The sequence below is a fragment of the Serratia sp. 4542 genome, from assembly GCF_016805595.1.
In the GTDB taxonomy this organism is placed as follows: domain Bacteria; phylum Pseudomonadota; class Gammaproteobacteria; order Enterobacterales; family Enterobacteriaceae; genus Serratia; species Serratia nevei.
Genome location: NZ_RXKV01000002.1, coordinates 1 through 56934 on the forward strand (window position 1 = coordinate 1; position 56934 = coordinate 56934).

Annotated in this window: 54 protein-coding genes and 3 pseudogenes; 26 read left to right on the forward strand and 31 right to left on the reverse strand. The window is 58.6% G+C overall.

Features of this window, described 5'->3' with window-relative positions; genetic code table 11:
• Window positions 1-58 precede the first annotated feature (58 nt).
• Complete coding sequence (gene nudK, locus EKL15_RS01095) at window positions 59-634, reverse strand: GDP-mannose pyrophosphatase NudK (protein ID WP_049272608.1); 576 nt, start codon at window positions 632-634, stop codon at window positions 59-61.
• 234 nt (window positions 635-868) lie between these two features.
• Here nudK and EKL15_RS01100 point away from each other — a divergent pair, with 234 nt between their 5' ends.
• From EKL15_RS01100 to EKL15_RS01110, 3 genes are all read left to right on the forward strand, one after another.
• Window positions 869-2515 (forward strand): M60 family metallopeptidase, encoded by a 1647-nt coding sequence (locus tag EKL15_RS01100; protein WP_157800491.1) that lies wholly within the window; start codon window positions 869-871, stop codon window positions 2513-2515.
• A 253-nt stretch (window positions 2516-2768) separates the two neighbouring features.
• Complete coding sequence (narQ, locus tag EKL15_RS01105; RefSeq protein ID WP_100396721.1) at window positions 2769-4445, forward strand: nitrate/nitrite two-component system sensor histidine kinase NarQ; 1677 nt, start codon at window positions 2769-2771, stop codon at window positions 4443-4445.
• 161 nt (window positions 4446-4606) lie between these two features.
• Entirely contained in the window at window positions 4607-5239 is a 633-nt protein-coding gene (locus EKL15_RS01110; protein WP_049197963.1) for a response regulator, read from the forward strand.
• Between the two features lie 32 nt (window positions 5240-5271).
• On the opposite strand, the gene EKL15_RS01115 is transcribed toward EKL15_RS01110, so the two are convergent.
• The gene (locus EKL15_RS01115) at window positions 5272-5550 is read right to left on the reverse strand and encodes a helix-turn-helix domain-containing protein (RefSeq protein WP_004941750.1); all 279 of its coding nucleotides are present in this window, start codon (window positions 5548-5550) and stop codon (window positions 5272-5274) included.
• Between the two features lie 293 nt (window positions 5551-5843).
• Here EKL15_RS01115 and acrD point away from each other — a divergent pair, with 293 nt between their 5' ends.
• Window positions 5844-8981 (forward strand): multidrug efflux RND transporter permease AcrD, encoded by a 3138-nt coding sequence (acrD, locus tag EKL15_RS01120; RefSeq protein ID WP_060441179.1) that lies wholly within the window; start codon window positions 5844-5846, stop codon window positions 8979-8981.
• Window positions 8982-9108: 127 nt separating this feature from the next.
• Here acrD and ypfM read toward each other — a convergent pair whose 3' ends face one another.
• On the reverse strand, window positions 9109-9168 hold the full coding sequence (ypfM, locus tag EKL15_RS24735) for a protein YpfM (RefSeq protein WP_100396732.1): 60 nt from the start codon (window positions 9166-9168) through the stop codon (window positions 9109-9111).
• Window positions 9169-9384: 216 nt separating this feature from the next.
• Here ypfM and EKL15_RS01130 point away from each other — a divergent pair, with 216 nt between their 5' ends.
• Both EKL15_RS01130 and EKL15_RS01135 read left to right on the forward strand, forming a co-directional pair.
• Window positions 9385-9864: a tetratricopeptide repeat protein gene (locus EKL15_RS01130; RefSeq protein ID WP_084827296.1), complete on the forward strand. Its 480-nt coding sequence runs from the start codon at window positions 9385-9387 to the stop codon at window positions 9862-9864.
• A 9-nt stretch (window positions 9865-9873) separates the two neighbouring features.
• On the forward strand, window positions 9874-10305 hold the full coding sequence (locus EKL15_RS01135) for a GNAT family N-acetyltransferase (RefSeq protein WP_060441177.1): 432 nt from the start codon (window positions 9874-9876) through the stop codon (window positions 10303-10305).
• Window positions 10306-10312: 7 nt separating this feature from the next.
• Here the strand turns inward: EKL15_RS01135 and EKL15_RS01140 are convergent, their stop codons facing one another.
• A complete protein-coding gene (locus EKL15_RS01140) occupies window positions 10313-10738 on the reverse strand; it encodes a GNAT family N-acetyltransferase (RefSeq protein ID WP_060424809.1) in 426 nt (141 codons plus the stop codon).
• Window positions 10739-11267: 529 nt separating this feature from the next.
• Between EKL15_RS01140 and EKL15_RS01145 the strand changes: the two genes are divergently transcribed.
• The 5 genes from EKL15_RS01145 to EKL15_RS01165 all read left to right on the forward strand — a co-directional run bounded on the left by EKL15_RS01145 (window position 11268) and on the right by EKL15_RS01165 (window position 14444).
• The gene (locus EKL15_RS01145) at window positions 11268-11819 is read left to right on the forward strand and encodes a LuxR C-terminal-related transcriptional regulator (protein ID WP_060424811.1); all 552 of its coding nucleotides are present in this window, start codon (window positions 11268-11270) and stop codon (window positions 11817-11819) included.
• Window positions 11820-12074: 255 nt separating this feature from the next.
• Window positions 12075-12461 (forward strand): ArsC family reductase, encoded by a 387-nt coding sequence (locus EKL15_RS01150; RefSeq protein WP_060424813.1) that lies wholly within the window; start codon window positions 12075-12077, stop codon window positions 12459-12461.
• Window positions 12458-13585: a succinyl-diaminopimelate desuccinylase gene (gene dapE / locus EKL15_RS01155; protein WP_084827295.1), complete on the forward strand. Its 1128-nt coding sequence runs from the start codon at window positions 12458-12460 to the stop codon at window positions 13583-13585. Before EKL15_RS01150 ends, dapE begins: the two co-directional genes overlap by 4 nt.
• Window positions 13582-14256 (forward strand): M15 family metallopeptidase, encoded by a 675-nt coding sequence (locus EKL15_RS01160; RefSeq protein ID WP_048234517.1) that lies wholly within the window; start codon window positions 13582-13584, stop codon window positions 14254-14256. The genes dapE and EKL15_RS01160 overlap by 4 nt, the downstream gene beginning before the upstream one ends.
• A 2-nt stretch (window positions 14257-14258) precedes the next feature.
• A complete protein-coding gene (locus EKL15_RS01165; protein ID WP_004941720.1) occupies window positions 14259-14444 on the forward strand; it encodes a YpfN family protein in 186 nt (61 codons plus the stop codon).
• Between the two features lie 30 nt (window positions 14445-14474).
• On the opposite strand, the gene ypfH is transcribed toward EKL15_RS01165, so the two are convergent.
• From ypfH to dapA, 6 genes are all read right to left on the reverse strand, one after another.
• Entirely contained in the window at window positions 14475-15164 is a 690-nt protein-coding gene (ypfH, locus tag EKL15_RS01170) for an esterase (RefSeq protein WP_070914511.1), read from the reverse strand.
• 120 nt (window positions 15165-15284) lie between these two features.
• Window positions 15285-17297 carry a tRNA(Met) cytidine acetyltransferase TmcA gene (locus EKL15_RS01175; protein ID WP_100396719.1) on the reverse strand — a complete coding sequence of 671 codons (2013 nt, stop codon included), beginning with the start codon at window positions 17295-17297 and terminating at the stop codon, window positions 15285-15287.
• A 56-nt stretch (window positions 17298-17353) separates the two neighbouring features.
• Window positions 17354-18223, reverse strand: a complete 870-nt coding sequence (locus EKL15_RS01180) for a neutral zinc metallopeptidase (RefSeq protein ID WP_100396718.1) — start codon at window positions 18221-18223, stop codon at window positions 17354-17356.
• A gap of 209 nt (window positions 18224-18432) precedes the next feature.
• Window positions 18433-19146, reverse strand: a complete 714-nt coding sequence (gene purC / locus EKL15_RS01185; RefSeq protein WP_004941708.1) for a phosphoribosylaminoimidazolesuccinocarboxamide synthase — start codon at window positions 19144-19146, stop codon at window positions 18433-18435.
• Window positions 19147-19316: 170 nt separating this feature from the next.
• The gene (gene bamC / locus EKL15_RS01190) at window positions 19317-20369 is read right to left on the reverse strand and encodes an outer membrane protein assembly factor BamC (RefSeq protein ID WP_100396717.1); all 1053 of its coding nucleotides are present in this window, start codon (window positions 20367-20369) and stop codon (window positions 19317-19319) included.
• Between the two features lie 16 nt (window positions 20370-20385).
• Window positions 20386-21267 carry a 4-hydroxy-tetrahydrodipicolinate synthase gene (gene dapA, locus EKL15_RS01195; RefSeq protein WP_004941701.1) on the reverse strand — a complete coding sequence of 294 codons (882 nt, stop codon included), beginning with the start codon at window positions 21265-21267 and terminating at the stop codon, window positions 20386-20388.
• A gap of 110 nt (window positions 21268-21377) precedes the next feature.
• Between dapA and EKL15_RS01200 the strand changes: the two genes are divergently transcribed.
• Both EKL15_RS01200 and bcp read left to right on the forward strand, forming a co-directional pair.
• On the forward strand, window positions 21378-21983 hold the full coding sequence (locus tag EKL15_RS01200) for a glycine cleavage system transcriptional repressor (RefSeq protein WP_369783268.1): 606 nt from the start codon (window positions 21378-21380) through the stop codon (window positions 21981-21983).
• Between the two features lie 2 nt (window positions 21984-21985).
• Entirely contained in the window at window positions 21986-22450 is a 465-nt protein-coding gene (gene bcp, locus EKL15_RS01205) for a thioredoxin-dependent thiol peroxidase (RefSeq protein ID WP_038873672.1), read from the forward strand.
• 44 nt (window positions 22451-22494) lie between these two features.
• On the opposite strand, the gene EKL15_RS01210 is transcribed toward bcp, so the two are convergent.
• Window positions 22495-23571 carry an AI-2E family transporter gene (locus tag EKL15_RS01210; RefSeq protein ID WP_004941690.1) on the reverse strand — a complete coding sequence of 359 codons (1077 nt, stop codon included), beginning with the start codon at window positions 23569-23571 and terminating at the stop codon, window positions 22495-22497.
• An 853-nt stretch (window positions 23572-24424) separates the two neighbouring features.
• Here EKL15_RS01210 and EKL15_RS01215 point away from each other — a divergent pair.
• On the forward strand, window positions 24425-24640 hold the full coding sequence (locus EKL15_RS01215; RefSeq protein WP_049200497.1) for a hypothetical protein: 216 nt from the start codon (window positions 24425-24427) through the stop codon (window positions 24638-24640).
• Window positions 24641-24646: 6 nt separating this feature from the next.
• On the opposite strand, the gene EKL15_RS01220 is transcribed toward EKL15_RS01215, so the two are convergent.
• Window positions 24647-25339 (reverse strand): B3/4 domain-containing protein, encoded by a 693-nt coding sequence (locus EKL15_RS01220; RefSeq protein ID WP_046687610.1) that lies wholly within the window; start codon window positions 25337-25339, stop codon window positions 24647-24649.
• A gap of 43 nt (window positions 25340-25382) precedes the next feature.
• Here EKL15_RS01220 and EKL15_RS01225 point away from each other — a divergent pair, with 43 nt between their 5' ends.
• From EKL15_RS01225 to EKL15_RS01235, 3 genes are all read left to right on the forward strand, one after another.
• On the forward strand, window positions 25383-25985 hold the full coding sequence (locus EKL15_RS01225) for an XRE family transcriptional regulator (RefSeq protein ID WP_100396715.1): 603 nt from the start codon (window positions 25383-25385) through the stop codon (window positions 25983-25985).
• Between the two features lie 43 nt (window positions 25986-26028).
• Window positions 26029-26481 carry a GNAT family N-acetyltransferase gene (locus EKL15_RS01230; protein WP_060441169.1) on the forward strand — a complete coding sequence of 151 codons (453 nt, stop codon included), beginning with the start codon at window positions 26029-26031 and terminating at the stop codon, window positions 26479-26481.
• A gap of 114 nt (window positions 26482-26595) precedes the next feature.
• Window positions 26596-27024, forward strand: coding sequence for a molybdopterin-binding protein (locus EKL15_RS01235; RefSeq protein ID WP_038873689.1), 429 nt, complete (start codon window positions 26596-26598; stop codon window positions 27022-27024).
• Between the two features lie 36 nt (window positions 27025-27060).
• Here EKL15_RS01235 and EKL15_RS01240 read toward each other — a convergent pair whose 3' ends face one another.
• Window positions 27061-27678, reverse strand: coding sequence for a LysE family translocator (locus EKL15_RS01240; protein WP_004941674.1), 618 nt, complete (start codon window positions 27676-27678; stop codon window positions 27061-27063).
• Between the two features lie 194 nt (window positions 27679-27872).
• On the opposite strand from EKL15_RS01240, the gene EKL15_RS01245 reads away from it, so the two are divergent.
• Entirely contained in the window at window positions 27873-28334 is a 462-nt protein-coding gene (locus EKL15_RS01245; RefSeq protein ID WP_033635506.1) for an Lrp/AsnC family transcriptional regulator, read from the forward strand.
• Between the two features lie 34 nt (window positions 28335-28368).
• On the opposite strand, the gene EKL15_RS01250 is transcribed toward EKL15_RS01245, so the two are convergent.
• Complete coding sequence (locus EKL15_RS01250) at window positions 28369-29577, reverse strand: NAD(P)/FAD-dependent oxidoreductase (RefSeq protein ID WP_100396714.1); 1209 nt, start codon at window positions 29575-29577, stop codon at window positions 28369-28371.
• A 160-nt stretch (window positions 29578-29737) separates the two neighbouring features.
• Window positions 29738-30277 carry an Rrf2 family transcriptional regulator gene (locus EKL15_RS01255; protein WP_060424941.1) on the reverse strand — a complete coding sequence of 180 codons (540 nt, stop codon included), beginning with the start codon at window positions 30275-30277 and terminating at the stop codon, window positions 29738-29740.
• A 340-nt stretch (window positions 30278-30617) separates the two neighbouring features.
• Between EKL15_RS01255 and EKL15_RS01260 the strand changes: the two genes are divergently transcribed.
• Window positions 30618-32087, forward strand: coding sequence for a M48 family metallopeptidase (locus EKL15_RS01260; RefSeq protein ID WP_038873698.1), 1470 nt, complete (start codon window positions 30618-30620; stop codon window positions 32085-32087).
• 20 nt (window positions 32088-32107) lie between these two features.
• Complete coding sequence (gene arsC, locus EKL15_RS01265) at window positions 32108-32461, forward strand: arsenate reductase (glutaredoxin) (RefSeq protein WP_033648817.1); 354 nt, start codon at window positions 32108-32110, stop codon at window positions 32459-32461.
• A 48-nt stretch (window positions 32462-32509) separates the two neighbouring features.
• Here arsC and hda read toward each other — a convergent pair whose 3' ends face one another.
• On the reverse strand, window positions 32510-33211 hold the full coding sequence (gene hda / locus EKL15_RS01270) for a DnaA inactivator Hda (RefSeq protein ID WP_048325292.1): 702 nt from the start codon (window positions 33209-33211) through the stop codon (window positions 32510-32512).
• Between the two features lie 272 nt (window positions 33212-33483).
• Here hda and EKL15_RS01275 point away from each other — a divergent pair, with 272 nt between their 5' ends.
• Together EKL15_RS01275 and EKL15_RS01280 are read left to right on the forward strand one after the other, a co-directional pair.
• Entirely contained in the window at window positions 33484-33999 is a 516-nt protein-coding gene (locus EKL15_RS01275) for a hypothetical protein (RefSeq protein WP_019452428.1), read from the forward strand.
• Window positions 34000-34031: 32 nt separating this feature from the next.
• Window positions 34032-34280, forward strand: a complete 249-nt coding sequence (locus EKL15_RS01280) for a GlsB/YeaQ/YmgE family stress response membrane protein (RefSeq protein ID WP_016926728.1) — start codon at window positions 34032-34034, stop codon at window positions 34278-34280.
• 31 nt (window positions 34281-34311) lie between these two features.
• On the opposite strand, the gene EKL15_RS01285 is transcribed toward EKL15_RS01280, so the two are convergent.
• The 3 genes from EKL15_RS01285 to upp all read right to left on the reverse strand — a co-directional run bounded on the left by EKL15_RS01285 (window position 34312) and on the right by upp (window position 37067).
• Window positions 34312-34965, reverse strand: a complete 654-nt coding sequence (locus EKL15_RS01285; RefSeq protein WP_060424830.1) for a DUF421 domain-containing protein — start codon at window positions 34963-34965, stop codon at window positions 34312-34314.
• 109 nt (window positions 34966-35074) lie between these two features.
• Entirely contained in the window at window positions 35075-36364 is a 1290-nt protein-coding gene (gene uraA, locus EKL15_RS01290; RefSeq protein ID WP_021504398.1) for a uracil permease, read from the reverse strand.
• A gap of 76 nt (window positions 36365-36440) precedes the next feature.
• Window positions 36441-37067, reverse strand: coding sequence for a uracil phosphoribosyltransferase (gene upp / locus EKL15_RS01295; RefSeq protein ID WP_004941642.1), 627 nt, complete (start codon window positions 37065-37067; stop codon window positions 36441-36443).
• A gap of 255 nt (window positions 37068-37322) precedes the next feature.
• On the opposite strand from upp, the gene purM reads away from it, so the two are divergent.
• The 4 genes from purM to EKL15_RS01315 all read left to right on the forward strand — a co-directional run bounded on the left by purM (window position 37323) and on the right by EKL15_RS01315 (window position 40080).
• The gene (gene purM / locus EKL15_RS01300) at window positions 37323-38360 is read left to right on the forward strand and encodes a phosphoribosylformylglycinamidine cyclo-ligase (protein WP_100396713.1); all 1038 of its coding nucleotides are present in this window, start codon (window positions 37323-37325) and stop codon (window positions 38358-38360) included.
• The gene (gene purN / locus EKL15_RS01305) at window positions 38360-38998 is read left to right on the forward strand and encodes a phosphoribosylglycinamide formyltransferase (protein ID WP_070913892.1); all 639 of its coding nucleotides are present in this window, start codon (window positions 38360-38362) and stop codon (window positions 38996-38998) included. Before purM ends, purN begins: the two co-directional genes overlap by 1 nt.
• 113 nt (window positions 38999-39111) lie before the next feature.
• Window positions 39112-39663, forward strand: a complete 552-nt coding sequence (speG, locus tag EKL15_RS01310) for a spermidine N1-acetyltransferase (RefSeq protein WP_004941631.1) — start codon at window positions 39112-39114, stop codon at window positions 39661-39663.
• Window positions 39664-39864: 201 nt separating this feature from the next.
• Window positions 39865-40080 carry a hypothetical protein gene (locus EKL15_RS01315; protein ID WP_060441164.1) on the forward strand — a complete coding sequence of 72 codons (216 nt, stop codon included), beginning with the start codon at window positions 39865-39867 and terminating at the stop codon, window positions 40078-40080.
• Between the two features lie 209 nt (window positions 40081-40289).
• On the opposite strand, the gene EKL15_RS24805 is transcribed toward EKL15_RS01315, so the two are convergent.
• The 12 genes and pseudogenes from EKL15_RS24805 to EKL15_RS01375 all read right to left on the reverse strand — a co-directional run bounded on the left by EKL15_RS24805 (window position 40290) and on the right by EKL15_RS01375 (window position 56765).
• On the reverse strand, window positions 40290-40664 hold the full coding sequence (locus tag EKL15_RS24805; protein ID WP_238423594.1) for a DUF596 domain-containing protein: 375 nt from the start codon (window positions 40662-40664) through the stop codon (window positions 40290-40292).
• A gap of 21 nt (window positions 40665-40685) precedes the next feature.
• Window positions 40686-40823, reverse strand: a pseudogene (locus tag EKL15_RS24745) (DUF637 domain-containing protein); the annotation flags it as partial.
• Between the two features lie 143 nt (window positions 40824-40966).
• A complete protein-coding gene (imm2, locus tag EKL15_RS01330) occupies window positions 40967-41341 on the reverse strand; it encodes an Imm2 family immunity protein (RefSeq protein WP_087762659.1) in 375 nt (124 codons plus the stop codon).
• A 53-nt stretch (window positions 41342-41394) separates the two neighbouring features.
• Window positions 41395-41766 (reverse strand): annotated as a pseudogene (locus tag EKL15_RS01335) (DUF637 domain-containing protein); the annotation flags it as partial.
• Window positions 41767-41931: 165 nt separating this feature from the next.
• On the reverse strand, window positions 41932-42315 hold the full coding sequence (locus tag EKL15_RS01340; RefSeq protein ID WP_043140454.1) for a hypothetical protein: 384 nt from the start codon (window positions 42313-42315) through the stop codon (window positions 41932-41934).
• Window positions 42312-43787: pseudogene (locus EKL15_RS24790) on the reverse strand (DUF637 domain-containing protein); the annotation flags it as partial. The pseudogene EKL15_RS24790 and the gene EKL15_RS01340, both read right to left, overlap by 4 nt.
• Window positions 43788-43931: 144 nt before the next feature.
• On the reverse strand, window positions 43932-44306 hold the full coding sequence (gene imm2, locus EKL15_RS01350) for an Imm2 family immunity protein (protein WP_087763051.1): 375 nt from the start codon (window positions 44304-44306) through the stop codon (window positions 43932-43934).
• Window positions 44307-44308: 2 nt separating this feature from the next.
• Window positions 44309-50188 carry a DUF637 domain-containing protein gene (locus EKL15_RS01355; protein WP_100396711.1) on the reverse strand — a complete coding sequence of 1960 codons (5880 nt, stop codon included), beginning with the start codon at window positions 50186-50188 and terminating at the stop codon, window positions 44309-44311.
• Between the two features lie 60 nt (window positions 50189-50248).
• Entirely contained in the window at window positions 50249-51916 is a 1668-nt protein-coding gene (locus tag EKL15_RS01360) for a ShlB/FhaC/HecB family hemolysin secretion/activation protein (RefSeq protein WP_203088679.1), read from the reverse strand.
• 190 nt (window positions 51917-52106) lie between these two features.
• Window positions 52107-52919, reverse strand: a complete 813-nt coding sequence (gene pstB / locus EKL15_RS01365; RefSeq protein WP_004941613.1) for a phosphate ABC transporter ATP-binding protein PstB — start codon at window positions 52917-52919, stop codon at window positions 52107-52109.
• Window positions 52920-52947: 28 nt separating this feature from the next.
• Window positions 52948-54597: a phosphate ABC transporter permease PstA gene (gene pstA, locus EKL15_RS01370; RefSeq protein WP_060424845.1), complete on the reverse strand. Its 1650-nt coding sequence runs from the start codon at window positions 54595-54597 to the stop codon at window positions 52948-52950.
• Window positions 54594-56765, reverse strand: a complete 2172-nt coding sequence (locus tag EKL15_RS01375; protein ID WP_149571686.1) for an ABC transporter permease subunit — start codon at window positions 56763-56765, stop codon at window positions 54594-54596. Before EKL15_RS01375 ends, pstA begins: the two co-directional genes overlap by 4 nt.
• Between the last annotated feature and the right edge of the window lie 169 nt (window positions 56766-56934).

Here is a 56934-nt window from a genome sequence, read left to right on the forward strand (position 1 = left end):
TGAAGTAAGCGGCCTGGCGCCAGCCGATAAAAAAGCCGGTCATCGTGACCGGCTTTTTTTATGCCATCACCCGATGAATCTGCAAATATTGCAGCAGCATGATGGTCTTGCCGTCTTTAATGCGGCCGTCGGCGATCATCGCCACCGCTTCGCTGAACGGCAGTTCGATCACTTCGATATCTTCATCTTCAATGCCGCCGCCGGCCGCGCGCCGCTCATCGTCATGGTATTCGGCGATAAAGAAGTGCACGATCTCGGTCACGCCGCCCGGCGACATGTAGGCTTCGAAGATTTTCTTGACCTCGCCCACCTGAAAACCGGTCTCTTCCACCGCTTCGCGGCGCGCGCACTGCTCCGGCGAATCGGCGTCCAGCAGGCCGGCGCAGGCCTCGAGCAACATGCCGCTTTCGTTGCCGTTGACATAGGTCGGCATGCGGAACTGGTTGGTCAGCACCACCGTGCCCTTGGCGCGGTTGTACAGCAAAATGGTGGCGCCGTTGCCGCGATCGTAGACCTCACGCACCTGTTGCACCGAACCGCCGTTTTTGCGTTTCAGATCGAACGTGTACTTGTGCAGCACATACCAGTTGTCCGACAGCAGCTCTTTCTTCACATTCTCAATTTTCGACGACATGCCCTTTTCCCTTGAGTAGCAACCTGAAGATCATACCGCGATTGCGCCGCGCCGCGGCAGACGATTTGCAACAAAACATCATCGCTCCCAACGGTACCCCAACCTGAAATCATCTTAAAGTAAGTACATCTAAGTAGCGGAAAACCTGAAAAAAAACCATAAGGAAGAGCGCCAATATCATCCTAATAACACGCGCCTACTTTATTTTTCAACGCCTCTTTAGGGAAAACCAACGTGAAACTGACTCATCGCTGCTTGTTACCGTTAAGCCTTTTATTGATGGCCAGCGCCGGCGCCCACGCGGCGGACTGCGCCAACGTGCCGGAATGGACGGCTAAAACCTACGCCATCAAAGGCACACAGGTCATCAAGGACAATGCGCTGTTCGCCAATAAATGGTGGGCAGAAAAGCACCATATCCCCGGCGTAACCGGTTGGGTCGGCGAACCCTGGCAAAACCTCGGCCAGTGTACCGCCCAGGAAGCCCCCTGGTGGCAAGCCTACGCCGAGCAGGAGGGATTCAACGATGCGCTGCGTTACATCGGCACCAGCCTGGATGCGCTGAATCAAGACGCCGAACAGGCGCTGGCGGACTCGCAAGATGCCCGCACGCCGCTGTATTGGCTCAAGCGCACCATGCAGATGTACCCGTCAGACACGCCAAATGTCTACCGGCTGCCGATCGTTCACGCCGCCAGTTGGTACAACTCCTTGTATGGCAGCATGGCGCGCGGAATTTTCTTCTACACCCGCACGCTGGGGAATCAGGGCGACAGCGTCACGATCAAGACCGGGGCCATTCCGGCAGGCAGCTCATGTTTTGCGGCGACCAGCGCCCGTTTCGATAATGTCGACAGCATCTACTCGGAAAAACGAAAGCTTGATGCCAACAAGGAGACCACTTATACCTTCGCGCAAACCGGCGTACTGGCCTTAGGCTGCAGCCATCCGCAAAAACAGCAAAACGGCGAATTGGTCCGGTTTGAGGTGAGCGGCGGTGGCGACAGCAACCTGCACATTCTCGGTCAAAATACGCAAGGCGACTGGGAGCAACAGAAGGCCGGCGCCAGCATCCTGGGCGGCGTCGTGTTGTATGACGGTAAATCCAATCACTTCGTACCGAAGAAAATCACCGACAAAACGCAGGAGATCATCAATAAATCGCTGGGGGAAAGCCTCAGCATTGCCGCGCTGTATGAAGCGGTGAACGGCATGGATGGTACCCACGAGATGTTCACGGCGTCACAGGGCTCCCTGTTCCTCAACTACAGCAAATGCTGCAGCGCGGAATACCGCGAGGGCGCGGTCAACGTCGGTTTCTTCGCCGACAAGACCACCCGCGCCAATGCCGCTCACTGGGGGCTCTGGCACGAACTGGGGCACGAGAACGAGCCGCAGTGGGAATACAACGTGTTCCCCGAAGTGCAGGTCAACCGCTATTCGGTACTGGCCTGCCGCATGCTGTCGGAACGTAACGATTTTGACTATGGCCCGACCTGCAAACTGGGGGCAGACAAAGAGTGGGATCGGGATGCGGTGCGTAAGTTCCTCGCTTCGGAAGTGCGCTACGACGAGTTCCCGAAGCAGCAGCACGATCTCGCACTGGGATTCTTTACCCATCTGCTGCACGCTTATGATGAATCCTTCTTCCCGCGCATCAATCAGGAACGGTTGAAGCAGGCCTTCGCGGCACCGGGTAACACCATGCAGGATAAATATAAATACGTCTTCGGCACGCCGCAGAAGGTCATCGACTTCAGCGTGGTCGTCTACAGCCGGGAGGCGGGGCAGGATCTGCGCGAGTACTTTACCCGCTGGGGGTTGCGCTTCAGCGATGCTGCGGCGAAACAGGTTGCCGCGATGCATCTGCCGACGCCTTGACCGGCAGTGACAAAAACCGCCGACGAGGAGCCTTGCGCAAGATTTGATCCACGCTAAAGACAAATCGCCGGAGGAAACCAGCCCGCCGCTGAACATCGGCGGGCATTTCGCTATTCATTTGATTATACGACGACAATTGTTCCCGTTTTGTTGACAACTTGATACAAATCGCGGTGCATTTTAGTTGCAAAAGTTATAGTTTTGCTTTCGAATGAAACTGGCGAAGCGCCTCACCTGAGAGAAGGATCCGTGATTGCTTGTTAAACGTTCCGTGACCGGCAGCCTGGCCAGAGCGCTGTTCGGCATCGTGATACTGTCGGTGCTCGCCACCGGGTTGGCGTTGACCACCGTCGCCGGCAGCCAGAGCGACGCCGAAGCGATCAATATCGCCGGTTCGCTGCGCATGCAAAGCTACCGGCTGGCCTTCGATCTCGACCAGCAGAGCCCGGAGCTGGAGCTGCACCTGCAGCAGTACCGGCAATCTTTACAGGCGCCGGCGCTGCAAAAGCTGGCGCGGTTTTACGTACCGGCCGAGGTGCGGAATCACTATCTGGCGCTGCAACGGGCATGGCAAACGATGGAGCGCCAGATCCGCGGCGGGCAGGCGGCCGCCTACCGGGCGGAGGTCGCCGGCTACGTCAACCGCGTCGATCATTTCGTTTCTGCCCTGCAGCGCTATTCGGAGCTGAAACTCACCCTGGTGGCCGCCGTCAGCGTGATCGGTTACGCCGCCATCATTGGCCTGGTGCTGTTCTGCATTCGCTTTATGCGCCGCCAGGTGGTCACGCCGCTGCAGCATCTGGTCGACGCCAGCCAGCGCGTGCAGCAGCGCGACTTCAGCCACCCGCAGCTGGACGTGGCGCTGCCGAACGAGCTCGGCGTGCTGTCGCAAACCTTCAGCGCCATGTCGGACGAGCTGGCCCGGCTCTATCAGTCGCTGGAGCTGAAAGTGCAGGAAAAGACCCGGCGCCTGCAGCAGGCCAACGAAACGCTGGAGGTGCTGTATCGCTGTTCGCAGGCGCTGAGCGTGCGCCAGATCGATCAGCAGGCGTTCGAGAATGTGCTGCGCATCGTGCGCCAAAGCGAACGGCTGCGCTGCATCCGGCTGAACGTGGCGGACGACCACGGCCAGTGGCAACTGAATGAAGGGGAACCGGCGCCGACGCAAGCCTGGAACACGCTGCCGATCACCCAGAGCGACAAACCGCTTGGCGAGCTGCGTTGGCAGCCCGAGGCGCACCCGCCGCATCCTCATCTGATGCAGAGCTTGGCCAACATGCTGGGCCGCGGCGTCTACTTCAACCGGGCGCAAAAGCAGCACCAATATTTGCTGTTGATGGAAGAGCGCGCGACCATCGCCCGCGAGCTGCACGATTCGCTGGCGCAGACGCTGTCGTTCCTGCGCATTCAGCTTACGCTGCTCAGGCGCGCCACCGATGCGCCGGCGGCGCAGGTGATTATCGACGATTTCGATCGCACGCTGGCCGATGCCTATCGCCAACTGAGAGAATTACTGGCCACCTTCCGTCTCAATATTCAGGAGGCGGACCTGAACGCCGCGCTGGAGCAGCTGTTGCAGCCATTAAAGGCTCTAACCCCCGCGCGGATTCAGTTACACTGTCGGCTACCTTCGCAGGCGCTCAATGCCCAGCAGCAGGTGCACGCGCTGCAGATCGTGCGCGAGGCGGTGCTCAATGCCGTCAAGCACGCCGGGGCGAATGAAATCACCCTGTGTTGCGAAGTCAACGCCGCAGGCGACAACGTATTCAGCATTATCGACGACGGTTGCGGCATCGCCAGTCTGGAGGAACCGGAAGGGCACTACGGCTTGACCATCATGAGCGAACGCGCGGCGCGATTGGGAGGAACGCTGCACATTCGGCGCAGAAACGGCGGCGGCACGGCGGTCTGCCTGACATTCCCGCCCTGACCTCGCCGCTGTTCACTTTGCGTTACGGCTGCCGCCGGGCAGAAGGCCGCCCGGGGAGGTTTGCGGCGAAGATTGCCGCTATTTTTGAAGAGACAGTCCCACTGTGAAGCACGCCCCAGGGCGCGTTTGAGTGGCTTTACTTGCTACAGGGAGCATATTTCATGGTGATGAAGCAATACCGAGTCATGATCGTTGACGATCATCCGTTGATGCGGCGCGGCATCAAACAACTGCTGGGACTGGATGCGCGATTTGGCGTGGTGGCAGAGGCCGGCAACGGCAGTGAGGCGGTTGCGCTGGCACTGCAGCACACGCCGGACGTGATCTTGTTGGATCTGAACATGAAAGGCATGTCCGGGCTGGACACGCTGCGGGCCCTGCGCGACGAAGGCGTGGATGCGCGCATCATCGTGCTGACGGTTTCCGACGCGCGCAGCGATCTGTATGCGCTGATCGACGCCGGCGCCGACGGCTACCTGCTGAAGGACAGCGAGCCGGAACAGCTGCTGGAACACATCAGCGCCGCCGCCGAAGGGCAGAACGTGATCAGCGACGCCATGGCCGACTATTTGCTGGCGCGCGGCGAGCAACGCGATCCCTTCGCCGCCTTGACCGAACGCGAGCTGGACGTCTTGCAAGAGGTGGCGCGCGGCCTGTCCAACAAGCAGGTGGCGGCGCAGTTGCATATCTCTGAAGAAACCGTGAAGGTGCACATCCGCAACATACTGCGCAAGCTGGACGTGCGTTCTCGCGTGGCGGCGACGGTGATGTACCTGGAGCACAAAAGTCAATGATCGCCCCGCCCCGGCCAATGCGCCGGGGCAGCTTACTCGATGGCGCTGAGCAGCGCCTGATGATGCTGGTGCACCCAGCTCTTGTTGAACGGCCCCCAGCTTTCCAACTGATAAAAACCGTCGTTGTTGCGCACGCCCTGCTGCACGAACTGCAGCTCGACGCCCATGCCGGGCAGCGCCTTCAGCACATCCTGCAACGTGCGGCGCGGCCAGCCGGTCAGCGCCATCAACCGCGGCACATTGGGCCGCTCACTGTGGCTGATCAGCCAGCACAAATAAAGCCGACGGGCAAATACCGGGTTAATTCCCATGCCAAGCTCCTGCTGTAAGGTAAGTCCAGTTTTTACTTTCCGGTTCCCTGCGGCGAAGAGATGCGCAAGGCCTTTGATAGTAATAAAAATGTCTTAATAGCGTACAATTACCGACGCCAGTACACCCACGCCGTTTTCCGCTACCGTTATTTACACTATCTCCTTTTTTTCTCCACGCTTTCCTCGGCTATCCCGAGTAAAGTGCAATAGCGCCGGAATCCTTCCCTGCCGCTGAAATGCATAATTCTGATGCGTTTTAAAGATAGAACAAGTCATAACGAGGTTCGCGCTGCATGGCCAATTTTTTTATTGATCGCCCGATTTTTGCCTGGGTGCTGGCAATTATTCTTTGCCTGACCGGGGCGTTGGCGATTTCTTCCCTACCGGTAGAACAATACCCGAATTTGGCGCCGCCGAACGTGCGCATCAGCGCAACTTACCCAGGTGCTTCGGCGCAAACGCTGGAAAACACCGTTACTCAAATCATTGAACAGAATATGACCGGCCTCGACAACATGATGTATATGTCGTCGCAGAGCACCAATACCGGCCAGGCCACCGTCACGCTGACGTTCGAAGCCGGCACCGATCCCAACGAGGCGATGCAGCAGGTGCAAAACCAGCTGCAGGCGGCGATCAAACGTCTGCCGCAGGCGGTGCAGAATCAGGGAGTCACGGTGTCGAAATCCGGCGACACCACGCTGATGATGGTGGCGTTCGTCTCCACCGACAACAGCATGGACAAGCAGGACATCGCCGATTACATCGTCTCCAACCTGCAGGATCCGCTCAGCCGCATCAACGGCGTCGGCAGCATGGACGTGTACGGCTCGCAATACGCCATGCGCATCTGGCTCGATCCCAACAAGCTCAACAGCTACCAGCTCACGACCCAGGACGTGGTCAAGGCCATTCAGTCGCAGAACGCCCAGGTGGCGGTCGGCCAGCTGGGCGGCACGCCGTCGGTCGACAAGCAGGCGCTGAACGCCACCATCAACGCCCAGTCGCAGCTCCAGACGCCGGAACAGTTCCGCCAGATCACGCTGCGGGTCAATCAGGACGGCTCGCTGGTGACGCTGGGCAACGTCGCCACCGTCGAACTGGGCGGCGAGAATTACAACTACCTCAGCCGCTACAACGGCATGCAGGCCGCAGGCATGAACATCAAGCTGGCCTCCGGCGCCAACGAACTGCAGACCGACCAGCTGGTGAAGGACAAGATCGCCGAGCTGTCGCAGTACTTCCCACACGGGCTGGAGGCCAAGGTGGCCTATGAAACCACCCCGTTCGTCAAAGCCTCGATCAAGGACGTGGTGAAAACGCTGCTGGAAGCCATCCTGCTGGTGTTCCTGGTGATGTACCTGTTCCTGCAGAACTTCCGCGCCACGCTGATCCCCACCATCGCCGTGCCGGTCGTGCTGATGGGCACCTTCGCCATCCTTTCCGCCTGCGGCTTCAGTATCAATACCCTCACCATGTTCGCCATGGTGCTGGCGATCGGCCTGCTGGTGGACGACGCCATCGTGGTGGTGGAAAACGTCGAACGCGTGATGAGCGAGGAAGGCCTGCCACCGCGTGAGGCCACGCGCAAATCCATGGGGCAAATCCAGAGCGCGCTGGTCGGCATCGCGCTGGTGCTGTCGGCGGTATTTGTGCCGATGGCGTTCTTCGGTGGCACCACCGGCGCCATCTATCGCCAGTTCTCCATTACCATCGTCTCCGCCATGGTGTTGTCAGTGCTGGTGGCGATGATCCTGACCCCGGCCCTGTGCGCCACGCTGCTCAAACCGATCGCCAAGGGGCACCATCACGGCAAGCGCGGCTTCTTCGGCTGGTTCAACCGCATGTTCAACCGCAACGCCGAACGCTATGAGCGCGGCGTGGGGCGGATCCTGCACGCCAGCGGCCGCTACATGGTGATTTATCTGCTGTTGCTCGGCGGCATGGCGCTGCTGTTCATCAAGCTGCCGACCTCGTTCCTGCCGCAGGAAGACCGCGGTATCTTCACCGTACAGGTGCAGCTGCCGGCGGGCTCCACCCTGCAGCAAACCTCTAAGGTGGTGGAAAAGGTCGAGCAGTACTTCCTGACCGAAGAGAAACAGGATGTGGTGTCGGTGTTCGCCATCATCGGCTCCGGCCCGGGCGGCAACGGCCAGAACGTGGCGCGCCTGTTCGTGCGATTGAAAGACTGGGATCTGCGCACCTCGGGCGCCAACAGTTCGTTCGACATCATCGATCGCGCCACGCTGGCATTCAACAAGATTAACGAAGCGCGGGTGATCGCCAGCAGCCCGCCGGCGATCACCGGCCTCGGCAACTCCTCCGGCTTCGATATGGAGTTGGAAGACCACGCCGGGCTCGGCCACGCCAAGCTGATGGCGGCGCGCGATCAGCTGCTGCAGCTGGCCGGGCAAAACCCGCTGCTGTCGCGCGTGCGCCACAACGGCCTGGACGACAGCCCGCAGCTGCAAATCGATATCGATCAGCGCAAGGCCCAGGCGCTGGGCGTGTCTATCGACGACATCAACAACACCCTCTCCACCGCCTGGGGCTCGACCTACGTCAACGACTTCGTCGACCGCGGCCGGGTGAAAAAAGTCTACGTGCAGGCCGCGGCGCCGTTCCGCATGCTGCCGGATGACATCAACAAATGGTATGTACGCAACAGCGCAGGCGGCATGGTGCCGTTCTCGGCCTTCGCCACCTCACACTGGGAGTACGGCTCGCCGCGGCTGGAGCGCTATAACGGCAGCTCGGCGCTGGAGATCGTCGGCGAGGCGGCCAACGGTGTCAGCACCGGCACTGCCATGGCGGAAATGGAGAAACTGGTCAGCCAACTGCCGACCGGCTTTGGCCTGGAATGGACCGCAATGTCCTATCAGGAACGGCTGTCCGGCTCACAGGCGCCGGCGCTGTACGCCATCTCGCTGCTGGTGGTGTTCCTGTGCCTGGCGGCGCTGTATGAGAGCTGGTCGATCCCGTTCTCGGTGATGCTGGTGGTGCCGCTGGGGGTGATCGGCGCGGTCGCCGCCACCTGGCTGCGCGGCCTGGAGAACGACGTTTATTTCCAGGTTGGCCTGCTGACCATCATTGGGCTGTCGGCGAAAAACGCCATTCTGATCGTCGAGTTCGCCAATGAGCTGAACCATAAAGGGCAGGATCTGATGTCCGCCACGCTCGATGCGTCACGCATGCGTCTGCGGCCGATCCTGATGACCTCGCTGGCGTTTATCTTCGGCGTGCTGCCGATGGCCACCAGCAGCGGCGCCGGTTCCGGCAGCCAGCATGCGGTCGGCACCGGGGTCATGGGCGGCATGATCTCCGCCACCCTGCTGGCCATTTTCTTCGTGCCGCTGTTCTTCGTACTGGTGCGCCGCCGTTTCCCGGGTAAAGCGCATCCGGCAGGCAATACGACGGCCGCCGGGGACTGACCCGCGGGATATAAAAAAAGCAGCGTCGGGTGAACCGATGCTGCTTTATTTCGAACGATAATCTCGTTCCCAAGGTGTTTCAGTGACGCTCCAATGACTCAACCTTGCCATCTGCTTCAACGCTGTGTCAGTTGCCCAACATCTCATCAATGAAGTCTTTCCAGTTTCCTAATTCACGATCAACCATAATACTTTACAACCTCAATTATTTGACGAAGCGGATTCTACGCCTGTTTTTTGACCATGTGAAGGGAAACGGGAACGATGCCGGGCCCGGAAACCGGGGTTAGCGCACATTTTCGTATTTATCTGATCAATACTCAGTGCAGCTATTCCCTTGTGATATCAATTTCTCCACGATAGCGTGTAAAAGGTATAAAAATACGCCAATGGAGCGCCGATCATGTCCACCTCTTTGTCTCTTTCACAGCTGAAAACGCAGGGCCGCTATCAGGAAGCCACTGCACTGGCGCTACGGCAGCTGGCAGCAGAACCGGAAGCGGCGATGCTGCACTTTCAGCTGGCCTGCCTGTATGACGTACAGGGTCTGGAGCAACAGGCCATTCCCTGCTACCTCGCGGCGCTGGCCCGCGATTTGCCGCCCGCCCAGCGCCGCGAGGCCTGGCTGGGCCTCGGCAGCACCTACCGCGCCCTGGGAGAATACCCGGCTTCGCTACGGGCTTTCGACGACGGCCTGACCGAGTTCCCGCAGGCCAACGAGCTGATGCTGTTTCGCGCTATGGCGCTGTACAACCTGGGCGAAAATAAACGGGCCGTGGCCGATCTGTTGTTGCTGTTGGCGGACACCTCGTCAGACCCCGACATCCGCGGCTATCAGCGCGCCATTCGGCACTATGCCGCCGATCTCAATGTTATTGGTTAGAGGAAAACGATGGAAATTGTCACCGATCTGAACCGCCGCGCCATCGACTGGCAGCGGCTGTGCGAATTGCTGGAGGCAGCCGGACTGGGCAAGCGCGATCCACACACCCTGCGGCGCGTTTACCAACACAGCCAGTTTTGCTATTGGGGGTTTATCGGCGACGAGCTGATCGCCACCGCGCACGCCATCAGCGATCTGACCTCGGTCGCTTACCTGGCCGACGTGGCGATCGATCCGCGCTTTCAGGGACAGGGATTGGGGCGCCGGTTGATGGATCGGGTGATGCAAGACCTGGCGCCGCTCGGCAAGATTTTCATCTATTCCGTCCCGGAAAAGCTGGCCTTTTATAAAAAGTACGGCTTTCACGATTTGACCACCGGCATGGTGTATGCGGACGGCGCCTCCCTGCAGCGCCTGCAACAGGGAGGCTACGTGCGTTAAACGCGCTTCACAGGGTTTTGCTCATAAAGATACGGCTAGTCCCCGGCGGCAAGCAAGGCACTTCGCCCATACGTTGCCAGCCATGCCGTTGATAAAAGTCCGGCGCCTGAAAGCTGATGGTGTACAACACGGCGGAAAGGCAACCGCGCCGGCGGCCTTCCTGTTCGAAGCGGCGTAACAGTTCGCTGCCCAGCCCCGCGCCGCGCAGCGCTTCCGGCAGATAAAAGAGATCGAGAAACAGCAGCCCTAACGATGAACGCCCGGTAATTCCCCCCAGAACTTCCCCACTGTCGGGATCTTTTACCACCACCGCCAGCGGCAGACGATCGCCGTAGCCGATCTGTTGATCATTAAAACGGTCCAACCCCTCCGCAATACAAGACGTTATTTCCGGCGTTACCCGATCGGAAATTTCGATATGACATTCTTTCACGCCAGCTCTCCGTATCAACCGTCCACATTACGCGCTGTTCGTCGCTCAAAACATCGCATTTTCTTTGTTTAGATTTATCTTTATCTCAATTTTAAACCGAATTTCCGCATAAACTCATAGACTGTCTTTCCACCGTTCAAAATAAAACCGCCAGCGCGGCAAGAAAACAAGAAATATCTTAGTTATTAACCCATTAACGAAATCAGCCACGCTACAAGTATCGATAAAAACGATCGAATTTACTTTTGTGATAGGTGACATCTATGTTAATTCCTTTTAATAACCTGAGTATTAATAGAGGATTTCTATTCTATTAAACCGTCTCCGGCTAAAGGGCCGGCTAAAAAGCAGATTTACTCTTTATAAATCATGTTAGTATATGAGACTTTCCTTATTTGCCGCCGCCGAGAGAGAGCCTCCGCCTACGCGACAAGATAAGTTCAATGTGAAATTATTTAGATTGTTTCTTTTTTTATGTTTTAAGATATCGATCCTCACCGGGAAATAGAAAGTAAAGGACTATAATAAAATGGAAATTGATATTTTCAGCGATTGTGCCTATACCAGCGTCGGCATCCGACAACTCATTAAGCAAACCTGGGCGGAAAAACGCGCACCGGCCGGCTTTAGCCGCAAAAGAGTCTGCTTCATCGATGTCACCATCGCCAATTTTGAAGCGCGTTACCGCGATGAATATGCCAACCCCAACACCTACAAAATAGTCATTATCACTGACTGCCCGCATGAAATGGTGATTGTCGACAGAAAGACCATTATATTATCAAACCTTATATCATTGAGCCGTTTTAGCCACCTGATCGGCGACTTATATAAACGTTACAGCCACTATACCGAGCCGCCGCAACTGTCCCAGCGTGAGTCACTTTTCCTCTCGGAATGGTCGACGGGAAAATCGCTGGCCGATATCAGCAGTGCCATGAATATCAGAAATAAAACCGCCAATCATTACAAGTCACGAATAATGAAAAAACTCGGCGCCAGCCGGATAAAACCGCTATTGCACATTACCCGCGTGCGCTGTTTAACCGATCGTTTAAACATAAGAATAAATAAAGAGTAACGCCCTCTTCTTCAGATTCGCATTTGCGGCTGAACGCCTTCGCCGGCATCTCTTCGAGAGCACCGCCGGCGAAGGCCGCCGCTCCGCCACGTTGCCTCTCCCTCTCCCAGGCACCCAAACGCACCTCGCCCGCATCGTTGTCTGGATCTCGCCGCCGCTTTACTGGCATTATCTCTGCTATCGCCGGGCGGCGAGAGGGCCAAAGATCGCGCCCGCCGCTCAGTATCGACTCGACGAGACAGGTAGCTTTACGCCATGGCAAACAAACCGCAACAGACAACGCTGACGATGTACGGCATCAAAAACTGCGACACCATCAAAAAAGCCCGCCGCTGGCTGGAAGATCAGGGCGTGGCCTATCATTTTCACGACTACCGCGCCGACGGCCTGACCGAACAGCAGCTGCGCGGTTTTATCGCGCAACTGGGTTGGGAGCCGCTGCTCAATACTCGCGGCACCACCTGGCGCAAGCTGGATGAAGCGCAACGCAACGCCTGCGATAACGCCGACGCCGCCATCGCCCTGATGCTGGCGCAGCCGGCGATCATCAAACGCCCGCTGCTGAACGACGGCAACGGCCACGCCCTGCTCGGTTTCAACGCCGACGCTTACCAGCAATTTATCGCCGAGGTCGCCGTATGACTTGCCCGGTTATCGAACTGGCCCAACAGCTGATTAAACGCCCTTCCCTCAGCCCAAATGACGAAGGCTGCCAGCAGCTGATGATCGATCGCCTGCAGGCGATCGGTTTCACCGTCGAGGCGATGGACTTCGAAGACACCCAAAACTTCTGGGCCTGGCGCGGCGAAGGGCAAACCCTGGCGTTTGCCGGGCATACCGACGTGGTGCCGACCGGCGATGAAAAGCGTTGGGATAACCCGCCGTTTGAACCGGCGATCCGCGACGGCATGCTGTATGGCCGAGGTGCGGCAGACATGAAAGGCTCGTTGGCCGCGATGGTGGTGGCCGCAGAGCGCTTTGTCGCCGCCAACCCGAATCACCAGGGCCGCCTGGCTTTTCTGATCACCTCCGACGAAGAGGCCAGCGCCACCCACGGCACGGTTAAAGTGGTCGAAACGCTGATGGCGCGCAATGAGCGCCTGGATTACTGCCTGGTCGGCGAGCCGTCCAGCACCGAGCGCGTCGGCGACGTGGTGAAAAACGGCCGACGCGGCTCCATCACCGCCAATCTGCACATTCACGGCGTGCAGGGGCACGTCGCCTATCCGCACCTGGCGGACAACCCGGTGCACCGTGCCATGCCGGCGCTGAATGAACTGGTGGCGATCGAATGGGATCGCGGCAACGATTTCTTCCCGCCGACCAGCATGCAGATCGCCAACGTGCAGGCCGGTACCGGCAGCAACAACGTGATCCCAGGCGATCTTTACGTGCAGTTCAACTTCCGTTTCAGCACCGAACTCACCGATGCGATGATCAAGCAGCGCGTGGAAGAGCTGCTGGAACGCCACCAGTTGAATTACAGCATCGAGTGGCGGCTGTCCGGCCAACCGTTCCTCACCTCGCGCGGCGCGCTGGTGGATGCGGTGGTCAACGCCGTCGAGCACTATTCTGAACTGACGCCGCAGCTGCTGACCACCGGCGGCACCTCCGACGGCCGCTTCATCGCGCAGATGGGCGCGCAGGTGGTGGAACTGGGGCCGGTCAACGCCACCATCCACAAGGTCAACGAATGTGTCAACGCCGCGGATCTGCAGCTGCTGAGCCGCATGTATCAACGCATCATGGAGCAATTGGTCGCATGATCAACGCAGAGATGCTCACCGGCCGCTCAACCGAACACCTGGCGCCGCTGAGCGGGAACCACCGGTTGCAGCCGCAGGCGGTCAACGCCTTTCTGGCGATGCAGCAGGCGGCGCGTGAGGCGGGATTCGATCTCCAGCCCGCCAGCACCTTCCGCGATTTCGACCGGCAGTTGGCTATCTGGAATGGCAAATTCTGCGGCCAGCGGCCAGTATTAGATAAGGACAGCCGCCCGATAGACGTTGCGCCGCTGTCCGCCGCCGAGCGCTGTGAGGCGATCCTGCGCTGGTCGGCCCTGCCGGGCGCCAGCCGCCATCACTGGGGCAGCGATCTCGACGTGTACGACCCGTCGCTGCTGCCGGAAGGGCAAAAGCTGCAGCTGGAGCCGTGGGAATATGAAGAAGGCGGTTACTTTGCGCCGCTCAACCAGTGGCTGACGGCGCATATGGCCGAGTTCGGTTTCTATCGCCCCTTTACCGAAGACAGCGGCGGCGTGGCGGTAGAGCCGTGGCATCTGAGCTACCGGCCGCTGGCGCAAGAAGCCGAGCATTTGCTGACCCCGGCGCTGTTGCTGGCGGCCTGGCAAGATAAGGAGGTCGCCGGTGCCGAATGGCTCGAACGCCATCTGCCATCGATTTTTTCGCGTTTTATACGCAGTGAAGGAAAGGAGTAGCTATGCAATGGTTAGCTGATTACTGGTGGATTATCCTGCTGGTTCTGGTGGGAATGGTCGTCAGCGGCATTAAGGAACTGCGCCGCGTCGACGTGAAAAGCTATCTGGCCAACAAGCCGGAGATACCGCCGCACCGCGACAACAACGCCCAGTGGGATGACGAAGACGACTGGCCGAAAAAGAAATGACATCAGGGCGCTCATCGGCGCCCTGAATTTTTAGCGAAAGGCGATCAGCTCGCCGCGCTTGCCGGACAATGCCTCGTCCCAGTAGCGCTGCGGCACATAATAATGCAGCCTTTCCAGCGCGGCGTTCATCATGCCCTGGTTGATTGCGTGCCCGACGTTTTCCTCCACGTCCAGCGTAAAATCGGCGCCGCCGGCCCGTAGCGCTTCTGCCGCCGCGTGAGCGTGTTGCACCGCGATCACCGCGTCCTCTTCACCGTGGATCAAATGCACCACGCTGTCGCCGAAAGCCTGCTCAGGCAGCTGGGCGAAACGCCCGCTGAACGCGACCACGCGCCCGGCCAGCCGGGTTTCCGCTTTTAACGCCTCAAGCGCCATGATCGCCCCCTGCGAGAACCCCACCAGCGCCGTGCCGGCATAGCCTACGCCGCTCAGCTGCTGCCAATGGCGCACCACCGCCACAAACTGCGGCATTACGTCTGCGATGCGGGCCGCGCGGTTCTCTTCAGTCACGTCCTGCACCGAAAACCACTGGCGCCCGGCGCCGTTGCCGAACGCTTCGGGGCCACCGATGCTCACCACCTGTGCCTGAGGAAAGTCTTTGGCGAAGTAGCTGCCGATCTCCCCCATCGCCACCGGGTTGTCGCCGACACCGTGAAACAGCAAGATCAGCTGCGCCGCCGGGGTCGCCGGGCTTTGGACAACGAAATGCTCATGTTTCATCGATGACTCCTTAATAGTAACCCAACCTGGTGCGGCGACAGTCGTCGCCTCACCGCTGACAGTGACTATACGCCGTTGAGAAATCGGGAAAATCGGGTTTTATTGAGCGAGTTATTCAATTTATTGCAACGACTGCGTCCAGTCGCGCCAGTAGCGGCAGTGCTGCGCATTCAGCTGTTCCAGCGCCTGCGCCGCTTCGTGCCGCCAGTGGCGCAGCAAGGCTTTCTGGCCGCTGACGCCCGCCAGCTCCGCGCAGGCCGCCGGGGATTGCCGCCGTTGCAGATGGCCGCGCAGCGCGGGCAGCGGCAGATTGCTGGCCAACAGCAAACGCTGCAGTGCCCCCAGGCTGGCCTCCAGCGGCCGATGGGCGAAAGCGAACCCGGCCAGCTCGCGCCAATCCTCTTCGCCCAGCGGCGTGTCGCCGTCGTCGCCCGGGATCGCCAGCGCGAGTTCAATGCGCTGCCGTAGCCAGGGCCAGTCGCGCGCCAGATGCTTGTGCGCAGCGTGCCGCAGCGCCTCTCCTTGCTCGCTCAGGGGCAAGATAGCCATCGCGGTATAGCAGCCGCTGCTGGCCTCCGGCTTGCTGCCGATGCGCACCAGCTCGAAACCGCAGGATTGCCAAAAGCGCCACAGCGGCTCGGTATAGCCAAAGCTGACCGACAGAAAATCCAGCCCCTGCGCCTGGCGGCGTTGCCGCTCGACCAGCTGACGCGCGATACCCTGCCGCCGCAACGCCGGCAGCGTCGCGATGCGGGTAATACGCCGTGACCGCAGCGTCGGCGCCCACCACTGGCCGCCATGCGCCGCCAGCGACTGCGCCACCAGGTTGCCGCGCGGCCGGCGGCGGCCGGCCCACACATCGTGCGCCAACTCGGCGCTCAAGCCGCCTTCGTCCACCAGCCACACGGCGCCGACCACCTCCTGCCCGGCCTGCGCCAGCCCGAAGTGCATGCCGGGTGCATCCATCAGCCTGCGCAAATCCAGCGGCGAAGTGCGGTAATGCGCGCTGCTCAGCAGAGCATAGAAACGCGCCAGCCGCTGCGGATCGGCGCACAGTTCGCGCTGGTCCGCCTGGCTGTAATCGATCGTCTGGCCATCCGCCGGCCAGGCGGGCAGCTCGTTGAACAACAGCGCATTGTCCGTTATCCGTTCCAGCGCATCCCCCTGCGCCCAGCGCATCGGCTGTTGCAGGCTCAACGCCTGATAGGAAGGCAGCCCGGCGCAAAACTTCAGCAGAAAACCACGGCCGGTGCCCTCATAGCCCTGCACCGTGGTGGTCAGCAGCACGCGCGGGAAATAACCGATCAGCTGCTGCAACAACGGCGCGGGGATCGCCGCCGCTTCATCCACCAGCAGCCACCCCACGGCGCTGACGTCCCCCTCCCGGCACTGTGCCAGCAGGGCATCGGGCGCCCAAAACTGCGCGCGCCCCTGCGCCCATTCCCCAGCCACCTCAGTGGCGGCGCGGCTCGGCCCGGTTATCCAACAGGTCAGCGGCGACTGCGCCACCAGCATGCCGGCCAGTGTCGATTTGCCGCGGCCGCGGGCGGCGGTCAACACCCACACGCCGGATTCGGCCTGCAGCAGCGTCGTCAAGATCGCCTGTTGTTCCTCGGTCGGCCGGCCGTCCGGCGGCTGCCATCCTTCACGCGCCGGCAGCGCGGCCAACGTCAGGGGCTCATCCTGCCGCCAGATCGTCACTTCGCGGTCGTCGGCCAGATGCTGCTGCAGGTGGTGGATGAAATGCGGGGTGGTAATTGGCTGCGGGCAATCGCTCCAGCGCAGGCTGTCGCCGTCCGGCTGCTGTGGCCATTGCCGCCAGGGCGGCGTCAGCAACAACAGCCAGCTGCCAGCGCGCAATGCGCCGCACAGCGCCGCCAACGCCTCAACGTCCAGCGACTGACCGGCGTCGAACACCGCGTGCAGCCGTTCCTGCCCCAGCAGTTGGCGCACTGCGCCGCTCGCCAACGCCGTCAGGCCGGGCGGCGGGTTTTCCCCCACCCACGGCCAGTCGCCCGGCAGCATCGCCGCCAGCCGCTGCGCCTGTTCGCGACACCAGTCGGTCTCACCGCTGAGCACCAGCAGGCGCCGGATGCCCTGTCGCCGCATGAGTTGTTGCGCTGCCTGTAACATAAGGCTGTATCTCAATCCGAAAAAAATGCCGGAGTCAGGCTCCGGCACTTGAGGCGTTAACGGGATGCGAAGGTGTTGCAGGTATTGGGATCGCCGCTGTCGAAGCCCTGTTTAAACCAGGTATAGCGCTGCTGAGAGGTGCCGTGGGTGAAGCTGTCCGGCACGACGCGGCCCTGGCTCTGCTGCTGCAACCGATCGTCGCCAATCGCCTGCGCGGCATTCAGCGCCGCCTGCAGGTCGCCCTCTTCCAGCATCTGCTGCTTCTCGGCGTATTTACCCCACACGCCGGCGAAGCAGTCCGCCTGCAGCTCCATTTTCACCGACAGACGGTTCACTTCCGCCTGGCTGGCGCCCTGCTGCATCTGGCGCACCTTGGGCTCGATGCCCAGCAGGTTCTGCACGTGGTGGCCGACTTCGTGCGCCACCACATAGGCCTGGGCAAAATCACCGCCGGCGCCCAGCTTGGTTTTCATGTCCTGATAGAAAGACAGATCGATATACACCGTTCTGTCGCCCGGGCAGTAGAACGGCCCCATCGCCGCCTGGCCGGTGCCGCAGCTGGTGGGCGTGACGCCGCGATACATCACCAGCTTCGGCGGTTGATAGGTTTTGCCCATGCGCTGGAAAATCTCTTTCCAGTTATCCTCGGTGGAGGCCAGTACCACCGAAGTGAATTTGGCCAGTTCATCGTCTTTCGGACTGATGTTGGCGCTCTGCTGTTGACCCTGCGGTGCGACGTTACCGCCGTTCAACAGCGGCGACAGATCGATGCCGTAATAGCCGGCCACCAGCACCACCACCAAAATGACGATGCCGCCCTTGCCGCGCACCGGCACGCGGAAACCGCCGCCACCGCCGCCCAAACCTGAAGACTGCCCGCGACGATCCTCAACATTGTCACTTTCCCGACGCCCTTGCCAACGCATAAATATACTCCAGATATTTCCCCTGCTCGTTGAAGTTGCGCCGCGATCGTAAGCGCAAAGGCAGCTTCAAGCCTGAGTGGGATAGGTTTTAGTCATCTCGCATCCATCATTATAAATGGTCTGCCGCGGAGGAAATGTAGAAATTTTCTGGAAAAACGCAGAATAGCGGGACGATCCGGCCGGATCGCCCCGAATGGCGGTGCCAATGCTTAGTCGAGCTTCACGCCGATGCGGCGCGCCACTTCTTCATAGGCTTCGATCAGGCCGCCCAGGCTTTGACGGAAACGGTCTTTGTCCATCTTGTCCAGGGTGTTTTTGTCCCACAGGCGGCTACCGTCCGGCGAGAACTCATCGCCCAGCACCACTTCACCGTTGAACAGGCCGAACTCCAGCTTGAAGTCGACCAGGATCAGGCCCGCGTCGTCGAACAGCTGGGTCAACACGTCGTTGGCGCGGTAGCTCAGCTCGCGCATGCGCGCCAGATGCTCTTTGCTCACCCAGCCAAAGGTTTCGCAGTAGGATTCGTTGACCATCGGATCGTGCATGGCGTCGTTTTTCAGGAACAGATCGAACAGCGGCGGATTCAGCACCAGGCCTTCTTCGATGCCCAGACGCTTCACCAGCGAACCGGCAGCGCGGTTGCGGATCACGCACTCCACCGGCACCATGTCCAGCTTCTTCACCAGCACTTCGTTGTCGGACAGCAGACGCTCCATCTGGGTCGGGATGCCGGCTTCTTCCAGTTTGCTCATGATGAAATGGTTGAACTTGTTGTTCACCATGCCTTTGCGATCGAACTGCTCAATGCGCTGACCATCCAGTGCTGACGTATCGTTGCGGAACTCCAACACCAACAGATCGGGATTCTCGGTGGTGTAAACGGTTTTTGCCTTTCCGCGATACAGCTCAGCTAGCTTTTGCATCTTACTTACTCCAGTGATGTATCCCCGTTGTCTCCCGAGCGCGGCCCGAAATTAGGGGGTATAGAATTGACCTAATGAATTCTTTGGCGTGCCGGACACTATTGTGCCAAACCTGCGACGCAAACGATACCGTATCGACAAAACAAAAAGGGGCCGAAGCCCCTTTTTGATTATTTAACGCTGGTTTTACTGAAGGCAGACTGGAATGCCGCCACCAGTGCGTCGTTTTTCGACTGGGTGAGCGGTTTGCCTTTCGGATCGATGAATTGCAGGCTGGTGCGGTTGTTGAGATCGCCGACCTGCAGTTTGTAATCGCCTTCCGCCAGTTCAGGATCCTTGACGCCCAACGCATCCCAATCGCTGCTGCTCAGGGACTTGTAGGTCACGGCGACGGTGCCCTGCGGACGGCTGCGGTCACCCACTTTCATCCCCAGTTTTTCGAGCGCCGCCGGCAGGCGATCCCACACCACGGTGTACGGGCCGCGCACCACCAGCATCGGCAGGCCGGTGTCATCGGCGCCGCTCTGCACGTCCAGCGCGCCGAAGCGGCTGGCGGTCTGGCTGCTCGCCAGGTTGTCCTGCTTGTCCAGGCCTTCGATCAGGGTGTTGATCATCATGCCGTTGTAGCGCTGAATCTCAGACTGGTCGGTCACCTGCTCGGTCTTGCCCTGCTGCTGCAGGCCAACGCTTTTCACCACCAGCGCCTGCTGGTAGCCCTGCTGCTGCACGCTGATCTGATAACGGCCTTCGTACTGGTTGTCTTCGTCCAGACGGTTCCACTTCACCCAGTCGGTGGTCAGGGTCTGACCGGCGTCCTGGCGGGAAGCGATCGCGATGTTCTTCGCCTGCAGCAGGCTGACCACGCGCGACCACAGGTTCTGGTTCTGCGGGCTGTTTTCCAGCAGCAGCGTGCCGCTGTCGCCGGCGTATTGCGCGCGTGAACCGCTCAGCAGCGCCAACGGCTGCACCGGCGGACGAATGTCCAGTTGCTTGCCGACGTTGCCTTGCAGCGTCGTGGCGGGAACGTCATAGTTGCCGCTCTGCACCGGCAGGATCATGCCGGACGGCACGTTCAGCGCCTTGAGCGGAGCCGCGTCGAGGTAAGCCTCGTCGCCGCTGACCTGGCGCTTGTAGCGCTGATCGCTGCTGCAGGCTGCCAGCATCATCACCAAAGAGATGCCCACTACTTTTGCTACCGTCGACTTTTGCAATGAATAAGCCATCAAATTTCCCTTAGAGTTACAGCAAACCGACGCTTTTCAGCGCGCGCTCCACCACCGGGCGGGCGGCTTCGCTCAACGGCGTCATCGGCAGACGCAGCGTATCGGTTGCCATCAATCCCAACGCCTTACAGGCCCACTTCACCGGAATTGGGTTTGCTTCTACAAATAGATCCTGATGCAACGGCATCAAGCGCTGATTTAAGCGGCGCGCTTCGGCAAATTTGCCCTGCGCCGCCAGCGCGCAAAGTTCCGCCATCTCGCGCGCGGCCACGTTGGCCGTCACGGAAATCACCCCTTTGCCGCCCAGTTGCATGAAGTCCAGCCCGCTGGCGTCGTCGCCGCTCAGCAAAATGAAGTCTTCATCGTCAACCAGCACTTGGATCTGACTAACGCGACTTAAGTTCCCCGTCGCTTCTTTTACAGCAACAATATTCTTGATTTTCGCCAGCCGAGCGATGGTCGGCGGCAGCATGTCGCAGCCGGTGCGCGATGGCACGTTATACAGGATCTGCGGCAGCTCGGTGCTCTCGGCGATCGCCTTGAAGTGCTGGTACAGCCCTTCCTGCGTCGGCTTATTGTAGTACGGCGTCACCGTCAGGCAGCCCACTACGCCGGTATTGGCGAAGCGGGTGGTGAGCGCGATGGCTTCGGCGGTGGCGTTGGCGCCGGTGCCGGCGATCACCGGGATGCGGCCGTCGGCCAGCTCCAGCGTCTGCAGCACCACGTCAACGTGCTCGTCATGGGCAAGCGTTGCGGACTCGCCGGTGGTCCCTACGGAAACGATCGCCGCGGTGCCACTGGCTACATGATAATCGATCAATTTTTTTAGGCTCGCGCGATCGACAGCACCTTTGTCGTCCATCGGCGTAACCAGTGCAACAATACTTCCCGTAAACATTGGCCGTCCCCTCCACAAACAAGTCACTCATGGTACTTTTGCTGCCTATCCAAAAGCAAGCGCACAACCGCGTTGTAAGCGCTTGGCAGGCGGTTTTTTTTATGTTTACCATGGTAACCCCATTAAGCACGACAGGAAGCGCTATTTTGCCTCAGTCAGACGAACACTATCTCGTGATTACCGCGCTCGGCGCCGACCGCCCCGGAATCGTCAATACCATCACCCGCCACGTCAGCAGTTGCGGATGCAATATCGAAGATAGCCGTCTGGCCATGCTGGGAGAGGAGTTCACGTTCATCATGCTGCTGTCCGGCAGCTGGAACGCCATCACCCTGATCGAATCCACCCTGCCGCAAAAAGGCGCGGAGCTGGATCTGCTGATCGTGATGAAGCGCACAAACTCGCACGAAAGGCCGCCGATGCCGGCCACGGTGTGGGTGCAGGTGGAAGTGAAGGACTCGCCGCACATCATCGAACGCTTTACCGATCTGTTCGACTCCAGCCAGATGAATATCGCCGAACTGGTCTCGCGCACGCAGCCGGCGGACGGCGACCTGCCGCCGCAGCTGTATATCCAAATCACCGCCCACAGCTCCGGCGATCGGGACGCCTCAAATATTGAGCAAGCCTTCCATCGCCTATGTACAGAATTGAACGCGCAAGGCAGTATTAGCGTGGTGAACTATCCACAGCATGACGAGAAAGATGGAGAGTAGTGATGAGCCCATTGAAAGCCGGTGACACAGCGCCGAAATTTAGTTTGCCTGACCAGGACGGTGAGGAAATTAATTTGGCCGACTTCCAGGGACAGCGAGTATTGGTCTATTTCTATCCGAAGGCGATGACGCCGGGCTGCACCGTGCAAGCCTGCGGCCTGCGGGACAACATGGACGAATTGAAAAAGGTCGGCGTCGAAGTGCTGGGCATCAGCACCGACAAACCGGAAAAACTGTCGCGCTTCGCTGAAAAGGAGCTGCTCAACTTCACGCTGTTGTCTGATGAAGATCATCAGGTAGCGCAACAGTTTGGCGTATGGGGCGAGAAAACCTTCATGGGCAAGACCTACGACGGTATTCACCGCATCAGTTTCCTGATCGATGGCAAAGGCAAGATTGAAAAAGTGTTTGATGATTTCAAAACCACCAATCACCACGACATCGTTCTGAGCTACCTGCAGCAGTAATTCTCACGAGGCGCAGCGGCCTGCTGCGCTTCGTTTCTTCCCTGTCAGTCGGCCTTGTCTTCCACTTCGACCCGCAGTTCATCCGGCCAGGCATGGATCACCGCCTTCACCAGCGTCGCCAGCGGTATGGCGAAAAACACGCCCCAAAAGCCCCACATCCCGCCGAACACGATCACCGACAGGATAATCACCAGCGGATGCAGGTTGACCGCTTCGGAGAACAAAATGGGCACCAGCAGGTTGCCATCCAGCCCCTGCACCACCAGATAGGCGACGATCAGCGTCCAAAAATCGGCGCCTACGCCCCACTGGAACAGCGCCACCACCACCACCGGAATGGTGACCAGCACCGCGCCGATGTAGGGGATCAACACCGAGAAGCCCACCAGCACCGCCAGCAACAGCGAGTAGCGCATGTCCAGCACGGCGAACACCAGGTAGGTCGCCACGCCGACAATCACCATCTCCAGCACCTTGCCGCGAATGTAGTTGGTGATCTGCTGATTCATCTCGTTCCAGACCTGCCCCGCCAGGCCGCGATTGCGCGGCAGCACGCGGCGCACCGCGTTCAGCAGCTGTTCTTTGTCCTTCAACAGGAAGAACATCATCATCGGCACCAGGATCAGGTAGATAGCCAGCGTCAGCAGGCCGACCAGCGACGCCAGCGAGAATTTCACCACCGACTCGCCCATGCCGGACAGCCGGCTGCGCAGGTTTTCCGCCATCATGTCGATGATGCCGGCATCCACCAGCGCCGGGTAACGCTTCGGCAGCGTCGCGGCAAAGTTATAGAACTGATTGAGCATGCCCGGCAGATCGCTCATCAGATTGATGCCCTGCTGCCAGGCGGTTGGCGCGACGACGAACACCAGCAGCATGGCGACGCCCGCGAACACCAGCAGCATGATGCTCGCCGCCCAGGTGCGCGAACAGCCGATGCGCTGCAGGCGCGCGGTCGGCCACTCCAGCAGATAGGCCAGCACGATGGCGACCAGCAACGGGGTCAGAATGCCGTGCAGAAAATAGAGAATGAGGAAGCCGGCGACCAGGATCACCAGCAGCGCGATAGCCTGCGGATCGGTGAAGCGGCGGCGGTACCACTGTAATAACATCTCCAGCATCAGAGCGGGCTCCTCGAGATTTGGCGGGCGGGCATGGCGATTCCTGTGATGGGCCTGATTAAAGCATAGATAGAACGGGCGCACGCGGGTGTGCAAAGCACTCAGAGTACTCAAAGTTGGCCATACATCAACAGCGATTTGGCTGAATTTATCGCGCCGGCGAACGATTGGCGCAAAAATCCGCAGACGCGGCGACAGACTGGGTGAACGGCCCCGAACGGGGCCGCGGCAGATTACAGCGAGGCGCTGATGGAGAGGGGCGAACCGACCGCCAGTGCGAACAACAGCACACAGCCAATCGCGATTGCCGCCGCCAAATCATTTTTCATTGTCCCGTCCCCTGATGCTTAAAGTGATTATCGTCACGAACTCTGTCGGTTCTACGTTGACGGCCTTTGCCGATGCACGTCATTAAAAACCCCCGCCTGGGCGGGGGAGAAGACGTTCTGGTGCATCAAGTATTACAAGGAGGTCATGAGGGATTGCTAACCCTAAATGACTATTTCAAGCTAGGATTATTCCCAGAACATGGCAAGCGATCGCGTCGAGGTTATCCGCACTTTGAGATAAACCTCATAAAAAAATCCCGCACGGCAGCGGGATGAAGGGATGATAACGTCATAAATTTTTTATGCGGACAATGAGGCGGTATTGTCGTCATTTGGCGACAATACCGCGCCGCCACGGCGGTCACAAGGGAAATCTGACTGCCGTAAGGAAATCAGAATTTCCCCAATACACGCGATCGTACGCCCGTAAGCATCAACGAAAAGAAATGGGATTTTCGTCAGACCGTCGCCGGCCAAAAACCGGTAGCATAACCGGCATAATCCCAAACGCCGTAGGGGGAGAGATGAACAACAAGCCGTTTGAATTTGATGAAGCCATCTGCCTGGCCATTGGGCGCGGCGTCTGCGAAGTCGTGAAGATAGGAGACGAAATCAGCGTTTTCTCCCTGCTGGAAGCCATCGAGAGCTTTATCGAACGGCAGGCGCTTAGCGAGAGCGAAGTCGCGGCGGCGGACGACGCGCTGGATCTGATCACCGGTTTGGTCCGCCGCCAGTGCTGAGGCCGGTTACGAGGTGCAGCCGATGAGCCGTTGCTCTATCGCAACGCCGGGCATCATTTGTCGTAAACCGGCAATCAATTCGTCGCCCGCCGCATGCAGCGCCGCCAACGGCATTGCCGGCAGGCTCTCCAGGATGAACCACATCCGTTCGGCCTCGGCGCTCAGCCGGGTTCTGACGCCCTGACGCCAGTTCCAGCGGCGGCAGGTCACGCCGCGATCGTCGCGCCAGACCACCTCCCCCGCCTCCGGCGATTCATGGATCACCGCACCCTCCTTGACGGTATCGAACAGCTCGCTGCCTTCCGCGACGATCAGCCGCGGCTCGCCGACATAAGCCGCGATATTCTCGCCCCCCACCGGCACCGCATAACGAATGCTGACGGCGTTGTAGAGATCGACCACCGGATCGATGCTGGGCATCGTGCCGTCGCGCAGCGCGCGCTTGCGCAAGGCATCGGCGGAACAGGGCGTACGCTTGGGTTTGGCGCCAAACCGCATGAAGACATCGCGCCAGGCCGAGAGATGCGCCTCAGCCCAGGGCGCGTCCTCCTCGCCGAGGGCGCGACAGGCCTGCGCCAACGCCAGCGCCCCCACGTCCGGGTTGGTTATGGGAGCCGCGGCCACGGTAATGCTTAACGCCCGGAATCCAGGCGCCAGCGCAGCGACGGCCGGATCGATTGACGGATCGACTAAAATCATTGAATAATCCTATATTGACCATTTTATTTCATAATATTGACCGATGAGCGAAAAAGTCAACAGACCGACCGAGTTCGGCGCCGACGTGCAAACCGTCAGCGAAGCGGTGTCGCACCGCATCAAACAGCAGCGAAAAAGCCAAAAACTGTCGCTGGACGAACTGTCGCGCCGGGCGGGCGTCAGCAAGGGCATGCTGGTGGAGATCGAGAAAGGCAGCGCCAATCCCAGCATCGCCATCCTGTGCAAACTCGCGGCAGCGCTGGGCCTGTCGGTGGCGGATATCGTCAACGTGACCCGCGCCCCCGCCGCCTACCTGATTGAAAGCCAAGACATTCCCACGCTGTGGCACGGCGATCGCGGCGGCTCGGCCCGCTTGCTGGCAGGCACCCGCGGCCCAAACATGATAGAACTGTGGCGCTGGGAAATGGCGCCGGGGGAAGCCTATGCATCGGGCGGCCATCCGGTGGGCACCTTCGAGCTGCTGCACGTTGAACAAGGCGTCTTGAGCCTTGCCGTCGAACAAACCGAGCTCAGGATTACGCCAGGCTATTCGGCGGTCGCCAGAACGGACAGCCCGCACCGTTACGCCAACGAGGGCGAAGACACGCTGATTTTCACCATGACGGTCGCCGAACTGCACGCCTGAACGGCGGCCCAGACCTTAACGCTTGCACAGGAGAAGAGCCCTCATGACAATCCCTGCCCCACTGGAGTGGCGGCGTGCTGACTATCTCGTCAGCACCGAGCCCAGCCTGCTGGATATTGACGCCATTCATGCATTTCTGACCCGTTCGTCATGGGCGGAGGGCATTGATAAAGAGACCGTTCGCCAGTCCCTCTCCCACAGCCTGTGCTTCGGCTTGTATCACGGCACCAGACAAATCGGTTTCGCCCGGCTGGTCACCGATTACGCCACCTTCGGCTATCTGTGCGACGTTTACGTGCTGGAGACGCATCAAAAAGGCGGGTTGGGCCTGTGGCTGGCGGAATGCTGCCAGGCCCATCCGCTGATGGCGACGCTGCGGCGAATCATGCTGGTCACCAGCACCGCCCCCTGGCTCTATGAAAAAGTGGGGTATAGCGCCATCAACTGCCCCGATTTTGTTTGGCAGATCGCCCGACCGGACATCTACCGACGTTAATTTTTCAGCAAGGCCGCCCCAGTTCACACTCTTCCCCCGCGACATTGGCAATCGCGGCGGTTAGAGCCCATGCTGGCGACAAATTTTACCGTTTGCCCCTTTCAAGGAGAATCTATGCCCGTTTCAGCCCGTAACCAGTTAGCCGGTACCGTTTCCGCCGTCGCCAAAGGCGCCGTCAATGATGAAGTGGAGATCACCCTGCAGGGCGGTGAAAAACTGGTGGCCATCGTCACGGTACAAAGCCAACAGTCGCTGGGGTTAACCATCGGTAAAGAGGCCGTCGCGCTGATTAAAGCGCCGTGGGTGATCCTGGCGACGGAGGATTGCGGTTTGCGTTTTTCCGCCCGCAACCAGTTTGCCGGGGAAGTGATTGCGGTTGAGCACGGCGCGGTCAACAGCACCGTACACCTCAAAGCGGATGCCGGTTTTGTGCTGACGTCGGTGATCACCAATGAAAGCCTGCAGGAGATGGCGCTGAAGAACGGTTCGCGCGCCATCGCCCTGATCAAAGCCTCATCGGTGCTGCTCGCCGTCAAAGCCTGATACCGCCAGGCCCGCACAAGCGGGCCTTTCAAGGCGCTATTTCAGCGCCTGCTCGGCCAGCAGCCCGAGGGCGATGACGATCATCGCCGCGCCGGAGATACGCCCCACCACCTTCGCAGCCTGCGGGCGCGTGCGCAGCACCGACTGCGAACCGAATCCCACCAGCAGGTACACCAGGCCGCAGCTGATCAAATGCACCACGCCCAACGCCAGCATCTGCATCGGCACCGACCATTCGGCCCGGGCGTCGGTAAACTGCGGCAGCAGCGCCAGAAACAGCAGAAACACCTTGGGGTTCAGCCCGCTGACGCACACGCCCTTGCCGGCCCAACGCAGCCAGGAATCGGAACGCTGATCTTCACCGGCGCCGGGCACCGGCGGGTGCAGCAGCATGTTGAAACCGATCCACAACAGATAAGCCGCCCCCAGCAAGGTAAGCGCCGTCAGCGCCAGCGGGTTGCCGACCAGCAGCGCGCCGACGCCTGCCACCACGATCGCAATCATCAGCAGGTGGCCAAACAGCAAGCCGGCGACGGCGGGCACCACGACCCGCCCGCGAATGCCCGCCGAGATCACATAGGCCCAATCCATACCCGGCGTGATCACCAACAAAATCGACACCGCCCAAAAAGCGGCGAACAGAGCGAGCGTCATGCCGGCGCCCTCTCAAACGCGCCGCGCCATTCCGAACAGAGAATCATTGCGCTTTCCTCTTGGAAGAAGAACGGCCTCCGCCTGCCGCGGCGGCCGTCAAAACCGTTCAACAGATGGCAAGAATATCCTCAAGGCGTTAAAATGTGCTTTCAATTACTTGCCTGAAACCGGCATAAGCGGGGAAATTTTTCCAAATGGATAAGATTGATCGCAAGATTCTTGCTGAACTGCAGGCCGACGGGCGTTTGTCGGTGACCGAGCTGGCCGAGCGGATCGGGTTGAGCGTCTCTCCCTGCCACCGCCGGGTGCGGGCGTTAGAGGAGTCCGGGGTGATCAGGGGTTACCGCGCCCAGCTCGATCCCGGCAGCCTGGGCTATAACTTTTCCGCCCTGGTGTTCGTCACCATGCGCGAAGGCGATCGCCGCGCCGTTGAAACCTTCGAAAACGCCATGATGGACATTCCACAGGTGGTGCAGGCGCAGCGGCTGTTTGGCGATCCGGACTATCTGCTGCACGTGATCGCCCGCGATCTGCCCGCTTTCCAACAGCTTTACGACGAGAAACTCTCCGCTCTGCCGGGCGTGCAGCGCCTGAGCTCCACGCTGGTGATGAAAACCGTGGTGCCGGAGCGCTCGTTCCTGCCGCTGGGAAAATGACGACGGGAGCGTTGCCGCTCCCGTTTTGACTTCCTTAAGGCACAATCACGAAATCCGGATTGGCGACGGCAAACAGCGCCTCGCGATCCGCCGCCGGTGGATAAATCCACTGCGTATTGATCTCCTGCTTAATCTTTTTGCCTTCCTGACGGGTAAAGCGCACCTGGCGCTCCCAGCCTTCGGTATACAGCGCGCCCCAGGGCCCCAGATCCAGGCAGGTCACATACTTCGGCTGGCTGTACGGGTGCGTCGGCAACCCCGCCAGCTCCGCCGCCGCATTGTGGCCGGCCACCCGGCCAAGGCTCATCGCATGCTGGCAGGTCATCAGGTTGTGATTGCCGAGATCGTCGGTCGCCGCCTTCACCGTATCGCCGGTCACGAAAATGCCCGCCGCCGCCGGCGCGCGCAGGAAGGCGTCGCCGATCACCCGACCGCTGCCGTCGCGCTCGCCGGGGATCTGCTCGGTCAGCGGATGCGCCCGCACGCCCGCTGCCAGGATCACCGTGTTGGCGGCGATACGCTCACCGTTCGACAGCATCACCCCCTCAGCGTCGATAGCCGAGACGCGCAGGCCGGCTCGCGCTTCCACGCCGCACTCCGCCAGCGCCTGGCGAATCACCGCCCCCGGCTCCACGCCCATTCCGGCGCCCACTTCCGGGGCGCTATCGACGATCACCACACGCACGTTCTCGTCTTTGCCCAGCGTATCCCGCAGCCGCTGCGGCATCTCCGCCGCGCTCTCCAGCCCGGTCAGCCCCGCGCCCACCACCACGGCGGTGTTGCGCGCCGGCGTCGAGGGTTTGGCTGCCAGCGCTTTGATATGGGCATCCAAACGCTGCGCGCTTTCCAGCGTATCGACGTTGAAACCGTATTCGGCAAAGCCCGGCACCGCAGGCACGGAGAGCCGACTGCCGGTGGCCCACACCAGGCGGTCGTAGGCCAGCTCAAGGGATCCCCCCGTCGCCTGCGCCACCGTGAGCGTCTTGGCGGCGGCATCGATGCGCTCTACCGCCCCGGCCAGGTGGCGCGCGCCGACGGCGGCGAGCTGCGCGGAAATGTCCGGATTCATGTTTTCCAGCACCGCTTCATACAGGCGTGGCCGGATGGTGACCGTTGGCGTCGGCGAAACCATGAGCACCTCGATATCGTCATGTTTACCGGCGAGGGTAATGGCGCGCATGGCGGACACGGCGGCCCAAAAACCGGCAAAACCGGAACCGGCAATCACTATTTTCTGCGTCATGGGATGACTCCTTCATACAGGGTTAACCGGGCGATAAGGCTGCCCGCAGTTTTTTCGGATGAACGATGCCGTTCCGCTCCCGTGGTAGGGTGCAGAAGGCCCGCCCGCCCCTTCCGAAGAGGCGGGAAAAAGTGTGTTTGGCTTTAAGGAAAGGCGGTGGTTAGGTTTTGGCCCGCGCCGTTTTGCCGCTGCGCGCGGTGCGTTCCGTCATGCGCTCATCGAGCCAGAGGCTGACCTCACCAAAGAAGCCCTGCGGCGCCTTGCGGCCAAAGCGGGCCGCGACGGCGCCGAGGGTCTGCGCCGCCAGCGCATCGCGCATCGCCTTCTCCGCCTGCAGCATCACCGCGTGGATGGCACATTTTCCGGAGACTGCCCAATCCGGCGGGGAATCGTCGAACACCGCGCAGCGCCCGCGCACCTCCTGGCAATCGAACAGCGGCTTGTGCCCTTCGATGGCGTCGATGATCGCCAGAAAACTGATCTCATCCGCCGGGCGCGCCAGCCGGTAGCCGCCGCGCACCCCTTCGCTGGCGACGACGATCCCCGCCTTTTCCAGCTTGGGGAAAATCTTGGCCAGAAAGCTGGGGGAGATGCCCTGCAGCTCGGCGAGTTCGCGGCTGCTGAGCGCGCGCTGGTTATCGCCGACCAGCCACAGCAGGCAGTGGATGCCATATTCAACGCTGGTTGTGATGTACGCCATATGTCCGTTTTCGACCGTCAATGAACCTTCAATAACGCAGACTATATGAGTCTGCGTTTATCTTGTCAATAAAACACGGATCAACTTTGTCCGCGTTTTATTGACAATGCACGCCGCCGGCGACGTAGAAAGCGCCCTTCAAAATGAAAAATAAAACTTTTTTGCCCGATTCGCGCCCGGCTAACGTTTCCTTGTCGGCTGCGGCTGACTATGATGTGATGGGTGCCGCCGCCGCGGTTTGTGAGCCGCCGCACTTTCGCGCGGATTGCGCCGTGGGAATAAAGAACTCTTGTCTGCTGCTGACGTCTTAGAAATGATTATTTAAGGGAAACGCCTGACTATGACCAACCGGTTGACCAAAACCGCGTTAGCGGTGCTGCTGCTCGGCACGCTGAACGCCACCGCCCTGGCGCCAGCACAGGCGGAAAGCCAGGACCAGTTGCCGGATATGGGCACCTCCGCCGGCGGCACCCTAAGCATCGGACAAGAGCTGGCGATGGGTGATTTCTACGTGCGCCAACTGCGCGCCAGCGCCCCGCTGATCAACGATCCGCTGCTGAGCCAGTACATCAACCAGCTGGGCAACCGGCTGGTGGCCAGCGCTTATTCGGTGCGCACGCCGTTCCATTTCTATCTGGTGCGCAACGACGAGATCAACGCCTTCGCCTTCTTCGGCGGCAACGTGGTGCTGCATTCCGCGCTGTTTCGCGTCAGCGACAACGAAAGCCAACTGGCTTCGGTGCTGGCGCACGAAATCTCGCACGTCACCCAGCGCCACCTGGCGCGCGCAATGGAAGACCAGCAGCGCAACGCCCCGCTGACCTGGGTGGGCGCACTCGGCTCCATCCTGCTGGCGATGGCCAACCCGACCATGGGCATGGCGGCGCTGAGCGGCACCCTGGCCGGCACCCAGCAGGGCATGATCAGTTTTACCCAGTCGAACGAACAGGAAGCCGACCGCATCGGCATTCAGGTGCTGCAGCGCGCCGGTTTCGATCCCGAAGCGATGCCCGACTTCCTGCAAAAACTCTCGGATCAGTCGCGCTATGCCTCCAAGCCGCCGGAAATGCTGCTGACGCACCCCTTGCCGGACAGCCGCCTTTCCGACGCGCGCAACCGCGCCAACCAGATGCCGAAACACATCGTGCAGTCTTCGCAGGACTACCTGATGGCCAAGGTGCGCGCACTGGGCATGTACAGCTCGGAAGGCTATGGCCTGAACGAAGAGCTGCTCGGCTCACTCAGCAAGGGCAACGTGCGCGAACAGGCGGCCGCCAAATACGGCCGCGCCATCCTGTTCTATGAAGCGAAAAAATACGACGACGCACGCAACATCATTCAACCAATGCTGGCGCAGGATGCGAAAAACGTCTGGCTGATCGACCTGATGACCGACATCGATCTCGGCCAGAAACGCGCGCCACAGGCCATCGCCCGCCTGCAGGCGGCCAACGCCGCCCAGAACAACAACCCGGTGCTGCAGCTCAACCTGGCCAATGCCTATGTCGAAGGCAACCAGCCGGCGCAGGCCTCGAAGATCCTGAACCGCTATACCTTTGCCCATCCGGACGATCCGAACGGCTGGGATCTGCTGGCGCAGGCCAGCGCCGCCCAGGGGCTGCGCGATGAAGAGCTGTCGGCCCGCGCCGAAAGCCTGGCGCTGACCGGCCGGCTTGATCAGGCCATCGGCCTGCTCAGCAATGCCAGCTCGCTGCAGAAACTCGGCAGCCTGAAACAGGCGCGCTACGATGCGCGCATCGACCAGCTGCGCCAACTGCAACAGCGCTTCCGCCAATACCAGCGCAGCTGATTCAACAAGGAATGAACGCCATGAAAAACGTCACGATTTACCACAACCCGCGCTGCTCCAAGAGCCGTGAAACCCTGGCGCTGCTGGAGCAGCACGGTGTCGATCCCAAGGTGGTGCTGTATCTTGAAACGCCCCCGTCGGCCGATGAGCTGAAAAAGCTGTTGAAAGAATTAGGCTTCACATCCGCGCGCGATCTGATGCGCAAAAAAGAAGATCTGTACAAAGAATTGAAGCTGGCGGACGACAGTCTGAGCGAAGAACAGCTGCTGGCGGCGATGACGGCGAACCCGAAACTGATCGAACGCCCGATCGTGGTGAAAGGCAGCAAGGCGCGTATCGGCCGGCCGCCGGAGCAGGTGCTGGAGATTTTATAAATTCGAATTCGGGCGCGGACTGTCGCGCCCTTTCTTTTGCGGTAGCCGCTACAGCCCCAGGATCTCTTTAACGAACGGGATGGTCAGCTTGCGCTGGGCGGTGATCGAGGCACGATCGAGCTGATCGAGGGTCATAAACAGCGTGCGCATCTCGCGATCCAGCCGTTTCAACAGGAAGCGGCCCACGTCTTCCGGCAGCTCGAAGCCGCGCAGTTTGCCACGCAGCTGCAGCGCCAGCAGTTTTTCTTCGTCCGACAGCGGCTGCAACTTGTAGATCTGCCCCCAGTCCAGGCGCGAAGCCAGATCCGGTAAACGCAGGTTCAGCTGGCGCGGCGGACGATCTCCGGTGATAAACAAGCGAGTGCGGCCGGTTTCCAGGATGCGGTTGTAGAGGTTGAAGATCGCCATCTCCCACTCTTCGTCGCCGGCGATGCATTCGATATTGTCGATGCAAACCAGCGCCAGCTGCTCCATGCCGTCCAACACTTCGGGCACGAAGTAAGCGCGTTTGTCGAGCGGCACATAGCCCACCGCTTCCCCCTGCTGCGAAAGCTCGGCGCAGGCCGCATGCAGCAGATGGCTGCGCCCGCCGCCTTCACGCGACCAAAAATAGATATAGCTGCCATGTTCCTGACGGACGGCGGATTGGATCGCGGCTAATAGGGATGGGTTCTCGCCCGGATAAAAACTGGCGAAAGTTTCATCATCGGGAAGATAAAGTGGCAGTGAAAGCTGTGCCGGCGTATTCAGAGAAGCACCTCAACCAAAACTGGCAGAAAAACGCGGGCAGTTTAACACAGAAAACGGGCGCTGTTGAACCGGCAGGATCTTATGCCGCAATAGTGAGCAATGCCTTAGCGCCGTTTAATCGATTGCGGCTCCCTCATCGGCAAGAATAGTCTGATATCAAACCCTAACCTCATGCCTACGCAGGTTAAATTTGTAATTTAAGTAAAACCTGACCTAGTATAGGTAGGCAAAACGCAATCACCATCAACAAGGTTTCTGCAAGGATATAGACGATGAAAGTATGGAATAAAGTGCTGTTAGCCTCCTTTATCGGGTTGTTGGTTGCCGGCTGTGATGACTCTTCCAAGGTTGACGCCAACCTGGATAAAGCCAAAGACAGCGCCGAGCAAATGAAAGACGCCGCCCAGAAAAAAGCGGACGATCTGACGGACAAAGCGAAAGCGACGGCGGATGAAATCAAAAAAGAGGCCGCCACGCAGGCAGACCAGCTGAAGGACAAAGCCTCGGCAATTAAAGATGAAGCCGCCAAGCAGGCCGACGCCATCACCAACGACGCCAAGGCCAAGGCCGCCGCGATCAAGGATGACGCCGGCAAACAAAGCCAGCAGCTGGTGGATCAGGCCAAGGCCATCAAAAACGACGCCATCAACGGCGCTAACGATCTGACCGAGCAGGCCAAGGCGAAGACCGAAGCCATCAAGAACAGCGCCGAAAACAAAGCGCAAGAGTTGAAACAAGAGACCGATGCGGCGGTGAACGGCAATACGCAGCCGGCCACCCAGCAGTAAGCCATACTCAGCCACCAAGAGAGGAGCAGTAAATGGGGATTATTTCCTGGATTATCTTCGGCCTGATCGCCGGTATTTTGGCTAAGTGGATCATGCCCGGCAAAGACGGCGGCGGCTTTATCCTGACCGTTGTGCTGGGGATCATCGGCGCCGTAGTCGGCGGCTATATCAGCACCTTCTTCGGCTACGGCAAGGTTGACGGCTTCAACTTCGGCAGCTTCGTGGTAGCGGTTATCGGCGCCATCGTGGTGCTGTTCGTGTACCGCAAAATTCGCAGCTAATATGACATTGGGGAGCTGAGGCTCCCCTTTTTCACTCTTTAACTATACGTCCGTCATTAAGAATGAATGCTGTCCTACCGTCCCAAAACTCAGCAATAAAAATATCTTTCGGCTCTATGCCATGTTCACGGATAGTTTGGTTCAACCACTCCTCATCTTTACTAATCTCCTGCAGCTCATAAGGCCTGGCCCTGCCATTTTTCATAATGATAACTGAAGGCAGTTCATTTCCCTCGCATACCGCAGTTATCTGACCGCCCGGCTCAATTTGCGCATAGACAATCTCCTGAAAGGCGTGAATCCCCTGCGCATGCAGCTGTGAGGAAACGTTCAAGATGTCGATTTTATTTTTCTTGGCTAAAATATTTTCCATCAAAAAGCGGCCGTTTTTTATAATTGGTATCGGGTTGCCTATAGTGACCGAACGAAAGAAGTTGCAATGTTTACTGATTGCATTCAACAGAGAAATTAGTCCTACTCCGATAAGTAATACAACGACATACTGGTACAAAGGGATGCTGTCGCTATAGATAACGCCCCCAATAATGCCCCCGAGCACAAAGTTACCGATAAAATCCACTGGGGTCATCTGCGATAGCTGGGTCTTTCCCGACAGGTTCAGGTGGGTGATAACAATGACAAAGCCAATCACAAATTTGAGCAAAATATAGCCGTAGTACTCCATGCCCTCTTTCCTTTTAACCGATGTTGTTAATGCTATCAGCTACTTTATCCCAACGGATATAAATGCAGAAACACGAATAAAAAGGGCAGCCCCTGGGCTGCCCTTTTCGTTACTTCTGCTCCGCCGGTTCGTCCGGCGCGTCGAGCACCTCTTCTTCCTTGCGGAACAGGCTGATGACCTTGAACAGCAGGCTCAGGCCAATGCCGACGATGGTCGCCAGCGCCATGCCTTTCAGCTCTGCCGCGCCGATATGCACCTTGGCGCCGCTCACGCCGATGATCAGGATCACCGAGGTCAGAATCAGGTTTTGCGCTTTGTTGTAATCCACTTTGGACTCGATCAGCACGCGAATACCCGAGGCGCCGATCACGCCGTACAGCAGCAGGGAAACGCCGCCCATCACCGGCACCGGCACCGCCTGGATCGCCGCCGCCAGTTTACCGATGCAGGACAGCAGGATCGCCAGCACCGCCGCGCCGCCGATCACCCAGGTGCTGTAGACCTTGGTGATAGCCATCACGCCGATGTTCTCGCCGTAGGTGGTGTTCGGCGTGGAGCCGAAGAAGCCGGAGAACACCGTCGAAATGCCGTTGGCGAACATCGAACGGTGCAGCCCCGGATCGCGGATCAGGTCTTTTTTCACGATGTTGGCGGTCACCACCAGGTGGCCGACGTGCTCGGCGATCACCACCAGCGCCGCCGGCAGAATGGTGAAGATGGCGAACCACTCAAAGCGCGGGGTGTAGAAGGTTGGCAGCGCGAACCAGTGTGCCTCGCGGATCGGGGTCAAATCCACCACGCCCATGAAGAACGACAGCGCATAGCCCACCAGCACGCCGATCAGGATCGGGATAATTGCCAGGAAGCCGCGGAACAGCACCGAGCCGAGCACCGTGACCGCCAGCGTCACCAGCGAAATGGTGATGGTGGTCGAGTCGGCGCTGGTACCTTCCGCCGGCAGCAGCCCCGCCATGTTGGCCGCCACGCCCGCCAGTTCCAGCCCGATGACGGCGACGATCGCCCCCATCGCCGCCGGCGGGAACATCACGTCCAGCCAGCCGGTGCCGGCCTTTTTCACGATCAGCGCCACCAGGCAGAACAGCACGCCGCACATGATGAAACCGCCCAACGCCACTTCATAACCGAGCGGCAACAGCAGCAGCACCGGCGAGATAAACGCGAAGCTGGAACCGAGGTAGGCCGGGATCTTGCCTTTACAGATGAACAGATACAGCAGCGTGCCGATGCCGTTGAACAGCAGCACGGTCGCCGGGTTGATCTTGAACAGGATAGGCACCAGCACGGTGGCGCCGAACATGGCGAACAGGTGCTGGAAGCTGAGCGGAATGGTCTGGAGCAGCGGCGGGCGCTCGCTGACGCCGATGGCGCGACGGGTCATGTGTGCTTTTCCTCGGTTTATTGGTTTTATAGGTTTTAGTCAAAAAAAAGCCGACTCATTAAGTCGGCTCAAATGTTTACTTGGTACCAAATATCTTGTCGCCCGCATCGCCCAGGCCAGGCACGATGTAGCCCTTGTCGTTCAGGCATTGATCGATGGAGGCGGTGTACAGCTCAACGTCCGGGTGCGCTTTCTCCAGCGCGGCGATGCCTTCCGGCGCCGCCACCAGGACCAGCACCTTGATGCTGTGGCAGCCGGCTTTCTTCAGCAGATCGATAGTGGCGATCATCGAACCGCCGGTGGCCAGCATCGGGTCAACGACCAGCGCCATGCGCTCTTCGATGTTGGAAACCAGCTTCTGGAAGTACGGCACCGGCTCCAGGGTTTCTTCGTCGCGGTAAACGCCCACCACGCTGATGCGCGCGCTCGGCACGTGCTCCAGCACCCCTTCCATCATGCCCAGCCCTGCGCGCAGGATAGGCACTACGGTAATCTTTTTCCCTTTGATCTGATCCACTTCAACTGGCCCGCACCAGCCTTCGATGGTGACTTTTTCCGTCTCCAGATCGGCGGTCGCTTCATAGGTCAGTAAACTACCCACTTCTGAGGCCAGCTCACGGAAGCGTTTGGTGCTGATGTCATTTTCGCGCATCAGGCCAAGCTTGTGTTTTACCAGCGGGTGTTTCACCTCAACGATCTTCATCATTTTTCTCCTATTAAGGTGGTTGCGGCCAAAAAAATCGCGGGATTATACCTCCTTTTTTTCGCCGCGCCACCCACAATAGCCCGATCGGGATCAACAAAAGTTTGAATATCAGTATAGATGACGAAAAAGCAGAGCCGGTTCACAAGCCGCTCGCAAACGTTTGCCTGCGCTGTTAGAATTGCCGCGCCTTATTCCGGAATCAACATCGGAAGCACAGTTTTCAAACCGCAAACCGTCGTGGGGAATCGCGCAGTGACCGACAAAACCTCTCTCAGCTATAAAGACGCAGGTGTCGATATCGATGCAGGCAACGCATTGGTAGATCGCATCAAAGGTGTAGTTAAACAGACCCGTCGCCCGGAAGTGATGGGCGGTCTGGGCGGGTTTGGCGCCCTGTGTGCGTTGCCGCAGAAATACCGCGAGCCGGTGCTGGTTTCCGGTACCGACGGCGTGGGCACCAAGCTGCGTCTGGCGATGGATCTGAAACGCCACGACACCATCGGCATCGATCTGGTGGCGATGTGCGTCAACGATCTGGTGGTTCAGGGCGCCGAGCCGCTGTTCTTCCTCGACTATTACGCCACCGGCAAACTGGACGTAGACACCGCGGCCAGCGTGATCACCGGCATCGCCGAAGGCTGCAAACAGTCCGGCTGTGCGCTGGTGGGCGGCGAAACCGCTGAAATGCCGGGCATGTACCACGGCGAAGATTACGACGTGGCCGGTTTCTGCGTCGGCGTGGTCGAAAAATCCGAGATCATCGACGGCAGCAAAGTGCAGCCCGGCGACGCGCTGATCGCCCTGGGCGCTTCCGGCCCGCACTCCAACGGCTACTCGCTGGTGCGCAAAATCCTGGAAGTGAGCAACACCGATCCGACCGCCACCCAGCTGGAAGGCAAACCGCTGGCCGACCACCTGCTGGCGCCGACCAAGATTTACGTGAAGTCCGTGCTGGAGCTGATCGAGAAGGCGGACGTACACGCCATCGCTCACCTCACCGGCGGCGGCTTCTGGGAAAACATTCCACGCGTGCTGCCGGAAGGCATGCAGGCGGTGATCGACGAAGCAAGCTGGCAGTGGCCGGCAGTGTTCACCTGGCTGCAGCAGGCCGGCAACGTCAGCCGTCATGAAATGTACCGCACCTTCAACTGCGGCGTAGGCATGGTCATCGCCCTGCCGGAAGCCGAAGTGGAAGCGGCCATCGCGCTGCTGACCGCGGCAGGTGAAAAAGCGTGGAAAATCGGTAAACTGACCGCCTCTTCCGACGAACAACAAGTGGTCATCAACTGATGAAAAAGATCGTGGTGTTGGTCTCCGGCCAGGGGAGCAATCTCCAGGCGCTGATTGACGCCTGCCAGCAGGGCCGCATCGCCGCCGAGATCGTGGCGGTGTTCAGCAACAAGGCGCTGGCTTACGGCCTGCAACGCGCCGAGGCGGCGGGCATCGCCGCTCAGGCGCTGGATGCCAAGGCTTACGCCGATCGCGCGGCGTTCGACGCCGCGTTGGCGGACGCTATCGACCAGTACCAGCCCGATCTGGTGGTGCTGGCCGGCTACATGCGCATCCTCAGCCCGCAGTTCGTGCAGCGTTATGCCGGCCGCCTGCTGAACATCCACCCTTCCCTGCTGCCGAAATACCCGGGGCTGCATACTCACCGTCAGGCCATCGACAACGGCGACAGCGAACACGGCACCTCGGTGCACTTCGTGACCGAACAGCTCGACGGCGGCCCGGTGATTTTGCAGGCCAAGGTGCCGATTTTCGCTGACGACGAAGAGGATGACGTGGTTGAACGGGTGCAAACCCAGGAACACACGATCTATCCGCTGGTGGTGAGCTGGTTCGTCGACGGCCGCCTGGCAATGCGCGATGGCGCCGCCTGGCTGGACGGCGAGCGCCTGCCTGAGCAGGGTCACGCCGCCGACTGATGCGCGCAGCCTGAACCTTGCCTAAACGGCGCCCGCGCGGCGCCGTTTTTTTTCGCCTTCATCCATTCTGTGAAGTTATACTTTGCACAATTTCACGGCACAGAGGAGCCCACATGTCCAGCACTGCCAGCGTCAGGTTACGCCCATTGGAACGGGACGATCTGTCGTTCGTCCATCAGATGGACAACAACGCCAGCGTTATGCGCTATTGGTTTGAAGAACCCTACGAAGCCTTTGTCGAGCTTTCCGATCTCTACGACAAACACATCCACGATCAGAGCGAGCGCCGCTTTATCATCGAGCACGAAGGCGCCAAGGTCGGCCTGGTAGAGCTGGTGGAGATCGATCACATCCACCGCCGCGCAGAGTTCCAGATCATCATCGATCCCGCCCACCAGGGCAAAGGCTACGCCAGCACCGCCGCCCGCTTGGCAATGGACTACGGCTTCTCGGTGCTGAACCTGTACAAGCTGTACCTGATCGTCGACAAGGAGAACCCGAAAGCGATCCACATCTACAGCAAGCTGGGCTTCAACGTGGAAGGCGAGCTGATCGACGAGTTCTTCGTCAACGGCGAATACCGCACCGTGCTGCGCATGTGCATCTTCCAGCCGCAATACCTGGCGAAGTTCAAAACGCCCAATGATAAGCCGCTGGTGAAGTGACGATCGGCAAGAAAAAGAGAAAACCCGCGCAGGCGGGTTTTTTATTGGGAAATAAGTGGCTAGTATTAAGGCATGCTATTTTATCGCCAGGAAATAGCCTGATGAATACGGAAATAAATAATATTTCCCGAGATAATTAATCGAACAATAATTAATAGTGATAGTAAGAGTTACCCTCTGCCTCTACAAAGGAAAAATACCATGACAACCGTCTCAAACCTGCTGCTTTTTATCGGCCTGGCGATGCTCGCCATCGCCGCCGGCCTGAATACCTATAGCGGCTACGCGCCTGCAGATCCCAATAGCACCCCGCTGTTTTCCCCGCTCTGGTGGACGCGCTGGTTCCCGCTCTATGCCTCGGGGGCCGCGCTGCTGCTGGTGGGGGTGGTGCTGCGAATTTCGGGGCGGGAACGTTAAAAATCAAATTTCATCGTAGATATTACAGAGCAATATATGCGCCGTATTCATTATCAAAGCGAATATTTCTGCAATGTGTATGTATTGCAAACTGAATGATTTGAAAAAATCAATGTGTTATTTTTTGATTGCTGCGTAATAAAAAACCCGCTTTTGCGGGCTTTTTATAATCTGTTAACAGCTTATCATACTACAGATAGTATCAGTAACTACGTCCAATCTTGATAGCCGTCTTCATGAATCCAGACAAGACCACCAGGGCATTCCTCTTCATAGAACCAAATGTCTTCATTTCTTGTTTTCCATTCCTCTTCTGTCTTAGGGAATACAGCTTTGTAATGTGTTACCTGTTCTTCAATGTCTCCCTCAAGGAATTGGCCATGCTTACCTAACCTTACTCTCCCTTCAGCCATAAGGTGATGAATTAAGTCGAAAAAATAGTTTTTCTTTTCTTCGTAGGACAATGTGTTTCTATCAAAATTATCAGCTCTCATAGCTGACCATACGGTTCCAATGGAAGCGCCATCCAACTCTTCTCTAAACAGTTTGTATTGTTCATCGCTATACAACATGGTAGCCCTCATCGAAATTTGATTTAATTTTTTACCGCCATTAATGGCGGTATTCAGGCTGGAGCTGATGACCGATTTCCCGGCCACCCGCGGCGCCACCGTGCTCCAGTCACCGTTGCTCAGCTGCGGCAGTTTGACGTTGTTCGGGTTAAGCGGTTTGCCCGCCGCGTCCTATCGGCGTTTATATGGGATACAACATCAAGAGAAAACGGCTCCGAAGAGCCATTTCTGTGTGCGGGTTAGATCCAATCTTCATAGTCGCTGTCATGGATCCAGACGATAGACAAAACACATCAATCCACACGAGCATCCTTTTATTCAGGCTTATCGGTCAAGCCAAGCAATCGAAGATCGTTTAAAATTTCGTTTTTGTCATCTTCAGTTACATCCTTAAGCATTTCGAATAAATCATTTTCGGATAAAATTTTTAATATGATATCTGTGTGGAACTTTACTGTTTGATCACTACATCTACCAGCCATAAAGATGAGCGTCACTAGCTCAAGCATGAGGCATTCTATTGGTTCTTCAAACGAACCTTCTAATGACTCATACGCAAACGCCTGATCAGATGTAGCACAAACTGAATGATGACCATCACGTTTCAGTAGGTTAAGTATATTTCTGCAATAAGCGTAACTTGAATAGGCAAAGCTACTCCTTATTTCATCATAACTCATCACATTCATTGTTATTTACCTCTTCCTGGAATCAAACGCACCTGCCAACCTTCACTTCTGACCAGATTATCATTGATGATCACCCCAGCCAGCTCCGCCGCCAGCGCCCCTGCCGCCGCGCCTTTGGCATTGCCCTTGCCGATTTCTGCGGCCACGCCCGCCAGAACGGCATGACTTACGGCCCGGCCCGGTATATCGAGAACCTGACCGTTATCCCCGATCAGATTGGCGCCCTCGGCCTGAACCTGACTGCCGATGTTCGCCAGCAGCGCATTGGTCAGGTTGTCTTTGAAGCTGCCGCCGTTGATGGCGGTATTCAGGCTGAAGCTGATGACCGATTGCCCGGCCACCCGCTGCGCCACCTTGCTCCAGTCGCCGTTGCTCAGCTGCGGCAGTTTGACGTTGTTCGGGTTAAGCGGTTTGCCCGCCGCGTCCTATCGGCGTTTATATGGAATACAACATCAAGAGAAAACGGCTCCGAAGAACCGTTCGCATGGGCGTTAGATTTCCGTCAACCGTGGCCTATAGTGGTACTTTTTACCTTGGCTCATTTGCATGAGCAAAGCGTGCCTAACCTCAAACTGTTGGGAGCGGTGAGGTTACTCAGGCTTCTCAAGCAATCCAAGCAACTCCATATCATAAAGCAAATCGCTTTTTTCATCTTCGCCAATACCTTGAATTAGAGATTCAAGGTTTGTTTTTTCCAAAATGGAAGAAATTGAGTTTCGGTAATTATTCTCAACATCTTTTGGCCCTCTGCCGGCTATAAGGATGAGTGTAAACACTTTCAGCATTAACATTTCCACAGGCGATAACTGTGCATTTTCGTATTGATAAGATGCATACCCTATTTCTTCAATACCGTACTCCCAGGTCGTACCATTTTTATTAAAAGCATTAATGTGACTTCTACAACAGCTATAAAAGCAATCTAAATACTCAGCTCGCAATTCTTCATAAGTCATGCGTTCTTCATCCATCATTTCAATCTCCCAGGGATCAGCATTACGTCGTTATTGTCGAGAACCTCTACTTTTATTCCAGGGTATTTTTTCTCAAATTGTTCTACGACACCCAAGCAGCTATCACATGCAGCACGTTCAGTGAAAATGGTGACTCTCCCCTCAGCTGATACATTGTTACCTAACTTATCAGCCAGGTTGTCCAGAATTTTGTACTCTGAATCTGTATTCCTAGATATGAGGATACCATCAGAACTTTTAATGGTTTCATATTTAAAGTTTTGGTTTCCATCACCTATGAAACTTTTTTCTGCTTTAGCTATCCTGCTGTGTGCCGCAAGTGTTTTCGGCATACCAGGAACATCGATTTGTGCAACAGCTGCATTTCCTTTTTTTCGGATTTTTTCCGCAAATGGCGCCCTAGCATCCAGCACTTGCTGCCTGAACGCAGCCGCCTGTTGAACGGTCTTCTCATTGACCAGATACCCTTTCCAGGCGCTGGTTGGCCCTACCAGTTTGGATGACAGGTATTGGTTGCCGACGTTCGCTTTACCCATACCGGCAAATGTGCTGGCAATAGAGACCGCCATCACCGAGGCATTCACCCAGTCCGGCGACCAACCGGTCAACTTGCTGATTTGTTCTATCTGCTGGTTGCGAGCAAACAGCTGGCCGTCGGTTATCTGGTCGCCCAAATCATACGTGAATAACTTTTCGCTGTCATAACCGGCAAACGCCGGATAGTTGCCGAAACGCTGGCGCTCTTTTTGTACCCAGTAGTTGGCAATAAGGCCGTCTTCATCCCGCGTTGACGGATACTGATTCATCAGGGCTTCAAACTGCTTGCGCTCATCTGAGTTTAGCGCTTCCTGCGTGGTGCAGGCGACTTTTCGGCAGGATGCGGCCATCAGACGCGCTTCTTTTTCCTTGTCGCCCTTAGCCAACGCTTTAATGGCGTTGAGTTCTTCCTGGTGCAGCTGCCGATTGAAACGCTCGACAAACTCACCCGCATTTGCACCGCTGGTGGCGCCTGCGGCTTTGGCGGTTACGATGGCCCCTGCAAAGGCGCCCGCTACGCGGCTGATTTGAGCCTGACGCTCTTGCCAACCTTCACTTCTGACCAGATTATCATTGATGATCACCCCGGCCAGCTCCGCCGCCAGCGCCCCGGCCGCCGCGCCTTTGGCATTACCCTTGCCGATTTCTGCGGCCACGCCTGCCAGAACGGCATGACTTACGGCCCGGCCCGGTATATCGAGAACCTGACCGTTATCCCCAATCAGGTTGGCGCCCTCGGCCTGAACCTGGCTGCCGATATTCGCCAGCAGCGCATTGGTCAGGTTGTCCTTGAAGCTGCCGCCATTGATGGCGGTATTCAGGCTGGAGCTGATGACCGATTGCCCGGCCACCCGCTGCGCCACCTTGCTCCAGTCGCCGTTGCTCAGCTGCGGCAGTTTGACGTTGTTTGGGTTAAGCGGTTTGCCCGCCGCGTCCTATCGGCGTTTATATGGGATACAACATCAAGAGAAAACGGCTCCGAAGAACCGTTTTCTGTGCGTGGGTCAGGTCCAATCTTCATAGCCGCTATCATGGATCCAGACGATAGACAAAACACATCAATCCACACGAGCATCCTTTTATTCAGGCTTATCGATCAAGCTAAGCAATCGAAGATCGTTTAAAATTTCGTTTTTGTCATCTTCAGTTACATCCTTAAGCATTTCGAATAAATCATTTTCGGATAAAATTTTTAATATGATATCTGTGTGGAACTTTACTGTTTTATCACTACATCGACCAGCCATAAAGATGAGCGTCACTAGCTCAAGCATGAGGCATTCTATAGGTTCTTCAAACGAACCTTCTAATGACTCATACGCAAACGCCTGATCAGATGTATCACAAACCCCATGGTTATTCCCATCTTTCAATAGGTCAATTATCTCCCTGCAATAAACGTAACTTGAATGGGCAAAGCTACTTCTTATCTCATCATAACTCATCACGCTCATTGTTATTTACCTCTTCCCGGAATCAAACGCACTCCGTTATTGTCCAAAACGTCAATTTTCACCCCAGGGTACCTACTCTCGAATTGTTTAACAACGCCCAAGCAACTGTCGCAGGCAGGTTTTTCGGTAAAAATAGTAACAGAACCTTTAGCAGAATAATTACTTCCTAATTTATCAGCTAAGTTATCCAATATTTTATATTCAGAGTCTATACGTCTTGGTACTGGTCTACCATCATCAGTAAGCAAAGTCTCATATTTGAAATTTTCTTTTCCCTTTCCAACAAAACCTTTCCCTTCAACATTTATGAGATTGTGACCCGCAAGTGTTTTTGGCATTCCAGATATATCAATATTGGCCACGGCAACGTTGCCACCACGTTTCCAGTCTGATGGTAGACCAGCCCTCAGTTCTGTAACCTGGTTTTTGAATGCAGCCGCCTGCTGAACGGTCTTCTCATTGACCAGATACCCTTTCCAGGCGCTGGTTGGCCCTACCAGTTTGGATGACAGGTATTGGTTGCCGACGTTCGCTTTCCCCATACCGGCAAACGTACTGGCGATAGAGACCGCCATCACCGAGGCATTCACCCAGTCCGGCGACCAACCGGTCAACTTGCTGATTTGTTCTATCTGCTGGTTGCGAGCAAACAGCTGGCCGTCGGTTATCTGGTCGCCCAAATCATACGTGAATAACTTTTCGCTGTCATAGCCGGCAAACGCCGGATAGTTGCCGAAACGCTGGCGCTCTTTTTGTACCCAGTAGTTGGCAATAAGGCCGTCTTCATCCCGCGTTGACGGATACTGATTCATCAGGGCTTCAAACTGCTTGCGCTCATCTGAGTTTAGCGCTTCCTGCGTGGTGCAGGCGACTTTTCGGCAGGATGCGGCCATCAGACGCGCTTCTTTTTCCTTGTCGCCCTTAGCCAACGCTTTAATGGCGTTGAGTTCTTCCTGGTGCAGCTGCCGATTGAAACGCTCGACAAACTCACCCGCATTTGCACCGCTGGTGGCGCCTGCGGCTTTGGCGGTTACGATAGCCCCTGCAAAGGCGCCCGCTACGCGGCTGATTTGAGCCTGACGCTCTTGCCAACCTTCACTTCTGACCAGATTATCATTGATGATCACCCCGGCCAGCTCCGCCGCCAGCGCCCCTGCCGCTGCGCCTTTGGCATTGCCCTTACCGATTTCTGCGGCCACGCCCGCTAGAACGGCATGGCTTACGGCCCGGCCCGGTATATTGAGAACCTGACCGTTATCCCCGATCAGATTGGCGCCCTCGGCCTGAACCTGGCTGCCGATATTCGCCAGCAGCGCATTGGTCAGGTTGTCCTTGAAGCTGCCGCCGTTGATGGCGGTATTCAGGCTGGAGCTGATGACCGATTGCCCGGCCACCCGCTGCGCCACCTTGCTCCAGTCGCCGTTGCTCAGCTGCGGCAGTTTGACGTTGTTTGGGTTAAGCGGTTTGCCCGCCGCGTCCTTGCTCCAGCCCATCGCGCTGTCGAAACCGTTGAGCGCGCCGCCGATCGCCATCGCCGTGGCGGTCGCCTTGACGTTTTCATTGCTGCCCAGCGCCTGCAGGGTTTTCGACAAGTTGCCCTGGTTTTCCACCAGCGCCACCGCCGCCTGGGAGGCCAGCGAAGACATCCCGGCCGTGACCGCGCCGCTGGTTACCGCCCCGCCGCCCACGGCGCCGGAAACGCTGGAGGCCGCCGTGGCCGCCAGTGAACTGCCTGCGGTCACCGCCGCGGCCGCAATGGCGATCACCGCCGCCACCGCCGGGTTCAGGTGCTGGCTCTTGTAATCCCAGCTATCGTAAGCGTCTTTGACCTTGCTCCACTGCACGTCGTTGCGCTTGTTCAGATCTTTGACCCAGGTGGTGCCCGGCGTATTGCCCAGGGCGTCGATGGCGCTTTGCAGCGCCTGGCCGTTTTTCACCTTCACATCGGCGCTGACGCCCTTGGCGGCCTCTACGATCAAGGCGCCACCGGTATGAATGCTCGGCAGTACCCACTTATTGTCTTCGTACCCTTTGTTGGCCTGCTTGATAAAGAAGCCTTTCGAGTTGGTGACGGTCTGTTCGAAACTGGTGTTCTTCACTGCCCTGAAGTTGACCTGGCCATGGGTACTGGTCAGCCTCGCGTTTTTGCCGGCCTCAATCTTGCTGGCTTCGTAGGTGCTGTCGTCACGGCTCATCAGGGTGATGTTGCCGGCGGCGGTAAACTCAGTAACCTTGTTGGTCACGTCATGGCGGGTCTGTTTAACCTCGGTTTTCTTGCCCCACCATTTGCGCTTGGTTTCCTTTTTCTCGTAGTGGCTGGACTCTTCCATCGCCTGAGCGTAGAGATAGCCGCCCTTGGCGGCGATATCCATATTGCCGGCGCGCATAGCTTCAGCCTGGTTGTGGGCGTCGACCTGAGCTTTTTGTTTGGCCTCGTCAATGCCTTTGCTTTGGGCTTCCTGGCGCGCAGCGGTCAGCTGGTTTTGTGCCTCGTTTTTTGTTTTGTTGCCTTGATTAATTCGCTGCTCTGCCTGCGTGACATCATTTCGAGCAGCAGCCAGACTACTTCTTGCAGCACTAAGTTCTCCTTCGCGCTGTGCTACGAATTTATCCCAACTCCCTACTTCAGCAGACCAACCACTGCCATATTCGTGAGGTGGGTTATTACGCATAAACTCATCCCGCCTTTCCTCAGCATCTCTGACGGCAGCCTCTGCTTGCTGAACGAACGAAATTCTTTGCGTAACAATATGTTCAGCATTTGTTTTTGCCTGCAGTGCCTGATTAATTTGCTGCTGCGTATTTCGAAGCTGCTGCTCGGCAATGGCTATCCGACTTCCCCAATCCGTCACCGCTACCGGTGATTTCCAGTTCGCCCCTAATCCTTTAACCACCAGCTTGGTCGCCTGGAACAGAATGCTGCCGCCGGAAATCACCGTCATCAGGCCACCGGCATTCAGCTCGGTACCTTGCTGGGTGCGAGTTTCGGTAAATTCGTTGCCGCCCTCACGGTAAGTGTGGTTTTGCACCGCCTCGAAGCGCATATCGCTGCCGGAAGTCAGCGTCATGTTGGCGCCGGAGGTCAGCTTGGCGCCGTAAGTCAGCAGTTGGTTGTTCGCCGACGCGGTCAGGTTTTTCCCGGCGCTGAGGGCGGTGACCACATGGCGCTCGTCTTTGTTGTTGTCGTTGGCGGCATCGATAGCGGAATAGGCAACATTCGATAACCACATATTTTGTCCTGCCAACAGCGTGATGTTGCCGTTAGCGGAAAGCGCGCCGCCCTGGGTGCCAATGTCGCGGGCCGAGTTAATCAGTAAATTGCCGCCGGCGTGTACCCGGCTACCCAGTTCAGGCGTGCGAGAAGAGGGGAAAAAGCGACTAAATTTCCCCCCCAATTCACGATAGTTCAGATCGGCATTATGGCCGGCCAACAGCGTGACATCTTTGCCTGCTTTAATGTGCGTCCCGCGCAGCGCCAGATAACCGCCGCTGTTGAGCAGCACTGAACCACTGGCGTTCAACTGTCCGGCATTCAGCAGCTGGTTGAACTGCGTTTGTCGTTGTTCAGGAGATAAATTCTGCGTTAAGCGGTCGTTATCCAACGCCTCGTCATTTCTGACAATCGAAACCGTGCCGTTCGCTGTCATTGCAATATTTTGGCTTTGCGGCGCGAAGTGCGTGTTACGTAGATAAATACCTTGCCCGGCATTTAAGGTTAAGTCCCCGGCAGCATTCAATTGGCTCAGCCAGCGGGCACCATCGATTCCGAAATAGCGCGGGCTAGGTACAGTGTGCACTTTGACGTTGCCATTGCGGCTGGTCAAAGTGACATTATGTCCTTTCAGATAGCTTTGACGGGCATCCAGCTCATTCACTGCTGCAACGTTCAGACTCTTGCCGGCAGTCAGCTCAGCACCGTCGGTGTAAAACACATCGTCGGCAACCACAGTCAGGTCGTTACGCGCGTTTATTTTATCGGTACTGATGACGCGCCCCGCATGCAGCACAATATTGTGAGCTGCCAGCGAGTCAGGCCGCCCCGAAGCCACCACTTCACTAAGCTGATTTCCCGCCGGCGTCGGTGTACTGATTTCTATCTTATTTTTAAAATCCGCAGTGAGATTATTGCCGGCGGTAATCGATGATTGTTGCTGCCCCTTTGCTTGCCAGACAACAAGCTCCTGCTGCTTGGTATAAGGGGCTTTTTCCGTAACATACAGCAGATCCCAATCTCCGGGAGGCGCATCTTCGTCACGGGCAAACTCCCCAACGCCAAACGTGTTCGTTCCCAGGCGCCAGTACCGATCTTTCTGACCGAGTTGAATGCTCTTTACGGTAAAATCATTCCCCGTCAGGATCAGATCTTTGGCCGCGCTGATATTCGACTGATCGTTCCATAGCGTTGTCGCGTTGATATAAGCGTTGTTGCCTGAATTTATCACTCCCGGCGCCTGTGATTTCACCAGGAGATACTCGTCTTTCCCCACATTAACCTTGTCGCCTTTCGACAGGTTAATTTCGCCAAACCAACTGCCGATGCCAAAGTCCTTCAGTTCAGGTTCCAACAGCACAATAGCGTCAACACCTTGCCGCGAGTCGTAATAACTTCCCACCAAGGATTTATTGAACGCTTTGGAGTTACCGGGAGTACTTTTCCAAACGGCTTGAACCTCTTGCCTCACATTGTTCAAACTCTCCGTGCGTATCACCAAATCGCCACTGTTGGTCAGGATTTTCGCCGAACGGTTCTCGACGGATTTAGCCTTGTTGCCCTGCGCATCCTTTTGGATCCACATATTTTTATTTGCGTGCAGCTTGGCATTTTCCCCGGCGTTGCGGATATGGTCGCCAAAGATACGCATATCGCCACTGGTGCTGGTTTGCCCGTCATTCACCAGCGTCGTCGTCGCCAACGTGGCGTTGCCGTCCGCCTGCACGACAGCACCCCGCGTAATGTGCAATCCCTTGGCGCTGACATTGAGGTCACCTTTGCTGTGCGTGGTGCCGTTAAGCACCAGGTTACCGTTAACGCTCAGCGTAATATCCCGCTGTTTGCTGGTGAGGTCTTTCAGGTTCACCCCCACCCCATCCTCGTTGGCCACCAGGCGGATTTTGTTGGCGTACATGCCGCCCAGCGCTTTGGTATCCACCGCCAGTTGGGGCTTAGCGCCTTCACCGGCGATCGGTTTGATGCTGCCGTCCTTGAAGCTAATGCGGTTGGCGCCCTGGGTCAGCGACAGATTTTGCGCATTGATTTTGCCGTTCAGCTCGGTGGCGCGGCTGATGATATCGACATAGTCGGCGCCGCTGCCGTCCAGCCCTTTGCCGCCGATGGTGACGCCGCCTTTTTTCACCTCCAGCGCTTCCAGCGCGCCCTGCTTGTCGAACTGCGGTTTGCCGGTGGTTAACGTCACGCCCGGCGCGTTGATAAAGCCGCAGCCGTCGCAGGTGATGCCATTCGGGTTGGCGATCATCACGTTGGCCTTGTTGCCGAATACCTCGAGTTTGCCCTGAAGCTCGGAACGACTGCCGCCGATCACCTCGTTGATGATCAACTCCGCCGGCTTTCCCTTCAGGTAGGTGTTGCCCTGCGCGCTGTAGATTTCCACGCCCAGCTGCGTTTTGCCGCCGTGCGTGGCGTTATTCAATACGGCGCCCTGTGGCCCAACGTTGAAATCTTTATAGGTGTTGTGCGAGATGCCCGCACCGTTCGGCGTGGCGATATTCACCACCGGCACGTCGCCCGGCTTGATAACCACCTGCGTATTGCCGTTGGCAGCGGTAATGCCGGCGGCAAACGCCGGGTGCAACGGCTGGAAAGCCGTCAGGTAGATCAGCAAATAGCTGGCGCCCCGCGCCAACGGAGGGTTGAGCTTATCCATATTCATTCCTTCGAAAGGATGTTGTTTTGAACGCCGAGGCGCTCCTGCTGTGTGCTGGCGTTATAACGTGACGGTGGCTTGCCAGTAGGCCACCCAACGATCCGGTTGCAGGCTGTCTGGGTGCGTCAACGGTTTACCGACGGTGACCGCCTGATTGAACCAGCGGCCGCTTAGCGTGGCGCCCAGCGCCGCACCGACGACGCTACCGCCGTCTATCTGCCCGGCGCGCCCCCGCAGCCAGCCGGCGTCTAACGCGCCGGTCAAAGAGAGCGCCCCCAGCCCCGGCAAGGTCTGCCATTGCCAGTTGAGTTCATTGCGCCAGTAGGCGCCGCGATTGCCGGTCAGGTACTGCTCTTTAAAGCCACGCACCGAGTATTGCCCGCCGATGGAAATGCGCTCGCCGGCATACAGGTTGTCTGCGCTGGTTTGTGCGTAGGCCGAGGTCAGGTAGTAGAGAGAGGGGGCGAGCGGATAGAAATAGCTGGCGCTGAGACCAAGCTTGCGGAACTCGCTGCGCGGCGCTCCGTCGCGCTCCGGATCGTCGGCGGTAGCGCCCAGCATGCGCAGCCCGCGGCTTACCGTCGGGTTCAGCGTCATATAGCCGCCGCCCGCGACCGCACTGTAATTAAGGCCCAGGCTGGCGATGCTGAGCGTCGGGCTGCTGACGCCCAACCGTTCCCCCGCCAGCTTATTTTCCGTGGTGCGCCGCGCCAGCCCGATATCGACGGCCAGCTTACGTTTGCCATCCCGCAGCAACGTGCGGTTGGCGCCCAAACGCTGGGTCTGGTTATTGCCCTGATAGCGGTAAGTGGCACCGTTGAACGGCACCTGCTGGAAAAAATCGTTCCAGGCATACTGGTAGCTGAACAGCCAATAGCCATAGGGTAAGGTGACGCTGCCGTTCAGGCTGCGGCTGCGATGATGCGGGCTGAAATCGTTATTGCGCGCTGCAGAAAGCGACCATTGATCGGAGAGACGCAGCGGATTATCCAGCGAGAAGGCGGCGTTCATCTGCCCGGTGCCGGTGCTTCTCTGGCCGCTGTTATCGGCGCCGAAAGAGAAAGAGACCGGTGCGCGCGTGGCACCGCGCAGCAAAACCACTTTGGAAAAGCCGGGTTGCTCGCCAGGTTGAATATCGATAGTCACCTGTTGTGACGGCAGGCGATTGAGTTGCTCCATGCCCTGCTCAATATCGCGCAGATTCAATACGTCACCAACCAGACCGGGAAACGCCATCTTCAACGCCAGCGTCTGCTCGCCGCCCTGCGTGATGGACTCGATTCGCCCTTCGCTGGCGCTGACGGTCAACACGCCGCGGGAGATATCCTGCTCCTGCAGCCAGGCCTGCGAAGTGACATAGCCGCGTTGCAGATAAGCATTGGTGGTTTCGCGCACCAGACGGTTGATGTGTTCCAGCGTCAGGCAGCGCCCCTGATACGGGCGGGCCAGGCTTTCTTTTACCGACCAGGAAAGATGTTCGGCGCCCTGAAAAACGATCTGCCGCACCGGTTGGCAAACCGCCCCTGCAGTGGCCGGCTCAGGCAGCGGTAGCGCCGGTAGTTCAACGTTATTTTGCAGCGCCTCGCGTTGCTGCTGCGCCTGTTCCAGCAACGATTTCTGCTGTTGGGTAATGCTGTCGCGATCGGCAGGGCTGGTGATTTCCGCGCACCACGCCGAGCTGCAAAACGCTAATAATAGCGACCAGGCGCCAAGCCTCCATGCACACATTCAAACACATCCATTTACACTGATTTACACAGATTGGCGAATTATAAACAATTCGCTGGCTCCGTCCATGCAAATGAGAATTATTTTTATTAATGTAGCCAGTGAAAAGACGTGCTTGCCGTGTTAGCGAGAATAATCGGAGGAAACACAAAAACGGGAAAAGGGGCGCCGTATGCAACGCCCCCAGAACTCAACCATACCGCCCGGTAATATAATCCTCGGTGCGACGCTGGCGCGGCGAGGTGAAGATGGCGTCGGTGTCGTTATACTCCACCAGCCGGCCCTGATGAATAAAGGCGGTGTAGTCGGAGACTCGCGCCGCCTGCTGCATGTTGTGCGTCACCAGCACCACGCTGTAACGCTGTTTCAGCGCGGAAATCAGCTCTTCGATGGTCAGCGTGGAGATCGGATCCAGCGCCGAGGTCGGCTCGTCGAGCAGCAATACCTCCGGCTCGATGGCGATGGCGCGCGCGATCACCAGGCGCTGCTGCTGGCCGCTGGACAAGCGGAACGCATTTTCGCGCAGCCGATCCTTCACCTCATGCCACAGCGCGGCGGCGCGCAGCGAACGCTCCACCGCCTCATCCAGCAAGCGCCGGTCGCGCACGCCCTGCAGCCGGAGGCCGTACACCACGTTTTCATAGATCGATTTCGGGAACGGGTTCGGCCGCTGGAACACCATGCCCACCCGCCGCCGCAGCGCCGCCACGTCGATCTGCGCGCCGGAGATCGCCGCGCCGTTCAGCTGCAGCTCGCCCTCGATACGGCAGTTGTCCACCAGATCGTTCATGCGGTTGAAACAGCGCAGCAGCGTCGATTTACCGCAGCCCGAGGGACCGATCAGGGCCGTCACCCGGTGCTTCGGGATACGCAGCGAAATATCGTGCAGCACCTGTTTATCGCCATAAAACAGGTTCAGGCCGTTGACCGCCAGCGCGGTCTGTTCATCGTCGAGATGCTGGACATCCAGCCGGGGCAAACTGCCTGGCGTCATCAAACCCATTACGCACTCCCCAAAAATAGCGTCATTGTTACTGCGACCATGCTCGGTACCGCTCCCTCAACGAATGGCGGATACCCATCGCCGCCAGATTCAAACTCACCACGATCGTCACCAGCAGGAAGGCGGTGGCGAACACCAGCGGCCGCGCCGCCTCTACGCTCGGGCTCTGGAATGCCATATCGTAGATCTGGAAGCTCAAATGCATAAACTTCCGCTCCAGGTGCAGATACGGGAAAATCTCGTCCACCGGCAGCACCGGCACCGATTTCACTACCCCCACCAGCATCAGCGGCGCGGTCTCCCCGGCGGCGCGCGCCACCGCCAGAATCAGGCCGGTCATCATCGCCGGCGCCGCCATCGGCAGCACGATGCGCCACAGCGTCTCGGCCCGGCTGGCACCCAGCGCCATCGAGCCCTGCCGCAGCGAGGTGGGAATGCGCGACAACCCCTCCTCGGTGGCGACGATCACCACCGGCAGCGTCAGCAGCGCCAGCGTCAGCGCCGCCCACAGCACGCCGGGCGTGCCGAAGGTCGGGTTGGGCAAGGATTCAGGATAGAACAGCTGGTCGAGCGTGCCGCCTATCATATAAACGAAAAAGCCGAGGCCGAAGACGCCATAGACGATCGAGGGCACGCCGGCCAGGTTGACCACCGCAATGCGGATCACCCGCGTCAGCAGATTGTTGCCGGCATACTCGTGCAGATATACCGCCGCGATCACGCCAAACGGCATCACCACGATCGACATCAGGATCACCATCAACACCGTGCCGAAAATGGCCGGGAACACCCCGCCTTCGGTATTCGCTTCGCGCGGGCTGTCGGTGAGGAACTTCTTCACCTGCTCGCCCCAGTGCGCCAGCTTCTCGGTGGTGTTCATGGCGTTCGGGTACCAGGCATCGCGCACCTGGCTGAGCGGAATGGTCAACGTCTGGCCGTGCATGTCGCGCAGCAGCAGCGCATCGCGCTGGCGATCGCGGTTCAGCCCCGTCAGGCGTTCGGACAGCAGCTGGTATTGCCGCTGTAACTCCAGCCGCTCGGCCTTGATGGCGTCCTGCGCACGGGCGTCCAGCTTATCGTCGCGCTGCAGGCGCTTTTCCCTCAGCCGCAGCGCGTCAAACTGCTGATTGATGCGCGCCATATCGCGGAATTGAATATCGTGCGCCTGGCGCGAGAGCGCGGCGATTTGCGGCAGCCGCTGCTGCAACGCCTGCCCCAGATTGCGGCCGGTCAGCGGTTGCCCATCCTCCAGCAGCCCCGCCAGATAGCCGTAGGCGGTACCGTGGCTGTCGCGCTCCAGCACCAGCAGGCCGCGCGGCGTGCTTTGGCTGCGAATGTCGCTGGCCAGCAGCGTGCGGAAGTCCTGCCCCTCGCGCTCGCGGTTGCCGACCTTGATCAGATAGCGTTCGACGCTTTGCGCCTCGCCCGGCGGCGCCACGCCCGCTTCCGTCAGCTGGCGGCGCGAAATGCTTTGCTGCTGGTACAGCTCGCCGATCACCGTCACCGGCCCGGCGCCGTTCTGATTCAGCTCAAACTGATAAACCGGGCTCGGCCAGAAATAGCGCATCCCTTGCCCGGCCAGCAGCAACAGAATGCCGATCAGCGCCAACAGGCTGACGGCCACCGAACCGGCGGTCAGCCATATCCACGGCGACCCGCTCTTCACCCAGTTCTTCATGGCGCCTCCTGATTCGGCGTGTAGCGCTTGCGCAGCCGCAGGCGCACCGCCTCCGCCAACGTGTTGAACACGAAGGTGAAGACAAACAGCACCAGCGCGGTCAGGAACAGCACGCGGTAATGGCTGCTGCCGGAGACCGCCTCCGGCATTTCAATGGCGATATTGGCCGCCAACGCCCGCAGCCCCTGGAACAGGCTGCCGTCGATAATCGGCGTATTGCCGGTGGCCATCAGCACGATCATGGTTTCCCCCACCGCGCGGCCAAAGCCGATCATCAGCGCGGAGAAAATACCGGCGCTGGCGGAAGGCAGCACCACTTTGATCACCGTCTGCCATTGGGTGGCGCCCAGCGCCAAAGAGCCCTGGCTCAGGGTGGCCGGCACGCTGAACAGCGCGTCCTCCGCCAGCGAGAAGATGATCGGCACCAGCGCGAAGCCCATCGCCACGCCCACCACCAGCGCATTGCGCTGGTCGTAATTATCCCCCAGCCAGAAATGCAGCGGCTCACCGAACAGCGCCACCTCCAGCCGCGGCCCCAGGCTGAGCGCCAGCCACACCGTCAACGCCAGCAGCGGCAACAGCAACAGCAGATCGACGCCCGGCCGGCAACGCGGCATAAAGCGATGGGTCAACGCGCCGCACAGCAGCACCGCCGCCGCCAGCAGCAGCGGCAACGCCAGCACCGCCAACAGATACTGCTCGATGATCGGCGCCAGCCAAATGCCGGCCACCAGCCCGATCACCACCGTCGGCAGCGCGCCCATCACTTCGATAGCCGGTTTGATCACCCGCCGCAGCCCCGGCGTCATAAAGTAAGCGGTATAGATGGCGCCGGCCAGCGCCAGGGGAATGGCGAACAGCATCGCGTAAGCCGCCGCCTTGAAGGTGCCGAAGATCACCGGCATCAGGCTGAATTTGGGTTGGTAACTGTCTTCGCCGGAGGTGGACTGCCAAACATAGGCCGGCTGCGGGTAGTTCTCATACCACACCTTGCCCCACAGCGAACGCCAGGTAACGTCCGGATACGGGTTGTCGAGCGCATAGCGCTGCCAGCCCTGCGCGCTCTCCAGCAGCAGGCCATCGCCGCGCGGCGCAAACGCCATCTGCTGCACCTCGGCGCCCAAACGGGTATTCAGCAGCGGCTGCGGTTGAATGGTGGAGAACAGCGAGAAGCCGCCATCGGGCCGCAGGGTGGCGAACACCCGGCGATAGGGCTCAGCCACCGTCAGCTCCTGCCCGTCGGCGCCATGGTCGAAATGCTGCACCGGCGTCAGGCGCCAGCGCTGCTCTTTTTCTACTTCGAACCACTCGCGCAGATTGCCGTCGGCGCCCTTGATCAACAGCGCGCTGCCGCCGGGCAGCGCCGTCATCTGATACGGAGCATGTTCGCCAAGGGTACGCGTTTCACGCAGCTGCAGCTGCGCGCCGTCGATCTGATAACGCGCCAGCCGGTTGCCGGTCAGCAGGTAAAGCTGGCGGCCATCCGGCGTCAGCACCAGTTGTTCTGCATCCTGTTCCAGCGGCCGCTCGCTGAACTGCGGCGGCCGGTCAGGGCTGAAACGGCCGAACACCAGCCGCCGATCGTCGGTCACCCCAGCCAGCAGATACTGCCCGCGATGGGCATCCGCCAGCGACAGCCGTTTCAGCGGCTTGCGCTGCGGATCCAGCGCCAACGGCTGCTGCCCGAGCGGGAACAGCCACTGCGGCCGGCCGTTTTCCGCCGTCGCGAAATCCGCGCGCGTCACCACTAACCGGCCGTCGGCCTGCGCCAGCGCAAACAGATCGCGCTCTCCGGCGGCCTGGGCAAGCAGCGCCGGTTTGGCCAGCAGCGTCTGCTGCGCCAGCGGCGCCTGGGGCTGGCCGTTCGGTGCCGGCGTCAGGCGATAAAACTGCCCCGCGCCCTGCGCGTCGATGCGGTAACCGACGCGCTGCTGCACGTCCATGCCCAGCGCCAGCACCGGGGCCGACGCCGCGATCGGCAGTGGCTGCGCCTGGCCGAGCGAGGCCGGTTTGAACAGCGGCAGCACGGCAAACAGCAAATAGACGAAGATCAGCATCAACGTCATCAGCACCATCAGCCCGCTGGCGGTTACTGCCGCCTGCACGCCGCGGTCGATGCGCCCGCGCATGCGATCTCGGGGATGTTGATTGGCCGTCGTCTGTGTCATGTGTCTCGCTGTCGCTGATGTAATCGGGCTTGCGCCGTAAGATAACCGGGCATCTTATGTCAGTTTTATGACGTTTGCATGACAAAGTTACCCGCCACACTACAGGTTTTTTACACTGCAAACAGACAATATGGCGTTGATATATTGCTGAAAAATGAACGTAAATACG

Bases quoted from the DNA above. Each gene is read 5' to 3' on its own strand.
- EKL15_RS01315 (WP_060441164.1), top strand. From the start codon at position 39,865: ATGACAACCGTCTCAAACCTGCTGCTTTTTATCGGCCTGGCGATGCTC.
- EKL15_RS01165 (WP_004941720.1), top strand. From the start codon at position 14,259: ATGCAATGGTTAGCTGATTACTGGTGGATTATCCTGCTGGTTCTGGTG.
- EKL15_RS01150 (WP_060424813.1), top strand. From the start codon at position 12,075: ATGGCAAACAAACCGCAACAGACAACGCTGACGATGTACGGCATCAAA.
- EKL15_RS01145 (WP_060424811.1), top strand. From the start codon at position 11,268: ATGGAAATTGATATTTTCAGCGATTGTGCCTATACCAGCGTCGGCATC.
- imm2 (WP_087762659.1), bottom strand. From the start codon at position 41,341: ATGAATGTGATGAGTTATGATGAAATAAGGAGTAGCTTTGCCTATTCA.
- uraA (WP_021504398.1), bottom strand. From the start codon at position 36,364: ATGACCCGTCGCGCCATCGGCGTCAGCGAGCGCCCGCCGCTGCTCCAG.
- bamC (WP_100396717.1), bottom strand. From the start codon at position 20,369: ATGGCTTATTCATTGCAAAAGTCGACGGTAGCAAAAGTAGTGGGCATC.
- EKL15_RS01200 (WP_369783268.1), top strand. From the start codon at position 21,378: ATGGTAACCCCATTAAGCACGACAGGAAGCGCTATTTTGCCTCAGTCA.
- EKL15_RS01275 (WP_019452428.1), top strand. From the start codon at position 33,484: ATGAAAGTATGGAATAAAGTGCTGTTAGCCTCCTTTATCGGGTTGTTG.
- EKL15_RS01375 (WP_149571686.1), bottom strand. From the start codon at position 56,765: ATGACACAGACGACGGCCAATCAACATCCCCGAGATCGCATGCGCGGG.
- EKL15_RS01220 (WP_046687610.1), bottom strand. From the start codon at position 25,339: ATGATTTTAGTCGATCCGTCAATCGATCCGGCCGTCGCTGCGCTGGCG.
- purC (WP_004941708.1), bottom strand. From the start codon at position 19,146: ATGCAAAAGCTAGCTGAGCTGTATCGCGGAAAGGCAAAAACCGTTTAC.
- EKL15_RS01160 (WP_048234517.1), top strand. From the start codon at position 13,582: ATGATCAACGCAGAGATGCTCACCGGCCGCTCAACCGAACACCTGGCG.
- purN (WP_070913892.1), top strand. From the start codon at position 38,360: ATGAAAAAGATCGTGGTGTTGGTCTCCGGCCAGGGGAGCAATCTCCAG.
- EKL15_RS01285 (WP_060424830.1), bottom strand. From the start codon at position 34,965: ATGGAGTACTACGGCTATATTTTGCTCAAATTTGTGATTGGCTTTGTC.
- EKL15_RS01175 (WP_100396719.1), bottom strand. From the start codon at position 17,297: ATGTTACAGGCAGCGCAACAACTCATGCGGCGACAGGGCATCCGGCGC.
- EKL15_RS01110 (WP_049197963.1), top strand. From the start codon at position 4,607: ATGGTGATGAAGCAATACCGAGTCATGATCGTTGACGATCATCCGTTG.
- dapA (WP_004941701.1), bottom strand. From the start codon at position 21,267: ATGTTTACGGGAAGTATTGTTGCACTGGTTACGCCGATGGACGACAAA.
- EKL15_RS01225 (WP_100396715.1), top strand. From the start codon at position 25,383: ATGAGCGAAAAAGTCAACAGACCGACCGAGTTCGGCGCCGACGTGCAA.
- speG (WP_004941631.1), top strand. From the start codon at position 39,112: ATGTCCAGCACTGCCAGCGTCAGGTTACGCCCATTGGAACGGGACGAT.
- EKL15_RS01245 (WP_033635506.1), top strand. From the start codon at position 27,873: ATGGATAAGATTGATCGCAAGATTCTTGCTGAACTGCAGGCCGACGGG.
- arsC (WP_033648817.1), top strand. From the start codon at position 32,108: ATGAAAAACGTCACGATTTACCACAACCCGCGCTGCTCCAAGAGCCGT.
- pstB (WP_004941613.1), bottom strand. From the start codon at position 52,919: ATGGGTTTGATGACGCCAGGCAGTTTGCCCCGGCTGGATGTCCAGCAT.
- EKL15_RS01135 (WP_060441177.1), top strand. From the start codon at position 9,874: ATGGAAATTGTCACCGATCTGAACCGCCGCGCCATCGACTGGCAGCGG.
- EKL15_RS01130 (WP_084827296.1), top strand. From the start codon at position 9,385: ATGTCCACCTCTTTGTCTCTTTCACAGCTGAAAACGCAGGGCCGCTAT.
- upp (WP_004941642.1), bottom strand. From the start codon at position 37,067: ATGAAGATCGTTGAGGTGAAACACCCGCTGGTAAAACACAAGCTTGGC.
- EKL15_RS01260 (WP_038873698.1), top strand. From the start codon at position 30,618: ATGACCAACCGGTTGACCAAAACCGCGTTAGCGGTGCTGCTGCTCGGC.
- EKL15_RS01215 (WP_049200497.1), top strand. From the start codon at position 24,425: ATGAACAACAAGCCGTTTGAATTTGATGAAGCCATCTGCCTGGCCATT.
- EKL15_RS01250 (WP_100396714.1), bottom strand. From the start codon at position 29,577: ATGACGCAGAAAATAGTGATTGCCGGTTCCGGTTTTGCCGGTTTTTGG.
- EKL15_RS01240 (WP_004941674.1), bottom strand. From the start codon at position 27,678: ATGACGCTCGCTCTGTTCGCCGCTTTTTGGGCGGTGTCGATTTTGTTG.
- EKL15_RS01230 (WP_060441169.1), top strand. From the start codon at position 26,029: ATGACAATCCCTGCCCCACTGGAGTGGCGGCGTGCTGACTATCTCGTC.
- EKL15_RS01115 (WP_004941750.1), bottom strand. From the start codon at position 5,550: ATGGGAATTAACCCGGTATTTGCCCGTCGGCTTTATTTGTGCTGGCTG.
- EKL15_RS01235 (WP_038873689.1), top strand. From the start codon at position 26,596: ATGCCCGTTTCAGCCCGTAACCAGTTAGCCGGTACCGTTTCCGCCGTC.
- EKL15_RS01255 (WP_060424941.1), bottom strand. From the start codon at position 30,277: ATGGCGTACATCACAACCAGCGTTGAATATGGCATCCACTGCCTGCTG.
- EKL15_RS01355 (WP_100396711.1), bottom strand. From the start codon at position 50,188: ATGGATAAGCTCAACCCTCCGTTGGCGCGGGGCGCCAGCTATTTGCTG.
- bcp (WP_038873672.1), top strand. From the start codon at position 21,986: ATGAGCCCATTGAAAGCCGGTGACACAGCGCCGAAATTTAGTTTGCCT.
- imm2 (WP_087763051.1), bottom strand. From the start codon at position 44,306: ATGAGCGTGATGAGTTATGATGAGATAAGAAGTAGCTTTGCCCATTCA.
- pstA (WP_060424845.1), bottom strand. From the start codon at position 54,597: ATGAAGAACTGGGTGAAGAGCGGGTCGCCGTGGATATGGCTGACCGCC.
- EKL15_RS01180 (WP_100396718.1), bottom strand. From the start codon at position 18,223: ATGCGTTGGCAAGGGCGTCGGGAAAGTGACAATGTTGAGGATCGTCGC.
- nudK (WP_049272608.1), bottom strand. From the start codon at position 634: ATGTCGTCGAAAATTGAGAATGTGAAGAAAGAGCTGCTGTCGGACAAC.
- EKL15_RS01280 (WP_016926728.1), top strand. From the start codon at position 34,032: ATGGGGATTATTTCCTGGATTATCTTCGGCCTGATCGCCGGTATTTTG.
- EKL15_RS01360 (WP_203088679.1), bottom strand. From the start codon at position 51,916: ATGTGTGCATGGAGGCTTGGCGCCTGGTCGCTATTATTAGCGTTTTGC.
- dapE (WP_084827295.1), top strand. From the start codon at position 12,458: ATGACTTGCCCGGTTATCGAACTGGCCCAACAGCTGATTAAACGCCCT.
- ypfH (WP_070914511.1), bottom strand. From the start codon at position 15,164: ATGAAACATGAGCATTTCGTTGTCCAAAGCCCGGCGACCCCGGCGGCG.
- EKL15_RS01210 (WP_004941690.1), bottom strand. From the start codon at position 23,571: ATGCTGGAGATGTTATTACAGTGGTACCGCCGCCGCTTCACCGATCCG.
- EKL15_RS01340 (WP_043140454.1), bottom strand. From the start codon at position 42,315: ATGATGGATGAAGAACGCATGACTTATGAAGAATTGCGAGCTGAGTAT.
- EKL15_RS24805 (WP_238423594.1), bottom strand. From the start codon at position 40,664: ATGAGGGCTACCATGTTGTATAGCGATGAACAATACAAACTGTTTAGA.
- acrD (WP_060441179.1), top strand. From the start codon at position 5,844: ATGGCCAATTTTTTTATTGATCGCCCGATTTTTGCCTGGGTGCTGGCA.